56 protein-coding genes are annotated in these 54,090 nt (G+C 73.3%); 20 read left to right on the plus strand and 36 right to left on the minus strand.

Features of this window, described 5'->3' with window-relative positions:
- The 3 genes from ACHZ99_RS31755 to ACHZ99_RS31765 form a co-directional block, all read right to left on the minus strand.
- Positions 1–2,058: DNRLRE domain-containing protein (locus tag ACHZ99_RS31755; protein WP_420308297.1), on the minus strand; the 2,058-nt coding region annotated here is incomplete at its 3' end.
- A gap of 244 nt (positions 2,059–2,302) precedes the next feature.
- The gene (locus ACHZ99_RS31760) at positions 2,303–2,521 is read right to left on the minus strand and encodes a DUF397 domain-containing protein (protein ID WP_420308298.1); all 219 of its coding nucleotides are present in this window, start codon (positions 2,519–2,521) and stop codon (positions 2,303–2,305) included.
- Position 2,522: 1 nt separating this feature from the next.
- A complete protein-coding gene (locus ACHZ99_RS31765; RefSeq protein ID WP_420308299.1) occupies positions 2,523–3,386 on the minus strand; it encodes a helix-turn-helix domain-containing protein in 864 nt (287 codons plus the stop codon).
- 190 nt (positions 3,387–3,576) lie between these two features.
- Here ACHZ99_RS31765 and ACHZ99_RS31770 point away from each other — a divergent pair, with 190 nt between their 5' ends.
- On the plus strand, positions 3,577–4,047 hold the full coding sequence (locus tag ACHZ99_RS31770; RefSeq protein WP_420308300.1) for an ATP-binding protein: 471 nt from the start codon (positions 3,577–3,579) through the stop codon (positions 4,045–4,047).
- 433 nt (positions 4,048–4,480) lie between these two features.
- Here the strand turns inward: ACHZ99_RS31770 and ACHZ99_RS31775 are convergent, their stop codons facing one another.
- From ACHZ99_RS31775 to ACHZ99_RS31790, 4 genes are all read right to left on the minus strand, one after another.
- Positions 4,481–5,596: a GuaB3 family IMP dehydrogenase-related protein gene (locus ACHZ99_RS31775; protein ID WP_420308301.1), complete on the minus strand. Its 1,116-nt coding sequence runs from the start codon at positions 5,594–5,596 to the stop codon at positions 4,481–4,483.
- Positions 5,597–5,653: 57 nt separating this feature from the next.
- Positions 5,654–7,162 (minus strand): IMP dehydrogenase, encoded by a 1,509-nt coding sequence (gene guaB / locus ACHZ99_RS31780; RefSeq protein WP_420308302.1) that lies wholly within the window; start codon positions 7,160–7,162, stop codon positions 5,654–5,656.
- 168 nt (positions 7,163–7,330) lie between these two features.
- On the minus strand, positions 7,331–7,933 hold the full coding sequence (locus ACHZ99_RS31785) for a sigma-70 family RNA polymerase sigma factor (protein ID WP_420308303.1): 603 nt from the start codon (positions 7,931–7,933) through the stop codon (positions 7,331–7,333).
- Positions 7,934–8,233: 300 nt separating this feature from the next.
- Positions 8,234–8,845, minus strand: a complete 612-nt coding sequence (locus tag ACHZ99_RS31790; protein ID WP_026276081.1) for a response regulator transcription factor — start codon at positions 8,843–8,845, stop codon at positions 8,234–8,236.
- Positions 8,846–9,279: 434 nt separating this feature from the next.
- On the opposite strand from ACHZ99_RS31790, the gene ACHZ99_RS31795 reads away from it, so the two are divergent.
- Entirely contained in the window at positions 9,280–9,582 is a 303-nt protein-coding gene (locus tag ACHZ99_RS31795) for a WhiB family transcriptional regulator (protein ID WP_420308304.1), read from the plus strand.
- 9 nt (positions 9,583–9,591) lie between these two features.
- On the opposite strand, the gene ACHZ99_RS31800 is transcribed toward ACHZ99_RS31795, so the two are convergent.
- Positions 9,592–10,659 carry a LysR substrate-binding domain-containing protein gene (locus ACHZ99_RS31800; RefSeq protein ID WP_420308305.1) on the minus strand — a complete coding sequence of 356 codons (1,068 nt, stop codon included), beginning with the start codon at positions 10,657–10,659 and terminating at the stop codon, positions 9,592–9,594.
- Positions 10,660–10,774: 115 nt separating this feature from the next.
- Between ACHZ99_RS31800 and ACHZ99_RS31805 the strand changes: the two genes are divergently transcribed.
- From ACHZ99_RS31805 to ACHZ99_RS31820, 4 genes are all read left to right on the plus strand, one after another.
- Positions 10,775–11,443: an MOSC domain-containing protein gene (locus ACHZ99_RS31805; protein ID WP_420308306.1), complete on the plus strand. Its 669-nt coding sequence runs from the start codon at positions 10,775–10,777 to the stop codon at positions 11,441–11,443.
- 110 nt (positions 11,444–11,553) lie between these two features.
- Positions 11,554–13,119, plus strand: a complete 1,566-nt coding sequence (locus ACHZ99_RS31810; protein ID WP_420308307.1) for a multicopper oxidase family protein — start codon at positions 11,554–11,556, stop codon at positions 13,117–13,119.
- Between the two features lie 22 nt (positions 13,120–13,141).
- Positions 13,142–13,915, plus strand: coding sequence for an SDR family NAD(P)-dependent oxidoreductase (locus ACHZ99_RS31815; RefSeq protein WP_420308308.1), 774 nt, complete (start codon positions 13,142–13,144; stop codon positions 13,913–13,915).
- A 95-nt stretch (positions 13,916–14,010) separates the two neighbouring features.
- Entirely contained in the window at positions 14,011–15,015 is a 1,005-nt protein-coding gene (locus tag ACHZ99_RS31820) for an aldo/keto reductase (RefSeq protein WP_420308309.1), read from the plus strand.
- Positions 15,016–15,284: 269 nt separating this feature from the next.
- Here ACHZ99_RS31820 and groL read toward each other — a convergent pair whose 3' ends face one another.
- From groL to ACHZ99_RS31840, 4 genes are all read right to left on the minus strand, one after another.
- Positions 15,285–16,910, minus strand: a complete 1,626-nt coding sequence (gene groL, locus ACHZ99_RS31825; RefSeq protein WP_420308310.1) for a chaperonin GroEL — start codon at positions 16,908–16,910, stop codon at positions 15,285–15,287.
- A 123-nt stretch (positions 16,911–17,033) separates the two neighbouring features.
- Complete coding sequence (gene groES / locus ACHZ99_RS31830) at positions 17,034–17,342, minus strand: co-chaperone GroES (protein ID WP_027756363.1); 309 nt, start codon at positions 17,340–17,342, stop codon at positions 17,034–17,036.
- 235 nt (positions 17,343–17,577) lie between these two features.
- Positions 17,578–18,519 carry a polysaccharide deacetylase family protein gene (locus ACHZ99_RS31835; protein WP_420308311.1) on the minus strand — a complete coding sequence of 314 codons (942 nt, stop codon included), beginning with the start codon at positions 18,517–18,519 and terminating at the stop codon, positions 17,578–17,580.
- A complete protein-coding gene (locus ACHZ99_RS31840) occupies positions 18,516–19,439 on the minus strand; it encodes a polysaccharide deacetylase family protein (protein ID WP_420308312.1) in 924 nt (307 codons plus the stop codon). Before ACHZ99_RS31840 ends, ACHZ99_RS31835 begins: the two co-directional genes overlap by 4 nt.
- A gap of 107 nt (positions 19,440–19,546) precedes the next feature.
- Between ACHZ99_RS31840 and ACHZ99_RS31845 the strand changes: the two genes are divergently transcribed.
- Entirely contained in the window at positions 19,547–20,758 is a 1,212-nt protein-coding gene (locus ACHZ99_RS31845; protein ID WP_420308313.1) for a THUMP-like domain-containing protein, read from the plus strand.
- On the opposite strand, the gene ACHZ99_RS31850 is transcribed toward ACHZ99_RS31845, so the two are convergent.
- Together ACHZ99_RS31850 and tsaD are read right to left on the minus strand one after the other, a co-directional pair.
- Entirely contained in the window at positions 20,721–21,005 is a 285-nt protein-coding gene (locus ACHZ99_RS31850; RefSeq protein WP_420308314.1) for a hypothetical protein, read from the minus strand. The two genes, ACHZ99_RS31845 and ACHZ99_RS31850, sit on opposite strands and share 38 nt — an antisense overlap.
- Complete coding sequence (gene tsaD, locus ACHZ99_RS31855; RefSeq protein WP_420308315.1) at positions 21,002–22,108, minus strand: tRNA (adenosine(37)-N6)-threonylcarbamoyltransferase complex transferase subunit TsaD; 1,107 nt, start codon at positions 22,106–22,108, stop codon at positions 21,002–21,004. Before tsaD ends, ACHZ99_RS31850 begins: the two co-directional genes overlap by 4 nt.
- Positions 22,109–22,262: 154 nt before the next feature.
- Between tsaD and ACHZ99_RS31860 the strand changes: the two genes are divergently transcribed.
- Entirely contained in the window at positions 22,263–23,420 is a 1,158-nt protein-coding gene (locus tag ACHZ99_RS31860; RefSeq protein ID WP_420308316.1) for an RNA-guided endonuclease InsQ/TnpB family protein, read from the plus strand.
- 76 nt (positions 23,421–23,496) lie between these two features.
- Here ACHZ99_RS31860 and rimI read toward each other — a convergent pair whose 3' ends face one another.
- Positions 23,497–23,982 (minus strand): ribosomal protein S18-alanine N-acetyltransferase, encoded by a 486-nt coding sequence (rimI, locus tag ACHZ99_RS31865; protein WP_420308317.1) that lies wholly within the window; start codon positions 23,980–23,982, stop codon positions 23,497–23,499.
- Between the two features lie 37 nt (positions 23,983–24,019).
- Positions 24,020–24,763, minus strand: a complete 744-nt coding sequence (gene tsaB / locus ACHZ99_RS31870; RefSeq protein WP_420308367.1) for a tRNA (adenosine(37)-N6)-threonylcarbamoyltransferase complex dimerization subunit type 1 TsaB — start codon at positions 24,761–24,763, stop codon at positions 24,020–24,022.
- A gap of 285 nt (positions 24,764–25,048) precedes the next feature.
- Here tsaB and ACHZ99_RS31875 point away from each other — a divergent pair, with 285 nt between their 5' ends.
- On the plus strand, positions 25,049–25,570 hold the full coding sequence (locus tag ACHZ99_RS31875; protein ID WP_420308368.1) for a hypothetical protein: 522 nt from the start codon (positions 25,049–25,051) through the stop codon (positions 25,568–25,570).
- Between the two features lie 61 nt (positions 25,571–25,631).
- Here ACHZ99_RS31875 and ACHZ99_RS31880 read toward each other — a convergent pair whose 3' ends face one another.
- From ACHZ99_RS31880 to ACHZ99_RS31905, 6 genes are all read right to left on the minus strand, one after another.
- Complete coding sequence (locus ACHZ99_RS31880) at positions 25,632–26,498, minus strand: LLM class flavin-dependent oxidoreductase (protein ID WP_420308318.1); 867 nt, start codon at positions 26,496–26,498, stop codon at positions 25,632–25,634.
- 50 nt (positions 26,499–26,548) lie between these two features.
- Positions 26,549–26,758 (minus strand): hypothetical protein, encoded by a 210-nt coding sequence (locus ACHZ99_RS31885; protein ID WP_420308319.1) that lies wholly within the window; start codon positions 26,756–26,758, stop codon positions 26,549–26,551.
- An 87-nt stretch (positions 26,759–26,845) separates the two neighbouring features.
- Positions 26,846–27,421 (minus strand): tRNA (adenosine(37)-N6)-threonylcarbamoyltransferase complex ATPase subunit type 1 TsaE, encoded by a 576-nt coding sequence (gene tsaE / locus ACHZ99_RS31890; protein ID WP_420308320.1) that lies wholly within the window; start codon positions 27,419–27,421, stop codon positions 26,846–26,848.
- An 11-nt stretch (positions 27,422–27,432) separates the two neighbouring features.
- Positions 27,433–28,752: an alpha/beta fold hydrolase gene (locus ACHZ99_RS31895; RefSeq protein WP_420308321.1), complete on the minus strand. Its 1,320-nt coding sequence runs from the start codon at positions 28,750–28,752 to the stop codon at positions 27,433–27,435.
- Positions 28,745–29,986: an alanine racemase gene (gene alr, locus ACHZ99_RS31900; protein ID WP_420308322.1), complete on the minus strand. Its 1,242-nt coding sequence runs from the start codon at positions 29,984–29,986 to the stop codon at positions 28,745–28,747. Before alr ends, ACHZ99_RS31895 begins: the two co-directional genes overlap by 8 nt.
- A gap of 252 nt (positions 29,987–30,238) precedes the next feature.
- Positions 30,239–31,783, minus strand: a complete 1,545-nt coding sequence (locus ACHZ99_RS31905) for an NAD(P)H-hydrate dehydratase (RefSeq protein ID WP_420308323.1) — start codon at positions 31,781–31,783, stop codon at positions 30,239–30,241.
- Positions 31,784–31,967: 184 nt separating this feature from the next.
- Here ACHZ99_RS31905 and ACHZ99_RS31910 point away from each other — a divergent pair, with 184 nt between their 5' ends.
- Genes ACHZ99_RS31910 through ACHZ99_RS31925 form a run of 4 tightly spaced genes read left to right on the plus strand, consistent with a single transcriptional unit; the run spans position 31,968 to position 34,880 of the window.
- Entirely contained in the window at positions 31,968–32,576 is a 609-nt protein-coding gene (locus tag ACHZ99_RS31910) for a hypothetical protein (RefSeq protein ID WP_420308324.1), read from the plus strand.
- Positions 32,576–32,887 (plus strand): hypothetical protein, encoded by a 312-nt coding sequence (locus ACHZ99_RS31915; protein WP_420308325.1) that lies wholly within the window; start codon positions 32,576–32,578, stop codon positions 32,885–32,887. The genes ACHZ99_RS31910 and ACHZ99_RS31915 overlap by 1 nt, the downstream gene beginning before the upstream one ends.
- A complete protein-coding gene (locus tag ACHZ99_RS31920; protein ID WP_420308326.1) occupies positions 32,884–34,290 on the plus strand; it encodes a hypothetical protein in 1,407 nt (468 codons plus the stop codon). The genes ACHZ99_RS31915 and ACHZ99_RS31920 overlap by 4 nt, the downstream gene beginning before the upstream one ends.
- A complete protein-coding gene (locus tag ACHZ99_RS31925) occupies positions 34,287–34,880 on the plus strand; it encodes a hypothetical protein (RefSeq protein WP_420308327.1) in 594 nt (197 codons plus the stop codon). Before ACHZ99_RS31920 ends, ACHZ99_RS31925 begins: the two co-directional genes overlap by 4 nt.
- Here the strand turns inward: ACHZ99_RS31925 and ACHZ99_RS31930 are convergent.
- Together ACHZ99_RS31930 and ACHZ99_RS31935 are read right to left on the minus strand one after the other, a co-directional pair.
- Positions 34,860–35,378: a hypothetical protein gene (locus tag ACHZ99_RS31930; protein WP_420308328.1), complete on the minus strand. Its 519-nt coding sequence runs from the start codon at positions 35,376–35,378 to the stop codon at positions 34,860–34,862. The two genes, ACHZ99_RS31925 and ACHZ99_RS31930, sit on opposite strands and share 21 nt — an antisense overlap.
- A gap of 134 nt (positions 35,379–35,512) precedes the next feature.
- Positions 35,513–36,331 (minus strand): class I SAM-dependent methyltransferase, encoded by an 819-nt coding sequence (locus ACHZ99_RS31935; RefSeq protein WP_420308329.1) that lies wholly within the window; start codon positions 36,329–36,331, stop codon positions 35,513–35,515.
- Between the two features lie 66 nt (positions 36,332–36,397).
- Between ACHZ99_RS31935 and ACHZ99_RS31940 the strand changes: the two genes are divergently transcribed.
- The 3 genes from ACHZ99_RS31940 to ACHZ99_RS31950 all read left to right on the plus strand — a co-directional run bounded on the left by ACHZ99_RS31940 (position 36,398) and on the right by ACHZ99_RS31950 (position 38,115).
- Complete coding sequence (locus tag ACHZ99_RS31940; protein ID WP_420308330.1) at positions 36,398–37,129, plus strand: GntR family transcriptional regulator; 732 nt, start codon at positions 36,398–36,400, stop codon at positions 37,127–37,129.
- A gap of 155 nt (positions 37,130–37,284) precedes the next feature.
- Positions 37,285–37,698 carry an ATP-binding protein gene (locus ACHZ99_RS31945; RefSeq protein ID WP_420308331.1) on the plus strand — a complete coding sequence of 138 codons (414 nt, stop codon included), beginning with the start codon at positions 37,285–37,287 and terminating at the stop codon, positions 37,696–37,698.
- 42 nt (positions 37,699–37,740) lie between these two features.
- Complete coding sequence (locus ACHZ99_RS31950) at positions 37,741–38,115, plus strand: holo-ACP synthase (protein ID WP_420308332.1); 375 nt, start codon at positions 37,741–37,743, stop codon at positions 38,113–38,115.
- Between the two features lie 24 nt (positions 38,116–38,139).
- Here the strand turns inward: ACHZ99_RS31950 and ACHZ99_RS31955 are convergent, their stop codons facing one another.
- Positions 38,140–38,385, minus strand: coding sequence for a hypothetical protein (locus ACHZ99_RS31955; RefSeq protein ID WP_420308333.1), 246 nt, complete (start codon positions 38,383–38,385; stop codon positions 38,140–38,142).
- 122 nt (positions 38,386–38,507) lie between these two features.
- Between ACHZ99_RS31955 and coaA the strand changes: the two genes are divergently transcribed.
- On the plus strand, positions 38,508–39,482 hold the full coding sequence (gene coaA, locus ACHZ99_RS31960) for a type I pantothenate kinase (protein ID WP_420308334.1): 975 nt from the start codon (positions 38,508–38,510) through the stop codon (positions 39,480–39,482).
- Between the two features lie 76 nt (positions 39,483–39,558).
- Positions 39,559–40,554 carry a DUF389 domain-containing protein gene (locus ACHZ99_RS31965; protein ID WP_420308335.1) on the plus strand — a complete coding sequence of 332 codons (996 nt, stop codon included), beginning with the start codon at positions 39,559–39,561 and terminating at the stop codon, positions 40,552–40,554.
- A gap of 103 nt (positions 40,555–40,657) precedes the next feature.
- On the opposite strand, the gene glmM is transcribed toward ACHZ99_RS31965, so the two are convergent.
- From glmM to ACHZ99_RS31985, 4 genes are all read right to left on the minus strand, one after another.
- Entirely contained in the window at positions 40,658–42,022 is a 1,365-nt protein-coding gene (gene glmM / locus ACHZ99_RS31970) for a phosphoglucosamine mutase (RefSeq protein WP_420308336.1), read from the minus strand.
- Between the two features lie 179 nt (positions 42,023–42,201).
- Positions 42,202–42,699 (minus strand): 30S ribosomal protein S9, encoded by a 498-nt coding sequence (gene rpsI / locus ACHZ99_RS31975; RefSeq protein ID WP_420308337.1) that lies wholly within the window; start codon positions 42,697–42,699, stop codon positions 42,202–42,204.
- Between the two features lie 41 nt (positions 42,700–42,740).
- On the minus strand, positions 42,741–43,184 hold the full coding sequence (gene rplM / locus ACHZ99_RS31980) for a 50S ribosomal protein L13 (protein ID WP_420308338.1): 444 nt from the start codon (positions 43,182–43,184) through the stop codon (positions 42,741–42,743).
- Between the two features lie 249 nt (positions 43,185–43,433).
- Positions 43,434–45,065, minus strand: coding sequence for an ABC-F family ATP-binding cassette domain-containing protein (locus ACHZ99_RS31985; RefSeq protein ID WP_420308339.1), 1,632 nt, complete (start codon positions 45,063–45,065; stop codon positions 43,434–43,436).
- 125 nt (positions 45,066–45,190) lie between these two features.
- Between ACHZ99_RS31985 and ACHZ99_RS31990 the strand changes: the two genes are divergently transcribed.
- Together ACHZ99_RS31990 and ACHZ99_RS31995 are read left to right on the plus strand one after the other, a co-directional pair.
- Positions 45,191–46,057: a hypothetical protein gene (locus ACHZ99_RS31990; protein WP_420308340.1), complete on the plus strand. Its 867-nt coding sequence runs from the start codon at positions 45,191–45,193 to the stop codon at positions 46,055–46,057.
- Positions 46,058–46,150: 93 nt separating this feature from the next.
- Positions 46,151–47,113: an NAD-dependent epimerase/dehydratase family protein gene (locus tag ACHZ99_RS31995; protein ID WP_420308341.1), complete on the plus strand. Its 963-nt coding sequence runs from the start codon at positions 46,151–46,153 to the stop codon at positions 47,111–47,113.
- 48 nt (positions 47,114–47,161) lie between these two features.
- On the opposite strand, the gene ACHZ99_RS32000 is transcribed toward ACHZ99_RS31995, so the two are convergent.
- The 7 genes from ACHZ99_RS32000 to rpsM form a co-directional block, all read right to left on the minus strand.
- Positions 47,162–48,976, minus strand: coding sequence for a glycoside hydrolase family 3 protein (locus tag ACHZ99_RS32000; RefSeq protein WP_420308342.1), 1,815 nt, complete (start codon positions 48,974–48,976; stop codon positions 47,162–47,164).
- A gap of 641 nt (positions 48,977–49,617) precedes the next feature.
- The gene (truA, locus tag ACHZ99_RS32005) at positions 49,618–50,514 is read right to left on the minus strand and encodes a tRNA pseudouridine(38-40) synthase TruA (RefSeq protein WP_420308343.1); all 897 of its coding nucleotides are present in this window, start codon (positions 50,512–50,514) and stop codon (positions 49,618–49,620) included.
- A gap of 75 nt (positions 50,515–50,589) precedes the next feature.
- Positions 50,590–51,168 (minus strand): 50S ribosomal protein L17, encoded by a 579-nt coding sequence (gene rplQ / locus ACHZ99_RS32010; protein ID WP_420308344.1) that lies wholly within the window; start codon positions 51,166–51,168, stop codon positions 50,590–50,592.
- Positions 51,169–51,274: 106 nt separating this feature from the next.
- Positions 51,275–52,297, minus strand: a complete 1,023-nt coding sequence (locus ACHZ99_RS32015; protein ID WP_420308345.1) for a DNA-directed RNA polymerase subunit alpha — start codon at positions 52,295–52,297, stop codon at positions 51,275–51,277.
- Positions 52,298–52,416: 119 nt separating this feature from the next.
- A complete protein-coding gene (rpsD, locus tag ACHZ99_RS32020; RefSeq protein WP_420308346.1) occupies positions 52,417–53,043 on the minus strand; it encodes a 30S ribosomal protein S4 in 627 nt (208 codons plus the stop codon).
- A gap of 27 nt (positions 53,044–53,070) precedes the next feature.
- Positions 53,071–53,475, minus strand: coding sequence for a 30S ribosomal protein S11 (gene rpsK / locus ACHZ99_RS32025; RefSeq protein WP_027754735.1), 405 nt, complete (start codon positions 53,473–53,475; stop codon positions 53,071–53,073).
- 69 nt (positions 53,476–53,544) lie between these two features.
- Positions 53,545–53,925 carry a 30S ribosomal protein S13 gene (gene rpsM / locus ACHZ99_RS32030; protein ID WP_420308347.1) on the minus strand — a complete coding sequence of 127 codons (381 nt, stop codon included), beginning with the start codon at positions 53,923–53,925 and terminating at the stop codon, positions 53,545–53,547.
- Positions 53,926–54,090 lie beyond the last annotated feature (165 nt).

Raw genomic sequence — 54,090 nt, forward strand, 5'->3', positions numbered from 1 at the left:
AAGCGCCGTGCCGATACGGCCGTAGGAGACCGTCAGCCGGGGGATCGTCGAGGTCTCCCCGCCGTAGTAGGTGGCGTCGGAGGACTCATACCGGGGCCCGCCGAGCGCGTCCGGTCCGGTGGGGGTCTCATCCGACGCCTTCAGAATGAAACCGTTGTTGGGCAGGGAGCCGTTGACCCACTCCTGCACCGAGTTCTTCACCGGGAAGTTGTGCCACTCGTTGTACTCCCCCGCCTCCTTCCACACCTCCGCCCGGTTGACCAGCCGCACCGCATCCGCGACAGTCTTCGACCCCGCATCCCCCGTATCGCCCAGCGTGATGCTGCCCGCGGTGCCCTCACCGAACGACATCTGCCCCGAACCCAGGTCCACCCACCTGCCGGACGAACCCCGCTGGTCCACCGTGAACGAACTCGTCCCGCCCCGGTGCGCCACCTCATACGACGCCGCCGGCGCCGCGTCCGAGACCCCCGGCAGATGCACATCCGCCAGATACGTGCCGCTGTCGTGGATCCGCGGCCGCCAGGTGTACGACTCGCCCGTCGCCGCGTTCTGGTTGTAGCGGTAGTCCGACTCGTAACCCGCACCCGCCACCCGGGTCCAGTCGCCCACCCCGGCCGTCCCGGCACGGCCGTCGTCCAACTGCAGCTTCGTCCCCGACAGATCCCCCACCAGCGACTTGGTGTTCTCCCACGTCGCCGACAACTCATCCCACGCACCCGTGGCCTCGTACGCCTGGATCTTCATCTTCTTGCCGCCGGTGGTGTGCGTCTGGTCGAAGTACAGACTCAGCCGCGCCGCATCCACCGTCACCCCCGCCGGGATCTCATCCAGCGGGAACTTGATCAGCGACCGCGCCACCCCCGTCTCGCTGGTGCCCACCGACATGTTCCACGCCGGCGCGAAGTTCACCCCCGGCTGATCGGAGAGCACCATCACGTCCTGCGACTCCGACTCCGACGGCGCAATCGTGATCGTCGGATCGATCCGCACCGGGTACTCACGCTCGTCCGCAGCCAGCCACTTCGCATCCGGCGTGATCGTCAGCTCCCAGCCCTTCCCGTCCCGGGACAGCTTCTGGGTGACCTCCGGGCTCCACGCACGCCCGTACGGAGAGGAAGCGTCCTTGGCCGCATCCGTCATGAACGGCGCCGGGATCACCACCACCGGCGACCGGCGGGTCTCATGGAAGAACGCCACCGACCCGTCCTTACGGCTCTTCGGCGTCAGCCCGTCGGTGACATCCATGGTGAACGTGAACGACACCGGACCCTCCGGGCGCTCGGCCAGGACGATGTCCTCCTTCACCTCCCCCGCACCCACCCGGTACGACAGATCCGCCCCGCCCACCGCGTCCGGGTAGGTGACCGTGTTCTTCTCCACCCGCGGCGTAAGCGGCCCGTCCGCGTCCTTCAGGCCGAACGTCACCGACTGGCCCAGCTCCCCCTCCACCTTCAGCAACCGCCCAGGCGTATCGCCGAAGAAACTCCTGGCCAGGTTGCTGGTGTTGGCGTACGCGAAACCCTTCGCGCCGGTCTTCGTCACCGCGGTGTCGATCGGCTTCCACGAACCGCCACGCGTCTTAAACGACGTCGGCGCCGCCGCCAGCTCCGCCTCAACCCCACCATCCGACAACCGCCAAAACCGCGCCTGAGGCGTCCGCCGCCCGGCCAGCTCCCTCACCCGCTCCGGCGCCGGCTCCGCCTTCCCCGCACCCAGCTTCTCCCGGCTCGCCGGCGCCCGGCTGTCGCTCGACGGCGGCCCGTCGCCCTCCCCCTCACCGTCATCGGTGAACCAGCCGGTGACCGTATTCACCAACCCGCCCACACCCGGCGTGGAACCCGCCGCAAAAGCCGGCTGCGGCAACAGCACCACCATCAACGCCGCCACCACAACCGACGAAACGAACCGCCCCAGCCGAGCCCTCATCCCGCAACCCCTCCACGCCAATCCCACGCACGAACTCGCACACGGAAAACGGCACGCCGAATAACCGGCCGGGCGAATACCCGGCCAGCACAACGCACGTCTCGCATGGGGGGTGCCGCCGATCCTCAACGGACCACAATGCACCTGTCAACCACACACCGATAAGCGAGCAAACAGAGACAAAAAGCACTCAGGCAGCGACACACCGTAACGTGACACACGCCTAGAGCTTCAACACAATCCCCACGTCAACGCCCTACCACCACCCCACCAACAGCCACGCGCCCGCCCCACGCCGAGACCTCTCCCACGGAGGGCGAAAACACGCCAACCACGAGACACAACCCTGCCCAGCCCAGACGACCTACGGACCTCAGAGCTCTCCGGCTATCACGCCGGCCCGGAACGCCGCCCACTCCGCCGCCGTGAACCGCAGCGGCTCTCGCTCCGGGTTCTTCGAGTCACGTACGGCTCGCGCGTCGCCGGGCAGTTCGGCGACTTCCACGCAGTTTTCGCCTGTCTCGCTGAAGGAGGACTTGCGCCAGGCGAGTCCATCGAGGTCGATCTTGTACAGGCTTGTCTTGGCAGTCACGCTAGTGTCCTTCCATGATGGCCTTGACGGCTTGCCGCGATTCCTCGGCGGGGAGCGCTGCCATGGTGACGCGCTCGAAGGCCTGCTCAAAGATCTTCACTTCGTCGGGATCCTCCGCAAACTGGCCGCCACGCAGGTTCTCGGTATTCACGACGGCGGGCCAGGGCGCCGGGAACTCGAAGAGGGTGAAGACGCCGACCATGGCCGGGTTCGGTGCGGTGGTGCTGGGGATGATCTGCACGGTCACGTGCGGAAGCTCGGTCATGTCCAGCAGGTGCAACAGCTGACTGCGCATCAGGCCCGGACGCGAGAGGAACCGCTGACGCAGCGCGGCCTCACCGATCACCGCCCAGAATCGCAAGGGGTCGTCCGGGCGGGTAAGCACCGACTGCCTCGCCTTGCGGATCTCGGCAAGGGCCGTGATCTCCTCCGGAGTCCGGGTGATGGTCGTAGCGGTGATGATCTCACGGGCGTACTCGCCGGTCTGAAAAAGACCGGGGATGATCGCCGGGGTGCAGATGCGCGCACTCACCGCGTCGGACTCGACGCTGATGTAATCCCGGTAGGTCTGCGCGGGAACGTCCCCGTAGGTCTGCCACCAACCTGTCTTCTGGGCGTCCTCAGCAAGCATTGTGAGTGCCGTCACCGTCACACGGTCCACGACACCGTAGCCCGCTAGCAGCGGTTCGACGTCTGCCGGACGGATCCGCCCCTTCGCGTTCTCGATCTTGGACAGCTTCGCGGGATCCCACCCCATCGCCCCCGAGGCTGCCTCCAGGCTGAAATTAGCTTCGGTCCTGAACCTGCGCAATGCGTCGCCCAAACGGCGCCTACGGACCGTCGGGAGCACGCGATAGTTGGCCATTGGGGCAGTTTGACATCGCAATAAGCTCCAAGTCGATGGAACGAATGTGCCACCCTTGAGAGATTTACCTTCAAACTTGAAGATGCGCCCCTCAAGGGTGCATCCTAACCGCGTCAAGGCGCGACCAGCCGTCGAGTCGTACGCGGGCAAAGCCAGTTGGTCGCACACGGAGCCAGGCAAAGGTGCGTTCATGTACCGGATCGACGACCGACCCCTGCCCCAACTACTCCCGTCCGAGCCAGGGTTCTACGCCCGCCACCGCAGCCGCGGGTTCGTCGTCCACTTCAACGCTTCCCCCGCCCGTATGTGCCGCCTGCGCAAGCTCACCACCACCGCGCTGTCCCAGCTCGGGCTTGCCGCCGAGCCGGCCGAGAACGCGCTACTCGTCATCTCCGAGCTGGCCGGGAACTCCATCCGGGCCTGCGGCGACCACGTACCTCTGGTCGTGGAGGTCAACGTCGCCGCGTTCGGGGTGGCGGTCAACGTCCACGACCCGGAGCCCGGGCGGATGCCGCTCCGCAGCGCCGCAGACCTCGATGACCCGGAGGCGGAGTCGGGCCGCGGGCTGGGGCTGGTGGACTTACTGGCCCCGGGGTGGCACGTGGTCCGCTCGCCGATCGGCAAGCAGATCCGCTGCCGCGTACCGGTTCCGGGGAGCTGACCTCTGTTCTCAGATGCCGCGGATTGCGAGACAAGGGCGACTAGTCGGAATTGGGTTGGGTGTCCGCTGACTTGCATGTGGCCGCGGGCGGGGGTTAAGCACTGCGGGTCCGGACCGTACGCGCCGCAGAGGAGCCCGCTCGTGCCGATCCCGCCGCGCCATCGCACGCTGACGGTGGTCCCGGGCTTGGGCGGCGGCGAGGAGAAGTCCGGGACCGCCGCGGCGGTTCGTGAACGCACCCCCCGGCCCCACGGGACTGCCCTCCTGTTCGGGGTCGGGGCGGTGCCCCTCGGCGGCGTCGGGATGAGGCTCTTCCTGTGGATCAGCGGCGGAGACGAGGACGACGGGTTATCGGAGCGGGCCTACGCCGTCACCTACGAGGTGACCGGCTCCGGCGCGTACCGCGCCACCCGCCCCCGGCGTCGCCGCGCGCTCAGCGTGAGCGCGCCACCGTCACCTCGACCCGCTGGAACTCCTTCAGCTCCGAGTACCCCGTCGTCGCCATCGCCCGGCGCAGCGCGCCGAAGAAGTTCATCGAACCGTCCGGCGTGTGCGACGGGCCCAGCAGGACCTCCTCGGTCGTGCCCACCGCGCCCAGGTTCATCACCTTCCCGCGCGGCACGTCCTCGTGGACGGCCTCCATGCCCCAGTGGTGCCCCTGCCCCGGCGCGTCCGTCGCGCGCGCCAGCGGGGAGCCCATCATCACCGCGTCCGCCCCGCACGCCACCGCCTTCGGCAGGTCGCCGGACCAGCCGACGCCGCCGTCCGCGATGACGTGCACGTACCGCCCGCCGGACTCGTCCATGTAGTCCCGGCGGGCCGCCGCGACGTCGGCCACCGCCGTCGCCATCGGCACCTGGATCCCCAGCACGTTGCGCGTGGTGTGGGCCGCGCCGCCGCCGAAGCCGACGAGCACGCCCGCCGCGCCCGTGCGCATCAGGTGCAGCGCCGCCGTGTACGTCGCGCAGCCGCCGACGATGACCGGCACGTCCAGCTCGTAGATGAACTGCTTGAGGTTCAGCGGCTCGGCGGCCGACGAGACGTGCTCCGCCGAGACCGTCGTGCCGCGGATGACGAAGATGTCCACCCCCGCGTCCACGACCACCTTGGAGAACTGCGCCGTGCGCTGCGGCGACAGCGCCGCCGCCGTCACCACGCCGGACTCCCGGACCTCCGCGAGCCGCCGGCCGATCAGCTCCTCCTTGATCGGCTCCGCGTAGACCTGCTGCATCCGCCGCGTCGCGTCGTGCTCGTCGAGCCCGGCGATCTCGGCGAGCAGCGGCTCCGGGTTCTCGTAACGGGTCCACAGCCCTTCGAGGTTGAGCACCCCGAGCCCGCCCAGGCGCCCGATCCTTATGGCCGCCTCCGGGGAGACGACGGAGTCCATCGGGGCGGCGAGGAAGGGCAGCTCGAAGCGGTAGGCGTCGATCTGCCAGGCGATCGAGACCTCCTTCGGGTCCCGGGTGCGCCGGCTCGGCACGATGGCGATGTCGTCGAAGGCGTACGCCTTGCGCCCGCGCTTGCCCCGGCCGATCTCGATCTCAGTCACGGATAGCTGCCCTTTCCAGACGGTTGCTGCCGCCCCAGTATCCCCCGGTCCGTCCGGTCAGCCCTGGCGGGAGTAGTTCGGGGCCTCGGTCGTCATCTGGATGTCGTGCGGGTGGCTCTCCTTCAGTCCCGCGGAGGTGATGCGGACGAACCGGCCGTGGTCCTTCATCTCGGGGACGGTGCGCCCGCCGACGTAGAACATCGACTGCTTCAGCCCGCCGATCAGCTGGTGCACCACGGAGGCGAGCGGGCCGCGGTACGGGACCTGGCCCTCGATGCCCTCGGCGATCAGCTGGTCGTCGCTCTTGACCTCTTCCTGGAAGTAGCGGTCCTTGGAGTACGACTTGCTGCCCCCGCGCGACTGCATCGCGCCCAGCGAGCCCATGCCGCGGTACGACTTGAACTGCTTGCCGTTGATGAACAGCAGCTCGCCCGGCGACTCCTCGCAGCCCGCCAGCAGGCTGCCGAGCATCACCGTGTCCGCGCCGGCGACCAGCGCCTTGGCGATGTCGCCGCTGTACTGGAGGCCGCCGTCGCCGATGACCGGGACGCCGGCGTCGCGGGCCGCGAGCGCGGCCTCGTAGATCGCGGTGACCTGCGGGACGCCGACGCCGGCGACCACGCGGGTGGTGCAGATGGAGCCGGGGCCGACGCCGACCTTGATGCCGTCGACGCCCGCGTCGACGAGCGCCTGGGCGGCGTCGCGGGTGGCGACGTTGCCGGCGACGACGTCGACCGCCGCGTTGTTCGACTTGATCTTGGCGGCCATGTCGGCGACGAGCCGCGAGTGGCCGTGCGCGGTGTCCACGACGATGAAGTCGACGCCCGCCTCGACGAGCGCCTGCGCCCGCTCGTACGCGTCGCCCGCGACGCCGACGGCCGCGCCGACCAGCAGGCGGCCCTCGTCGTCCTTGGCGGCGTTCGGGTACTTCTCGGCCTTCACGAAGTCCTTGACCGTGATGAGGCCCTTGAGCACGTCCCGGTCGTCGACCAGCGGCAGCTTCTCGATCTTGTGCCGGCGCAGCAGCTCCATGGCCTCCGCGCCGGAGATCCCGACCCGGCCGGTGACCAGCGGCATCGGCGTCATGATCGACCGGACCTCGACGCTGCGGTCCGGCTCGAAGGCCATGTCCCGGTTGGTGACGATGCCGACCAGGCGGCCGCCCTCGTCGGTCACCGGCACGCCGCTGATACGGAACCGGCCGCAGAGCGCGTCCGCCTCGGCGAGGGTGGCGTCGGGGCGGATGGTGATCGGGTCGGCGACCATGCCGGACTCGGAGCGCTTGACCTGGTCGACCTTCTTGGCCTGGTCCTCGATGGAGAGGTTGCGGTGCAGCACGCCGACGCCGCCCTGGCGGGCCATGGCGATCGCCATCCGGGACTCGGTGACCCGGTCCATGGCGGCGGAGAGCAGCGGGATGTTCACCCGGACGTTCCGCGACACGTGGCTGGCCGTGTCGATCTCGCCCGGGGCCATGTCGGCGGCGCCGGGCAGCAGCAGCACGTCGTCGAAGGTGAGCCCGATGGTGGCGAACTTGTCAGGGACGTCGGCGGCGCGCTCTGTCATGACACCCTTCCGGTGGGTCTTGCCCGATGGGACTGACCATGGTAACGGCGCGCCGGGCAGGTCCGTAACGGGGCTGGTGACCGGCGCACGCAGGTACGAAGTCCGCCGGCCGGAGGGTCTTCGGACCGTACGGGACGGCGCCGCCGCGCCCGGCCCGGTGCGTACGCCCTACTGGCGCGCCAGCGCGCGCAGCCTGCTCAGCGCCCGGTGCTGCGCCACCCGCACCGCGCCCGGCGTCATCCCGAGGATCCGCCCCGTCTCCTCCGCGCTGAAGCCCGCCGCGACCCGCAGCAGCAGCAGCTCCCGCTGGTTCGCCGGCAGGCTCGCCAGCAGCTGCTTCGCCCACTCCGCGTCGCTGCTCAGCAGCGCCTGCTCCTCGGGCCCCAGCGAGTCGTCCGGCCGCTCCGGCATCTCGTCGGACGGCACGGCGGTGGAGCCGGGGCCGCGCATCGCGGCCCGCTGGAGATCCGCGACCTTGTGCGCGGCGATGGCAAAGACGAACGCCTCGAAGGGGCGGCCGGTGTCGCGGTAGCGCGGGAGCGCGCAGAGCACCGCGATGCAGACCTCCTGGGCGAGATCGTCGACGAAGTGCCGTGCGTCGCCCGGCAACCGGTGCAGCCGCGTGCGAACATAGCGGAGCGCCAGCGGGTGCACGTGAGCCAGCAGATCGTGCGTCGCGCGCTCGTCCCCGCCGGCGGCAAGCTGTACGAGGCCCCTGATCTCGCCCGGCCTTTCGGCCGTCTGGGAAACAGTGGTCTCGTTGCCGCGCATCCGTCCATGGTGCCTCGCCGCCGAACGTTCCGCGGCATCGCGGCCGTCGTTGTAGACCGAAGCGTTATGCGCCACTGCGCGGACAGTCACCACGAGCGCCCTCCCTTCGCCGCCCCGTCCGGGATTCCGCTGTGCCCGATGCGCGTCGTTCCGAAGAACCCATGCCTCAAGCATGCGCCTTCGCGCGCGAAACCGGGCCGCCCCGCGCCCCGCGGCCCCCGCCCGCGGGCCCGCCGCCGGGTGCGGGGCGGGTGTGCAGAGCCGGGGCGGAAAGCCCCGGCGCGGCGGACGCGCGGCAGGTCAGCGTACGAGACCCCAGCGGAACCCGAGCGCCACGGCGTGCGCCCGGTCGGACGCGCCGAGCTTTTTGAAAAGCCGGCGCGCGTGGGTCTTCACGGTGTCCTCGGAGAGGAACAGCTCGCGGCCGATCTCCGCGTTGGACCGCCCGTGGCTCATCCCTTCGAGCACCTGGATCTCGCGCGCCGTGAGCGTCGGCGCGGCGCCCATCTCGGTGGAGCGCAGCCGCCGGGGCGCGAGCCGCCACGTGGGGTCGGCGAGGGCCTGCGTGACGGTGGCCCGCAGCTCGGCGCGGGAGGCGTCCTTGTGCAGGTAGCCGCGGGCGCCGGCGGCGACCGCGAGGGCCACGCCGTCGAGGTCCTCGGCCACGGTCAGCATGATGATCCGCGCTCCCGGGTCGGCGGAGAGCAGCCGGCGCACGGTCTCGACGCCGCCGAGGCCCGGCATCCGTACGTCCATCAGAATCAGGTCCGAACGATCGGCGCCCCAGCGGCGGAGCACTTCCTCGCCGTTAGCCGCCGTCGTCACGCGCTCGACGCCGGGTACGGTCGCGACCGCGCGGCGCAGCGCCTCTCGGGCGAGTGGGGAGTCGTCGCAAACGAGGACGGAAGTCATGGCCGCCCTCCGGAGCTGATGCGCGTCACCTTGAGCCTCCAGGGCTGGTACGTATCGTCACCTTCGGCGGTCGACCGCGCGTCGGGTGCGCCCGGGACGAACGCACTCGCGGTCAACCGCTTCCGCACTCTCAACGACGGTCACCCGAAAGAGTTACGGGGGCTCCCGGCACCTGTTGCGACGGCTGTCGCCACGGGTCGCGACGGGGACGGGGGCCGCACACGGCGCCACTCTACGTGAGGAATCGGTCACAGAGCCGGAACCGGGGAGGAGTCGCGGCGCCGCGCCGCCTCGTGACCCGAATGCACCAATTCATTCCGCTCTGAACAGCTATTTTCCATTTTCCCTATGAGTACTATTTACATCTAGTAAGCCCGGAGAGGTAGTGTCGCGACCGTTAGGGGTCTTCCGCGGCGCTTCCAAGGTGATACAAAATGGCTGATTTCTCCCGTCTGCCGGGACCGAACGCCGACCTGTGGGACTGGCAGCTCGTCGCGGCGTGCCGCGGTGTCGACAGTTCGCTGTTCTTTCACCCGGAAGGGGAGCGGGGTGCCGCCCGCAGCGCGCGGGAAGCATCCGCCAAAGAGGTGTGCATGCGCTGCCCCGTGCGCGCGGAGTGCGCGGCGCACGCGCTGGCGGTGCGTGAGCCGTACGGCGTGTGGGGCGGGCTGACGGAGGACGAGCGCGAGGAACTGCTGGGCCGCGCCCGGCACCGGACGCCCGCGCCCCACAACTGAGCAGGTGCGCTACGGGGACGGCGCCGCGGCCGCCGCGGCGTCCCCGTCCCCGGTGCCCGCCGCGTGCCCGGTGCCCGCCGTGTCCCCGGCGGCCTCCGCAGGTGCGGCGGCCGTCGCCAGGTGGCCGAGCATCGCCGCCACCGCCGGCACCCGCGCCAGGTCCGGCAGCGTCAGCGCCACCACCTCCCGCCGCGCCGCCGGCACCAGCGGCACCGTGGCCACGCCCCGCGGCGGGACCGCGCGCACCGCGAGCCCGGGCAGCACCGCCACCCCCAGCCCGGCGCGGACGAGGCCGACGACGGCGGGGTAGTCGTCGGTCGCGAAGTCGATACGGGGCGCGAAGCCGGCCCGTTCGCACAGCGCCACCAGGTGCCGCCGGCACCGCGGACAGCCCGCGATCACCGGCTCGGCGGCCAGCTCCGCCAGCTCGACCCGGCCGGCGGCCGCGGTTGGGTGGTCCGCCGGCGTCAGGCACAGTAGCCGGTCGATGAGCAGCGGCCGGACGACGAGCCCGTCCCAGTCGTCGCCGGCCGGCCCCCCGGCGCCGCCGCCGTCACCGCCATCGGCCGCGGCGCCGGGGCCGTCCGCCCCGTCCCCGTACCCCGGAGCGCCCGGCTCCGCCGACGGGTAGCGGAACGCCAGCGCGATCTCGCACTCCCCCTCCCGCAGCATCTCCACCGACCGCGGCGGCTCCGCGTCCACCAGCGAGACCCGCGTCCCCGGGTGCGCCGCGCGCATCGCCGCCAGCGCTCCCGGCACGATCGAGGAGCTTCCGCTCGGGAACGACACCAGCCGCACCCGCCCCGCCCGCAGCCCCGCGAGCGCCGCGACCTCGTCCTCCGCCGCGGCCAGCCCCGCGAGGATCCCGCCCGCGTGCCGGACGAGCGCCTCGCCCGCCTCCGTCAGCCGCAGCTCCCGGCCCGCGCGCACGAGCAGCGGCGTGGCCGCGGTCTGCTCCAGCGCCTTCATCTGCTGGCTGACGGCGGGCTGGGTCAGGCCGAGTTCGCGGGCGGCGGCGGAGTACGAGCCGGCCGCGGCCACGGCCCGGAGAACGCGCAGGTGGCGGGCGTCGAACATGCCCCAAGCCTAGGACCCGCGCCGCACGCCTCCCGCCTGCTGCCTCCCGCCCCGCCACCCGCGAAGATCGGAAAGTGCTTTGAGCGCTGTCGGAGCGGCCGGTTACCGTCGAGGCATGCAGGTGCTCTCCGTGAACCTCGCCCGTCCGCAGACCGCCCCCGGCCTCACCGACGCCCCCGGCTTCGTCACCGGCATCGACAAGCGGCCGGCCGACGGCCCCGTCCGCGTCGAGGAGCCCGGCCCCGCAGGCGTCGGCGGCAGCGGCGTCGCGGGCGACGTCATCGGCGACCTGCGGCACCACGGCGGGACGCACCAGGCGGTGTACGCGTTCGCGCGCGAAGACCTCGACATCTGGGCCGCCGAGCTCGGCCGCGAGCTGCCCAACGGCGTCTTCGGTGAGAACCTGACCACCGCCGGCGTCGACGTCTGCGGCGCGCGGATCGGCGAGCGCTGGCGGATCGGCCCCGACCTGCTCCTGGAGGTCAGCAGCTCGCGCATCCCGTGCCGTACGTTCGCCGGCTGGCTCGGCGAGCAGGGCTGGGTCAAGCGCTTCACGCAGGCGGCCCGCCCCGGCGCGTACCTGCGCGTGATCGAGCCCGGCGAGATACGCGCGGGGGACGAGGTCCGCGTCGAGCACCGCCCGGACCACGAGGTGACGGCCGCCTTCTGGTTCCGCGCGAGCACCCTGGAGCGCGAGCTGCTGCCCCGGCTCCTCGCCGCCGCCGACGCGCTGCATCCGGAGTCGCTGGAGAAGGCCCGCAAGGCGGCCGCCCGGCAGTCCTGACCCGGCCGCACCTCGGGGGTCCCCCCGAGATCACCCTCGGGGTCGCCTCCGGGGCGGACCCGTGCGATTCCCGATGCCCCCGGGGCCCACCCGTCAGAAAAATCTGACACATGACGAAGACGCATACACGGCGGCGGCTCAAGCGCGTCCTCCTCGCGCTGACCGCCGTGGGGGGCACGGTGGCGGGCGTGGCCGTCGGCACCGGCATCTGGTTCTACACCGGCGCCGACATCTCCACGGTCGGCAAGGTCGACTTCGCCAACGAGCTGCGGATACCGCCGCTGGAGGAGGGCGAGGTGCGGCCGGACGGCACCCGGGTGTTCCAGCTCGGGATGCGCGCGGGCGAGACGGAGTTCAGACCCGGGCAGCCCACCCCGACCTGGGGGTTCACCAGCCCCCGGACGGCCGCCGCCGGGGACTGGCCCGGTACGTACCTCGGCCCGACGCTGCGCGCCGAACGGGGCGACAAGGTCCGCGTCGAGGTCGAGAACGGGCTCGACGAACCCTCCACCGTCCACTGGCACGGCATGCACCTGCCGGCCGCCATGGACGGCGGCCCGCACCAGATGGTCGCGGCCGGCGGCGACTGGCGGCCGCACTGGACCGTCGACCAGCCCGCCGCCACCCTCTGGTACCACCCGCACCCGCACGGCGAGACCGAGAAGCACGTGCAGCGCGGACTCGCCGGGATGTTCCTCGTGGACGACGCGCCCACGCGGGACCTCCCCCTCCCCGACGAGTACGGCGTGAACGACCTGCCCGTCGTCGTCCAGGACGTCCGCTTCGACGGCTCCCGCCTCGACCACGGCCACCGGATGATGCGGAACACCGGCTTCCTGGGGGACGAGACGATGGTCAACGGCACCCTCGCCCCGTATCAGCGGGTACGCGACGAACTCGTCCGGCTGCGGCTGCTCAACGCCTCCACCGCCCGCGTCTACGACTTCGGCTTCGCCGACGACCGCGCCTTCGACCTGATCGGCACCGACGGCGGCCTGCTCGGCGCACCGCACCGCACCGACCGCGTCCTGCTCTCCCCCGGCGAACGCGCCGAGATCCTGGTGCGGATGCGGCCCGGCGAGCGGACCGTACTGCGCAGCCACCCGCCCGGCGGCGGCGACTTCTGGCAGTCCCGCTTCTCCGGCGGCGACGACTCCTTCGACGTGCTGGAGCTGCGGGCCGCGGACACCCTGCGCCCCGCGCCCGAGGTGCCCGCGCGGCTCGTCGACGTCGAGCTCCCCGACCCGGCCGACGCCTCCCGCGAACGCGGCTTCGACCTGCGGATGAGCGGGATCAACGGCGTCCCGATGGCGATGGACCGCATCGACGCCACCGTCGAGCGCGGCGCCACCGAGGTCTGGACCCTGCGCAACGGTGACGGCGTCACGCACAACTTCCACGTCCACGACGTGCAGTTCCGCGTGCTGGAAGTGGACGGCGCGCCGCCGCCGCCCGAGCTGCGCGGGCGGAAGGACACCGTCTACGTACCGGACGGCCGGGAAGTGAAGATCGTCCTGCGCTTCGACGGACCGCCCGACCCCGACGTGCCGTACATGTACCACTGCCATCTGCTGAGCCACGAGGACGGCGGGATGATGGGGCAGTTCGTCGTCGTGGAGCCGGGCGGGAAGGCAGGCCGGCCCCCGGGAGATGCCGAAGGTCATTCCGGACACTGAGCGGGCCCGCTAGCGTGCGGGCATGACGACTGCGCTGATTACGGGATCGACGGCCGGCCTCGGCGCCGCCTTCGCGCGCCGCCTGGCCGCCTCCGGGCACGACCTGGTGCTCGTCGCCAGAACGGCCGACCGGCTGCACGAGCAGGCCGCCGAGCTGCACGAGCGGCACGGCGTCGAGGCGTCGGCGCTGCCCGCGGACCTGGCCGCGGAAGAGGGCCTCGCGGCGGTGGAGGAGCGCCTCGGCGACCCCGGCCGGCCGGTCGACCTGCTGGTCAACAACGCGGGCTTCGGACTCAAGGGGCGCTTCCTCCAGGTGCCGGTCGCCGACGAGCTGACGATGCTGAAGGTGCACTGCGAGGCGGTGCTGCGGCTGACGACGGCCGCGGCGGCGGCGATGCGGGAGCGGAAGCGGGGCGCGGTGCTCAACGTCGCGTCGTCGGCGGCGTTCGTGCCGCGCGGGACGTACGGGGCGAGCAAGGCGTGGGTCGTGCAGTTCACGCAGGGCGTGGCGCGGGACCTGGCGGGCAGCGGGGTGCGGCTGATGGTGCTGTGCCCGGGGTTCATCCGGACGGAGTTCCACGAGCGGGCGGGGATGGCGACGGACAACATCCCGGGCTGGATGTGGCTCGACGCGGACCGGGTGGCGGCGGAGGGGCTGCGGGACCTGCGGCGGGGGCGGACGCTGTCGATCCCGGACCCGCGGTACAAGGCGCTGCTGGGGGCGGCGAAGCTGGTGCCGCGGGGGCTGCTGGGCCGGGTCTCGTCGGGCGCGGGCCGGAAGTACGGCCCCCGGTAGCGGCCGGGGGCGGCCGGACGGGCGCCCGGCCGGCGGAGCGAGACGGTACGTTCGTTGACCGGCCTACGCCCCGCACGCAGGAAGAGAGCCGCCGTATGCGTACCCCCCGCATCCGTACCCAACGACTCGGCACCACCGGCGTCGACGTCACCGAACTCGGCTTCGGGGGCGGCCCGCTGGGCGGCCTGTTCGCGCCGCTGGACGACGCCACCGCCGCGGAGGCCCTGACCGCTGCCTGGGACGGCGGCATCCGCTACTACGACACCTCCCCGCACTACGGCATCGGCCACTCCGAGCGCCGCATCGGCGACCTGCTGCGCGGCAAGCCCCGGACGGAGTTCACGCTGTCGACGAAGGTCGGCCGGCTGCTCGTGCCCCAGGACCCGGCCGGGCGCATGGACGAGGGCTTCGCCGTGCCGGCCACCCACCGCCGGGTGTGGGACTTCTCCCGCGACGGCGTCCGGCGCAGCGTCGAGGACTCCCTCGCCCGCATCGGCGTGGACCGGATCGACGTGCTGTACCTGCACGACGCCGAGGAGCACTTCGAGGACGCGCTGCGGCACGGCTACCCGGCGCTGGCCGAGCTGCGCGCCGAGGGCGTGGTCGGCGCGATCGGCGCGGGCATGTACCACCCGGGCAAGCTGACCCGCCTGGTGCGGGAGACCGACGCGGACGTGGTGATGCTCTCCGGCCGCTACACGCTGCTGGACCACAGCGCGCTGGACGAGCTGCTGCCCGCCTGTGCCGAGCGCGGGGTCGCCGTCCTGGCGGCCTCCGTCTTCAACTCCGGCCTGCTGGCGACCGGCCGCCCGGAGCCCGGGGCCCGCTTCGACTACGTCCCCGCCGCGCCGGAGCTGCTGCGCCGGGTACACCGGATCGCGGACGTGTGCGAGGCGCACGGCGTGACGGTCCCGCAGGCGGCCATGGCCTTCCCGCTGCTGCACCCCGTCGTCGCCGGCGTCGTGGTCGGCATGCGCGGCGCGGACGAGGTGCGGGACAACCTCACCGCGTTCGGCGTGGAGATCCCGGCCGGCGTGTGGTCCGACCTGCGCGCGGAGGGTCTGCTCGACGAGCGCGCCCCGACGACGGGCGCACCGTGACGGGGGCCGGGAGGTTCCCCGGCCCCGCCCCTTCCCGAAACCCGGGGGCCCCGCCCCCGGGGCCCCCGTGCCGCGCGGCTCCGCCGCGGCGGGTTCCCGGCCGTACCCCGGCGGCTCGGACCGGACGGACCGCTGCCCCGCCCGCGGGCCGCACGAGCCGCACCCCGCACGCCGCAGGGCCCCGCTCCCGTACGTGCCCGTACGGTGGCGGGGCCCTGCGGTGTGCACAGCCCGGGGGACGGCGAACCCGCCGCCCCGACCGGAGTCGGTCAGTGCGCGTGGCCGTGGCCGTGGCCGCCGCCCTGGTCCTCCTCCGGCTCCGGCTTCTCCACCACGGCGCTCTCCGTGGTCAGCAGCAGCGACGCGATCGACGCCGCGTTCTCCAGCGCCGAGCGGGTCACCTTCACCGGGTCGATGACGCCGGCCTTCACCAGGTCCCCGTACTCGCCGGTCGCGGCGTTGAAGCCCTGGCCGGACGTCAGCTCGGCGACCTTGGAGGTGATGACGTACCCCTCCAGGCCCGCGTTCTCCGCGATCCACCGCAGCGGCTCGACCGCCGCGCGGCGCACGACCGCGACGCCGGTGGCCTCGTCGCCGGTGCGGTCCAGGCTGCCCTCCAGCGCCTTCGCGGCGTGCACGAGCGCCGAGCCGCCGCCGGAGACGATGCCCTCCTCGACCGCCGCGCGGGTGGCGGAGATGGCGTCCTCCAGGCGGTGCTTCTTCTCCTTCAGCTCGACCTCGGTGGCCGCGCCGACGCGGATGACGCACACGCCGCCGGCCAGCTTGGCCAGCCGCTCCTGGAGCTTCTCGCGGTCCCAGTCGGAGTCCGTGGCCTCGATCTCGGCCTTGATCTGCGCGACCCGGCCGGCGACCTCGTCGGACTTGCCGGCGCCGTCGACGATCGTCGTGTCGTCCTTGGTGATGACCACGCGGCGCGCGGTGCCCAGGACCTCCAGGCCCACCTGGTCGAGCTTGAGGCCGACCTCCTCGGAGACCACGGTGCCGCCCGTCAGGGTGGCCATGTCGCCGAGCATCGCCTTGCGGCGGTCGCCGAAGCCGGGGGCCTTGACCGCGACGGAGTTGAAGGTGCCGCGGATCTTGTTGACGACGAGGGTGGACAGCGCCTCGCCCTCGACGTCCTCGGCGACGATCAGCAGCGGCTTCGACGAGCCGGCCTGCATGACCTTCTCCAGCAGCGGCAGCAGGTCCTGGATGGAGGAGATCTTGCCCTGGGTGATCAGGATGTACGGGTCCTCCAGCACCGCCTCCATGCGGTCCTGGTCGGTCACCATGTAGTGGGACAGGTAGCCCTTGTCGAAGGCCATGCCCTCGGTGAAGTCCAGCTCCAGGCCGAAGGTGTTGGACTCCTCGACGGTGATGACGCCGTCCTTGCCGACCTTGTCCATGGCCTCGCCGATGAGCTGGCCGACCTGCTCGTCCTGGGCGGAGAGCGCGGCGACCGCGGCGATGTCGGACTTGGAGTCGATCGGGCTGGCGGCCTTCAGCAGCTCGTCGGAGACGGCCGCGACGGCGGCGTCGATGCCGCGCTTGAGCGCGGCGGGGGAGGCCCCGGCGGCGACGTTGCGCAGGCCCTCGCGGACGAGCGCCTGGGCCAGCACGGTGGCGGTGGTGGTGCCGTCGCCCGCGATGTCGTTGGTCTTGGTCGCCACCTCCTTCACCAGCTGGGCGCCGAGGTTCTCGTAGGGGTCCTCGACCTCGATCTCACGGGCGATGGTCACGCCGTCGTTGGTGATGGTCGGGGCGCCGAACTTCTTGTCGATGACGACGTTGCGGCCCTTGGGGCCGATCGTCACCTTCACGGTGTCGGCGAGCTTGTCCACGCCGCGCTCCAGAGCGCGGCGGGCGTCCTCGTCGAACTTCAGAGTCTTCGCCATGAAACGTGGATCCTCTCAAAGGGCGCGTAGGGAGCGCCGACGCCCCGGCCCGTTTCGATATGTCCTGCTCGGCGAACGGATCCGGGGCGCGGCCTGGGGTGCTGAAGAAGCGGGTGCGCCCCGTTACTTCTCGATGATCGCGAGCACGTCGCGGGCCGAGAGGACGAGGTAGTCCTCGTTGTTGTACTTCACCTCGGTGCCGCCGTACTTGCTGTAGAGAACGACGTCGCCGACGGAGACGTCGAGCGGCAGGCGGTTGCCGTCCTCGAAGCGGCCCGGGCCGACGGCCAGGACGACGCCCTCCTGGGGCTTCTCCTTGGCGGTGTCCGGGATGACCAGGCCCGAAGCCGTGGTCTCCTCGGCTTCGAGCGTCTGGACCACGATGCGGTCCTCAAGCGGCTTGATGGCAACCTTGGTGCTGGCGGTCGTCACGATCCGACCTCCCCCTTCGGAGATCTCGCGGGGTTGAATGTCTGGGGTGGCGACCCAGGAGGACCCGTCGTCGCGGGTGCCGGATCCGCCTCGTCGCTGTGTTGGCACTCTCCCTCGGGGAGTGCCAGAGCCGAGGTTATGCCGCCCTTTAGCACTCGGTCAAGCCGAGTGCCAGATTGCCGCCCGCGTCGCCGCCCCCGCACCCGTACGGCCGTACGAAACCCGCACGGCCGTGTCACATGTAGTCCTCCAGCCGGGCCACCGTGAAGCCCTGCCGCTGGACCTCCCGCAGCAGCTCCGCCACCACGTCCGTCATCGTCCGCCCGCCCTGCTGCCCCGGTCCGCGGAAGTGCGCCAGCACGATGTCGCCGGGGCGCAGCCGGTCGCCGCTGCGGTACTCCAGCCCGCTCGCCTTCAGCTCGACCCGCCACATCGGCATGGCCCGTACGCCGCAGGAGGCGGCGGCCTTCAGCGTCGCCGCGTCGTACTCGCCGTAGGGCGGGCGGAAGAGCGTCGGGCGGACGCCGAAGCGGTCCGCGACGCGCCGCTGCTGGCCGCAGATCTGGCGGCGCTGCGCGGCGTACGGCAGGGAGGTGAGGTCGGGGTGGGTGAGGGTGTGGCCGTGCACGGAGTTGCCGAGCCGGCGCAGCTCCTCGAAGTACCCGTAGTCCTCGCCCGCGCCTCCCCTGACCGAGGAGTCGGCGAGGAACATGCTGAACGGCAGCCCCAGGTCGGCCGCCATGTCGATCAGCTCCGGGTCCTTCTCCGTGCCGTCGTCGATGGTGAGGAAGACGACCTTGTCGCGCGTCGGCACCCGGTCGACCACGGCCGGCAGCCCGGTGTCCGCGGGGTGCACCGGACGGCTCGCGGGCGGCTCCGGCGGCGGGTCGAGGGGGCGGTCGAGGCCCCAGCGGCGGTACGCCCCGGGGGCGGCGGCGCGGCCGGCGCCGGCGGCCGCCTCCTTGCCGCCGCCGGGCAGCGCGCGGGGCGTACGGCCCTCGCCGGCCGCCCGCGGCTTGCCGTCGTGCCGCCGGTCCCCCGCGGAGTCGCCGGTGGTCTCCGGGAACCACTCCTCCGGCGGCCTAGCGGCGTCCGCGCAGGCGGTGAGCGCCAGCAGGCAGGCGGCGGCTATCGCGGCGGCGGACGACCGCCGCCGGCCGGCGCGGCTGCGCCTCATACGTAGTCCTCCAAACGGGCGACGGCGAAGCCCTCGGCTCTCGCCTTACGGAGCACCGTACGGACGACATCGGCCATCGTGCCGCCGAATTCGGAAGGGCCTTCGAAGTGGGTGAGAACGATATCGCCGGGGTGGAAGTCGGTGTCACCGCGGGAGTACGTCCAGCGCCCCGGGAACGCCTCCTGCTGCCACAGCGGCACGACGTCGGCGCCGCAGTCCTTCGCGGCGCGCAGGGTGTCGCCGTTGTAGTTGCCGTAGGGCGGGCGGAAGATCCGCGGCGCGGTGCCCATCTCGCGTTTCAGGACGCGCTGCTGGCCGCAGATCTCCGCGCGCTGCTCGGCGTAGGTCAGCTCGCGCAGGTCGGGGTGGCGGAGGGTGTGGTTGTTGATGGTGGTGCCGAGGTCGCGGAGGGCGCGGAAGTAGGCGTAGTCGTCGCGCGCCGCCGCGTCGGTGAGGAAGGCGCTGACGGGGACGTCGAGTTCGCGCAGCATGCGCAGCAGCTCGGGGTCCTTGCGGTAGCCGTCGTCGATGGTCAGGAAGATGACCCGGTCGTCGGTCGGGACCCGGGTGATGACGGGCGGCAGGCCGGCGCCGCCGCCCTCGGTCCCGAAGCCGGGTTCGGTGGTGAGCGCGGGCTTGGTGCGCGGCGGGGCGGGCGGCAGCAGCGGGGCGGCGTCCAGGCCCCAGACGCGGGCGGCGGCGAGCCGCCGGGCGTGGGCGCGCTGCTGGTGCCGCGCGGTGGCGGCGAGCGCGCGGGCGGGCGCGGCGGCGGGGGCGCCGGCGGCGGCGGGCTTGGCGTCCTCGTGGGAGGGGGTGAGGGGGCGGGGGTGCCCGGCGGTTTCGTGGGAGCAGGCGGAGGCGAGGAGGGAGGCGGCGGACAGGGCGAGAAGGCCCGCACGGAGAGCTGCGCGTGGAATCATTTTATCCTTTTGTCGTATTAGTTTGGTACATCCGCATCCTCCCAGTACGGAACGGGGGGTCGCGCCGCCACGCCGCACGCTCCTCCGGCCGGCGGAACAATGGGCCCATGCACGACCCCCTCGCCCCCCTCCTCACCCCCGCCGGCCAGGCACTCCTCGCCGAGCTGCGCGACCACGACCCCGCCGACGAACTGGCCCTCGCCACCCGGCTCCGCCGCGACCACCCCGCCGCGCTGGTCTCCGCCGCGCTCGGGCAGGCCCGGCTGCGGCAGCGGGCGGCGGCGAAGTTCGGCGCGGCGGACGCGGCGCGGATGTACTTCACCCCCGACGGCGTCGAGCAGGCGACCCGTACGGCGGTGGCGGCCCACCGCGCGGCCCGGTTCGCGGCGCTCGGCGTCACCCGGGTGGCCGACCTGTGCTGCGGTATCGGCGGCGACGCGGTGGCGCTGGCGCGGGCCGGGATCGCCGTGCTCGCCGTCGACCGGGACCCGGCGGCGGCCGCCGCCGCCCGGGCCAACGCGGCGGCGCTGGGGCTGGCGGAGCTGATCGAGGTGCGGTGCGCGGAGGTGGGGGACGTGGACATCTCCGGGTACGACGCGGTATTCGTCGATCCGGCCCGCCGGATCGGAGGGGGTGCTCCGGCCCGCCGGGTCGGCGGCGGACGCGGGCGCATCTTCGACCCCGAGGCGTACTCCCCGCCGCTCTCCTGGGCCGTCGAGGTCGCCGGCCGCGTCTCGCACGCCGCGCTGAAGGTCGCCCCCGGCATCCCGCACGAGGCCGTGCCGGACGCCGCCGAGGCGGAGTGGGTCTCCGACGCCGGCGACGTGAAGGAGGCCGTGCTCTGGTTCGGCACCGAGCCGGGCGCCCGGCGCGCGACCCTCCTGCCCGCCGACGTCACCCTCACCGGCCGCGGCCTGCCCGACCCGGCGCCCGGCCCCGTCGGGCGCTATCTGTACGAGCCGGACGGCGCCGTCATCCGCGCGCACCTCGTCGCCGAGGTGGCGGCGCAGGTCGGCGGGCGGCTGCTGGACCCGACCATCGCCTACGTCACGGCCGACGACCCGGCGCCGACCCCGTACGCCACCGCGTACGAGATCACCGACACGCTCCCGTTCGGCGTCAAGAAGCTCCGCGCGCTGCTGCGCGAACGCGGCGTCGGCAGCGTCACCGTCAAGAAGCGCGGCTCCGCCGTGGAGCCCGCGGAGCTGCGGCGGAAGCTGAAGCTCAGCGGCCCGCCCGCGGTGTCCTGCACCGTCTTCCTGACCCGCGTCGCCGGCGCCCCTACGGTGCTGCTGGGCCGTCCGGCCCCAGCGACGTGAACCGCCACCGGTGCGCGGGCCGCGCCAGCAGGCCGCCGTCGCCGGGGGCGGGCAGCTCGGGCAGCTCCGCGTCGTAGGGCGCGTCCCACCACGTGATGACCAGCACCCGCTCGCCGGGCGCGGTGAACGTCTCGCGGCGCAGCGGCCCGGCGGCCCCGGCGGCCAGGCGCTGCGCACGCGCCCAGGCCAGCAGCTCGTCCGCCCGGCCGGGCGCCGCCTTCGCCTCCCACATCAGCGCGACCGTCATGAGTAGAGGTTGTCCTTCGCCAGCTCGTGCACGTGGTCGTGGTCGTGGCCGTGGGCGCCGTGCCCCGGTACGTGCGTCTCCGTCACCGGCAGCGACGAGTCCGCCGACAGCTCCCAGTCCGACGCCGCCCGCCCCCGCGCCACCATCTCCGCGCCCAGCGCCGCGACCATCGCGCCGTTGTCCGTACAGAGCTTCATCCGCGGCACCCGCAGCACGATCCCCGCGTCCTCGCAGCGCCGCTCCGCCATCGCCCGCAGCCGCGAGTTCGCCGCCACGCCGCCGCCGATCATCAGGTGGCCGACGCCGCTGTCCCGGCAGGCCCGTACCGCCTTGCGCGTCAGCACGTCCGCCACCGACTCCTGGAACGACGCCGCCACGTCCGCCACCGGCACCTCCTCCCCCGCCGCGCGCCGGGCCTCCACCCAGCGGGCGACGGACGTCTTCAGCCCGGAGAAGGAGAAGTCGTACAGCGGGTCCCGCGGCCCCGTCAGCCCGCGCGGGAAGCGGATCGCGGCCGGGTCGCCCTCGCGCGCGGCCCGGTCGATGTACGGGCCGCCGGGGAAGCCGAGCCCGAGCACCCGGGCGACCTTGTCGAACGCCTCGCCCGCCGCGTCGTCGATGGTCGCGCCGAGCGGGCGCACGTCGGCGGTGATGTCGGCGGACACCAGCAGCGAGGAGTGCCCTCCGGACACGAGCAGGGCCATCGTCGGCTCCGGCAGCGGGCCGTGTTCGAGCTGGTCGACGGCGATGTGCGAGGCCAGGTGGTTGACGCCGTAGAGCGGCTTGCCGAGCGCGTACGCGTACGCCTTGGCCGCCGCCACCCCGACCAGCAGCGCCCCGGACAGCCCCGGGCCCGCCGTCACCGCGACCGCGTCCAGGTCGCGGGCCGCGACCCCGGCGTCGCGCAGCGCCCGCTCGATGGTCGGCACCATCGCCTCCAGGTGCGCCCGGCTGGCCACCTCGGGCACCACGCCGCCGAAGCGGGCGTGCGCGTCGACGCTGGACGCGACGGCGTCGGCGAGCAGCGTGTGGCCGCGGACGATCCCGACGCCGGTCTCGTCGCAGGACGTCTCGATGCCGAGCACCAGGGGTTCGTCAGCCATGGGGGCTTTCACCGGGTGTCCTTCGAAGATGCCCCGTCCTTTGGGGCGGGGAGGAATCGACGATCCCACGTGGCGGGGCGGGACCCCCAGGGTGAAAGACCGTGCTTGTACCTCAACTTGTCCTCCCTGACCGGAAGCTCATAGGTTGTTCTGCGTGAAGATTGTCTCGCAGGTGAAGTTGCTGCCTGCGTCCACTCATGATGCGGACGCGTTGGCGGCGACCCTGCGTGCCTGCAACCGGGCGGCGAACGCAGCCTCCGAGGTGGCGTTCGCGAAGGGCCTCAAGCGCCGGAACGTGTTGCAGGATGCGGTGTACCACCGGATCAGGGCCGACTTCGATCTCGGGGCGCAGGCCGCTGTGCGCACGGTGAAGAAGGTGTGCGACGCGTACGCGACGCTGAAGGCCAACCTGCGGGCGGGGAACTGCGGCCCGGAGGGCTCCAAGCGCCGGGCGCGGGCCGAGTCCAGGCCGATCCGGTTTCGGGAGACGGCGGCCCAGCCCTACGACGACCGCATCCTGACGTGGAACCTCGACCAGCAGACGGTCAGCATCTGGACGCTGGCCGGGCGCCTGAAGGGTGTCCCCTTCGTGTGCTCGTCCGAGGCGTTGCAGCTCCTTGCCTGCCGTAAGGGCGAGTCCGATCTGGTGATGCGCGACGGCATGTTCTTCCTGATCGCGACCATCGACATCCCCGAACCGCCCGTGTCGCAGCCGGACGGCTTCCTCGGGGTGGATTTCGGGATCGTCAACATCGCCACGACCTCTGACGGGCAGGTCATGTCCGGACGGCAGGTCAACCGCTACCGCAAACGCAAGCGGGACCTGCGCTCCAAGCTCCAGAAGAAGCGGACCACCTCCGCCGCCCGGGTCCTCGTGCGCCAGCGGCGCAAGGAGGCCCGCTACGCCACCCAGCGCAACCACATCATCGCCAAGAAGCTCGTCGCCACCGCTGAACGCACCTCCCGGGGTATCGGTCTGGAAGACCTGACCGGCATCCGGCAGAGGGTTACGGCCAAGAAGGACCAGCGGGCACGGCTTTCCTCGTGGGCGTTCGCCCAGCTCGGCTCCTTCGTTGAATACAAGGCCAGGCGAGCGGGAGTGCCCGTGGTCCGCGTGGACCCGCGCAACACCTCCCGCCAGTGCTCCAACTGCTGGCACACCCACCGGTCCAACCGGACCGACCAAGCGAGGTTCGTGTGCAAGTCCTGCGGGACGATCCTGCACGCGGACCACAACGGCTCCCGCAACATCGCCCACCGGGCCGATGCTGTGTGGCAGCGGGGCGCAGTCAACCGCCCCAGAACGGCCTAGCCATTCCGGACGCAGGATCCCACAGCGGGGCATTGGCATCACGTCTCACTCTGCCTGCAAACCCGGTCCTTCAGCTTCAGGGCCGGGTAGTTGACTCTTTCTCGGTACGGCGCATGACGAGCGCATCAACGTTTCCGGGCTGGTAGTAGCCGCGCCGGACGCCGATCACCGCGAAGCCGTGGCGCTCGTAGAGGCGCTGCGCGCGGCCGTTGTCGACGCGCACCTCCAGCAGCACCTCGCGGCAGCCGAAGCGGCGGGCGGCGGCGAGCAGCGCCTCCAGCAGGCGCGGGCCGAGGCCGGTGCCCCAGTGGTCGGGGGCGGCGGCGATGGTCTGGACGTCGCCGGTGCCGTCGGCGGCGGCGAGCCCGCCGTAGCCGACGACGCGGCCGGCGGCGTCCTCGGCGACGACGTACGCGCGCGTGGCGCCGGGGCCGCGGGCGTGGGCCAGCTCGGACCAGAACATGGCCGGGGACCAGGCGTCCTCGGGGAAGGTGTCCCGTTCGAGGTCGAGCACGGGGTCGATGTCCCACCACCGCATCTCGCGCAGGGTGACGGCGGTCATGGGCCCTGGACCCTCCCGCACGGGGCCGGGCGCGCGGTCATCGCGGGCTGACCGCCTTCGGGCCGGCCGCCTTCGGCGTGACCGCCTTGTACCCGGCCGGGACCTGCGCGTCCGGGCGGCGCAGGTACAGCGGGCGGGGCGGCAGCAGCCCGGCGCCGCCCGCCGCGAGCCGCTCGGCGGCGAGCGCGGCGAGGGCGGCGGCGCGCTGGTGCGCCGGGGGGCGGACGTCGGGGAAGACGTCGGGGTACAGCGCGGCGCCCGCGCCGGCGGCGGGCAGCCCGGCGACCTGCCCGGCGAGGTCGGCGGGGCGGTCGACGGCGGGTTCGGTGAGGCGGGTGCGGGCGTCGGCGTAGCGGGCCCAGTAGACCTCTTTGCGGCGGGCGTCGGTGGCCACGGTGAACGGCCCGTCGATGCCCCCGGCGCCGTCCGCGCCGCCCGGGGCGTCCGGGCCGTCCGCGCCGCCGAGGCCGTCGCGCCCGGCGGCGTAGGCGATGCCGTCCAGCGTGCAGATCCCGTACACCGGGACGTCCAGCGTCATGCCGAGGACCTCGGCGGTCACCAGCCCCACCCGCAGCCCCGTGTACGGGCCGGGACCGACGCCGACGACGACGCCGGTCAGGTCCTTCAGCTCCCGCCCGGCCCCGGCGAGCACCCGCTCCACGGCGGGCAGCAGCAGCTCGCCGTGGCGCCGGGCGTCGACCTGGTGCGACTCGGCGAGCGCGGGCGAGCCGGGGGTGCCGTCGTGGAGCGCGACGGCGACGGCGGGGGTGGCGGTGTCCATGGCGAGCAGCACGCCCTTCAGGGTAGTCGCGCGCGCGGGGTGCCCGGACCGCGTCCCCCGGGCCGGTGACGCACCGCTGACTCACCGCCCCGGTACGCCCCGGCGCCCGCCCGGGCGGGTGCTACCGTCGGGCGGAGCAGGCGGGGGCGGACCCGGCGGACCCGGCGGGCCGGCACCCGGGCGGGCACGAGGCAGGGCAGGGCAGGGCAGGGCAGGCTTCGGCAGAGCGGTCGCACGGCGGCCGTACCGGAAGGGGCGTACCGCGTGGCAGGCAGCGGGAAATTCGTGGCCGGGCTGACCACCGCCGCCCTCGGCGTGGTCGCCTTCCTCGCCTACCAGGCCAACGCCAACGTGCCGGACTCCCTGGCCCGCGAGCGCCCCGGCGTCGCCAGCCCCTCGCCGTCCGCGTCGAAGGAGAAGGAGGAGCTGGCGCTGCCCGCCCGCTCCGGCTCCGGGCTGCGGGTGGTGTACGCGCTGAAGGACCGGCGCGTCTGGCTCGTCGGCGAGGACGACTCGGTGCTGCGGACGTACAAGGTGACGCCCAGCTCCGTCGACCCGCCGCCCGGCACGTACAGCGTGACCTCGCGGGCGAAGCAGGTCACCGGCTCGGACGGGGTGCCGGTGGAGCACGTGGTGATATTCACCGAGTCCGAGGGCACCGTCATCGGGTTCAGCGCCGCGCTCGACGGGTCGCGGCCGGACCCGGACGCGCAGGAGAAGACGGGCGGCGTGCGCTCGTCGCGGCCGGACGGCAAGGCGCTGTGGCGCTTCGCGACGGTGGGGGTCGAGGTCCGGGTCGTGAAGTAGCGGGGCCCGCCGACGGCGGACCCCGCCGGCGGACCCCGGCCCGGGCTCCCGCCCCTCGCCCCTACAGCCCGGCGGCCTCGGCGATCAGCCCGACCTGCGCCAGGTCCGGGTTGCACGGGAACAGCACCAGCTCGTCGCAGCCCGCGTCCGCGAAGGCGGCCCGCGCGGCGGCGACCGCCTGCGGCGTCGTCAGCGCGGACCCGGCGATCATCTCGGCGACGTCGCCGAGGAAGCCGTAGTAGTCGAGGAGGTAGTCGCGGGCGTGCTCCGCGGCGTCGTCGCCGAGGCTCACGTACGCCAGAGCCGCGATCCGCGGCTCGCCCTCCCGGCCCGCCGCCCGCCACGCCGCCCTGGCCTTGTCGGCGCCCGCGGCCAGCTGCTCCGGGCGGCCGCCGCCGAGGATCCACCCGGCCCCGTACTCCGCGATCCGCCGGAACGCCGCGGGGGCGTCCCCGCCGACGAGGATCGGCGGCCCGCCGGGCTGCACCGGCGCCGGCCCGACGGGGTGGGCGCGGCCGCGGGCGTCCTGGCTCCAGACGGCGCGCATCTCGGCGAGCTGCTCGTCGAAGATCCGGCCGCGCTCGGCGAACGGCACGCCGGCGGCCTCGTAGTCGTCCTCCCGCCCACCCACGGCGGCGCCGACGGTGAGCCGGCCGCCGGAGAGCACGTCGACGGTGGCGAGCTGCTTGGCGAGCAGCGCGCCGTTGCCGCGGAACGGGGCGATGAGGATGGTCGTCGCCAGGCCGATCCGCTCGGTGACGGCGGCCGCGGCGGCGAGGGTGGGGATCGTTTCGAGGTTGCCGTAGGCGACGCGGTCGATGGCGCCCAGGGTCGAGAAGCCCGCCCGCTCGGCGGCGACGGCCCACTCGGGGATGAGGGTGCCGGGGATGCCGCGGATGGTGGAGGGGAGTCCGATGCCGATGTCCATGCCGCGCAGCCTAGACGGCCGCGGCGGCGGGGGCGGGAGTGGCGCCCGCGCTACGCGGCGTGCTGCTCCGGCGCCGGTGCCGGAGCGGGTGCCGGCTCGCCGGCCGCCTCGCCGGCCGTCTCGGCCCCCGGCGCGCTCCCGGGCGCTTCGGGCCGGGGGGCGGCGGGTGGCGTCGAGACCGCCTCGGCCGCCGCGGAGGCGGCGAGCAGCTCGGCCAGTCCCACGGCGGGGCGCTGCCGCTCGGGTTCCTCAGGTGCCATACGCCCATGGGACCACGCGCGCCGGACGGGGGCAACGATATGCCGACGGAGCGTCGGGATCTTTGTCGGAACGTACAGCACTGCTGTTCAGGCGCGCGCGAGCGCGGCGAGCGCGCCGTGCGCCCAGCGGTCGCCGACGCCGGTGAGGGTGACGTGCCGTACGTCGGCCGCGTCGGCGTCGTCGGGGTCGGCCCCGTCGTCGGGGTCGTCGTCCGCGTCGGGGGCCTCCGCCGCGGGGGCGCCCCCGGTCCGGCGCTCGATGACGACGTGCAGCCGGTCCTCGGCCAGCTCCTCGACCTTGCCCTCGCCCCACTCCACCACCACGACCGACTCCGGCAGCGACACGTCCAGGTCGAGGTCCTCCATCTCCTCCAGGCCGCCGCCCAGCCGGTAGGCGTCGACGTGCACCAGCGGCGGCCCGCCCGAGACCGACGGGTGCACGCGCGCGATGACGAACGTCGGCGACGTCACCGCCCCCCGCACCCCGAGCCCGTCGCCCAGCCCGCGCGCGAGCGTCGTCTTGCCCGCGCCCAGCGCCCCGGTGAGCAGCACGAGGTCCCCGGCGCGCAGCACGGCGGCCAGCCGGCGGCCCAGGTCCTGCATCCGCGCGGGCGTCTCGACGGTCAGCTGGACGGCGGTGGTGGTGGTCGCGGCAGCGCTCATGGCACTGGATGTTAGGGGGTCCGGCGGGACGGGCCGCGCGTGCGCCGTACGGGCCGCTCCCCCGGGCGCGGCGCCGCCTGCGCGTCCGGCCGCGCGTCCGGGCCCGTCCCCGGCCGCGCGCCCGCCTCCGCCGCGCCCGCCGCGTCCGGCGCACCCGCGCGCGTGAGCAGCGCGGCCAGCGCCTCGTTCACCCGGTCGGGGCGCTCCAGCATGGCGAGGTGCCCGGCGTCCCCGACGGCCTCGTACGCCGCGTCCGGCAGCCGCGCCGCGATCCGCTCGCTGTGCGCCGGGGGCGTCACCATGTCCCGGTCCCCGACGAGGACGAGGCCGGGGCGGTCGCGGAAGAGCGCCAGCGCCTCGCCCTTCTCGTGCGCGGCGAACGCCGGGTAGAACTCGGCGACGACGTCTATCGGCGTGCTCTCCAGCAGCCGTTCGGCGAAGCGCGCGACGCCCGGGTCCACACCCTCGGCGCCGAAGGAGTAGTGCTTGATGATCCCGGCGAAGAGGTCGGCGGTCGCCTGCCGGCCGCGTTCGGCCAGCTCCGCCCGGCTGCCGAGGGCCTTGAGCACGCCGGGCACGAAGTGCCGTACGGCCCAGGCGCCGGCCGCCGGCAGGCCGAACGTGAGCCGGCCGAGGTCGCCCGCGGAGGTGCCGAGGAACGCGGCGCCGGCCACCCGGTCGCGTACCAGGCCGGGGAACTGGTCGGCGAAGGCCATGACCGTCATGCCGCCCATCGAGTGCCCGACGAGCACCAGCGGGCCCTCGGGGGCGGCGGCGTCGACGACGGCCTTCAGGTCGCGGCCGAGCTGCTCGATGGTGATCGGCTCGTCGCCGGCGAGCTGGGAGACGCCGCGGGCGGAGCGGCCGTGGCTGCGCTGGTCCCAGTAGACGGCGCGGACGCGGCCGCGGAGGGCGGCGCGCTGGAAGTGCCACACGTCCTGGGTGAGGCAGTAGCCGTGGGAGAACACGACCGTGAGGGGCGCGGGCTCGCGGCGGCCCGCGGCGAAGCGGCGCCGCCGGCGGCGGGGGGCCGCCGCGTCGTCCTCCGGCAGCGGGAAGTCGCCGGGCTCCTCCACCTCGTAGTACAGCTCCGTGCCGTCGTCCGCGACGGCCGCGGCGGGGGTGCCGCGGAGGGTGCCGTACGGCCCGGCCGCGTCGAGCGCCTCCCGGGCCCGGCGGCGCACGCCGCGGCCCATCGCCAGCCGCTCCACCGCGACGCCGGCGGCGGCCCCGGCGGCGAGCACGCCGATGGCGGCGCCGGCGATCCCGGCGCGGCGGCCCGCCCGGGCCCAGCCGCCGGCGGGGGCGGGGGCGGGGAGGGGGTCAGCCATGGAGGGCCCCGTGGGTGCCGGTGTGCGTGCCCGTACCCGTACCCGTGTCTGTGCCTGTGCTCGTCTCCGTGTCCGTGTTCATGGGGTGGGCATCCCCCGCGGCGCCCACGTACACGCGCGGAACGCGGGGCCCGATCCGGGTGACGATCTCGTACCCGATCGTGCCCGTCGCCCGCGCCCAGTCCTCCGCCGTCGGCTCGCCGTGGTCCCCGGCGCCGAACAGCACCGCCTCGTCGCCCGCCGCCGCCGCGTCCCCGCCCAGGTCCACGACGAACTGGTCCATCGCCACCCGCCCGGCGACCGTCCGCCACTTCCCGGCGACCAGCACCGGCCCCGTACCCGACGCGTGCCGCGGGACACCGTCCGCGTAGCCGAGGGGGACGAGGGCGAGGGTGGTGCGGCCGGGGGTGACGTAGTGGTGCCCGTACGAGACGCCCAGCCCGGCCGGCGCCTCCTTGACCTGCGCCAAAGACGCCTTGAGCGCCATCACCGGCCGCAGCCCGAAGTCCGCGGGCACACCGACCTCGGGGCTCGGCGACAGCCCGTACGACGAGACCCCGGGCCGCACGAGGTCGAAGTGGGCTGCGGGGAGGGTGAGCGTGGCCGGGGAGTTCGCCATGTGCCGCACCTCGGGGCGCAGCCCGGCGCGCTCGGCGACGGCGAGGGCCTCGTGGAAGGCGTCGAGCTGGCCGCGGACGGAGGGGTCGCCGGGCTCGTCGGCGCGGGCGAAGTGCGACCAGACGCCGGTGACGGAAACGGCCCCATCGGCCTCCGCGGCGCGGGCGGCGGCGACCAGACCGGGCCAGTCGCCGGCGAGACAGCCGTTGCGGCCGAGACCGGTGTCGGCCTTGAGCTGCACGCGCGCGGTACGCCCGGCGGCGCGGGCGGCGGGCAGCAGCTCCCGCAGCGCCCAGAGGCCGCTGACGGTGATGTCGAGATCCGCCTCGACGGCCTCCCGCCACGGCCCCCCGGGCGTCCACAGCCAGCACAGGATGCGCCCGCGGTCACCGGCCGCCCGCAGCCCCAGCGCCTCGTGCGGCGTCGCGGTCCCCAGCCACTCGGCGCCGGCGGCGCGGGCGGCGCGGGCGCAGGGCAGCGTGCCGTGGCCGTAGGCGTCGGCCTTGAGGACGGCCATGAACTGCGCGCGCGGGGCGAGACCGCGCAGGGCGCGGATGTTGGCGCCGTACGCGGTGAGGTCGATCTCCGCGCGGGCGCGGAGGGGTGAGTCGGTCATCGTGGCCAGTGTCGCATTGCGGGAACGCCTGCGGCTGGGCGCGGCGGGTCGGACCGCGGGCGGCGGGCGCGGACGCGAGGCCCGGGGCACCCGGGTCTCGGGGGCGGCAGTGGAGGCCGTGCGGACGGGCGCACGAGCACCCGGGCCGGGCGGCCGGGGTTCGGGCAGCCGTGGAGCAGGCCCGGCCCCCGCGCGACGGAGCAGCCCCACGACAGCGCCGGACGCCCGCGCCGCGGCACCGCACCCCCGTGGTCAGCCGCCCGCCTTCCCGCCACCGCCCCGTGGCCGCTCCGCGGCCGCCCCGCGGACGTCCCGCCAGACGCCGGGGAGGGCGTCGGGGAGTTCGTGGGCGGTGGCCGGGGCGCCGGCGGCGAGGGTGCGGGCGGCGAGGCCGTGGAGGTACGCGCCGGCGGAGGCGGCGTCGCGGGCGGCGAGGCCGGCGGCGAGGAGGGAGCCGGTGAGGCCGGAGAGGACGTCGCCGCTGCCGGCGGTGGCCAGCCAGGGGGTGCCGGTGGGGTTGACGCGTACGGGACCGCCGCTGTCGTCCGGCTCCGCGACGAGGGTGGTGGACCCCTTCAGCAGAGTCGTCGCCCCGTACGCCGCCGCCAGCGACCGTACGGCCGCCAGCCGGCCCGACTCCACCTCCGCCCGGTCCACGCCCAGCAGCGCGGCGGCCTCCCCGGCGTGCGGGGTGAGCAGCGTCGGCGCGGACCGGCCCCGTACCCGTACCGCGTCCAGCAGCCGCAGGCCGTCGGCGTCCACCAGCACCGGCACGTCGGCGGCGAGCACCTGCTCCAGCACCTCCGCCGCCCCCGGCCCGTCCCCGAGCCCCGGCCCGACGACCCACGCCTGGACCCGGCCCGCCTTCGCGGGCGGCCCGGGGTGCACGAGCGTCTCCGGATACCGCGCGATGACCGCCCGCGCCGCGGGCCCCACGTACCGCACGGCCCCCGCCCCGCCGCGCAGCGCCCCGCCGACGGCGAGCACGGCGGCGCCGGGGTACCGCTCGGACCCGGCGACGACACCGACGACACCGCGCCGGTACTTGTCGCTCTCGGCGGTCGGCGACGGCAGCAGCGCGGCCACGTCGGCGTGCTGCAACGCCTCCAGCTCCGGCACGGCGGGCAGGTACGGCCCGAGCCCGATGTCCACGAGCCGCAGCGCCCCGGCGCGCTCGGCGGCGGGGTCGACGAGCAGGCCGGGCTTGTACGTACCGAAGGTGACGGTGGCGGCGGCGGTCACGGCCTCACCCCGCACCTCCCCGGTGCCGGCCTCGACGCCGCTGGGGAGGTCGACGGCGAGGACGGGGGCGCCGGTGTCGCGGACGAGCCGCAGGAGCGCGGCGGCGGCGGACCGAAGCCCGCCGGACCCGCCGATGCCCACGATGCCGTCGACGACGAGGTCGGCACCGCCGAACACCCGACGCAGCCCGGACCCTCCCCCACCCAGCCCCGCAGCCCCACCGTCCGCAGCCCCGCCCTCCGCGGGCACGACCCGTCCCCCGGCCGCCCGCAGGGCGCGAAGCCCGCCGCCGTGCGTCCGCTCCGGGCTGAGCAGCAGGGCCGTCACACGCGCCCCGCGCCGCGCCAGCCGCGCCCCGGCGTACAGCGCGTCCCCGCCGTTGTCCCCGCTCCCCACGAGCAGCACCACCCGCCGCCCGTACGTCCGCCCCAGCAACCCGGCCGCCGCGGCGGCCAGCCCCGCCGCGGCCCGCTGCATGAGCGCCCCCGCGGGCAACTCCGCCATGAGCGCCGCCTCGGCACTCCGCACCGTCTCCACCCCGTACGCGGTCCTCATGCCCCCATCCTCCACCGCCCCGGGAGGGCCCGCAGCGGGGTGGGTGGCCGACCCTCGCCAACTTTGGCCGGGGACACCGAACGAGGTGGTACTCCCGACCACCCGGACGTTAGGGTAATCAGTCGATCACGCAGAGGCATGATCTCTTCTGATGCCCGCTTCCCCCGATTCCCCGAGAAGGACGATGACGACGCACGCCATTACTTCAGGAACCGGCTTCGGACTGCTCACCCCGGCGGACTGGTATCGAATCCCGCTCCACCCGGCCGCACAGCGGACGGCGTCCATCAAGGCGATGGTGGACCGGCAATTCACGGGTGTCGACAACCAGCCAATCCTGCGCCGCAAGACGGAGGAGGAATTACAGGGCGCCGCGGCGGCCGGTGCCGAACAGGGCGGCGTAACCCTGTACTTATCCTACTTAGACGCCGCGGGAGTCCCCCTTTCCGCCTCCCTGCTGGTGTCCCTCGTACCGCAACACGCCGACCCCCTCCGTACGGCCACGGCCCTGACGGCCCGCGGCGGAGCCACCGAGGTCGACCTCCCGGCGGCAGGCCGCGCGACCCGCCGCCGGCGGACCGAGCGCAGCAGGCAGACCCAGAAGCTGGGCAGCACGTTCGCGGACACGATCGTGGAGTACTTCGTCCCCGTACCGGGCCGTCCGGAGCTGCTGCTGCTGACGTTCAGCACCCCGCTGGAGCCGCTGGCCGACGAGATGACGGGGCTCTTCGACGCCGTCGCCGGCACCCTGCGCTGGCCCCGGACGGCCACGGCCGGAGAGGCGGCCGGCTGATGGGGGACAAGCTCAAGGTCGACACCGAGGACCTGATCACCGCGGGCTCGGGCATGCGGCGGGTGGCGATCGAGTTCGAGCAACTCGACCGGTACATGGGCCAGTACGACCGGAAGACCGTCGGCCACCAGTGGCTCTGGGAGCGACTCCAGGACTTCTCGGACGGCTGGGACGACACCAGGGCGAAGATGGTCGACGAGATCATGGGCCTGGGCGAGGTCGCCCAGAAGGCGGGCGAGGCGTACCGGGAGATCGAGACCCAGCTCGTCGACTCACTCCTCGGCAAGAAGCCCAAGGGCGGTAAGAAATGAGCCGCCCCGCCGACTGGAAGTGGGAGCCCCTGGGTGAGGCGGAGGACCCGGTCCCCGGCGACGTGGCCGAACTGAAAACCCTCGCCCGCCGCCTCAGCAGTACGGCCGAGACCATCAAGGAGACGGCGGCGGCCCTGGAACGCCTGGGCGACCTGAAGAGCTGGGACTCGCCGGCGGGCTTCGAGTTCTCCGCGAAGGCCAGGTCGACGGCCGAGACCGTCCGCAGCGCCCACAGCCGCTACGCGGAGGCGGGCGCGGCGGTGAAGGAGTTCTGGACCGACCTCGAACAGATCCAGGACGAGGCCGACCGCCTCCTCGCCCAGGCCGAAATCGCCGCCGAGGACGCGAAGAAGGCCCGCAACAAGGCGGACAGCCCGCCGCAGGACGCGGGCGCCGAGGCCCTGGACAAGCTCGACTTCAAGGCGGAGGACGCGGAAGCCCACCTGGCGGCGATCCGCCGCCGCCTGGAGCCGCTGAAGGCATGGCACGAGGACGCGGGCGACACGGCGGCCCGCCGGATCAGGGAGGCGGTGGAAGGCGACGGCCTGAACGACGGCTTCCTGGACGACATCTCCGGCGCCCTGACGGCGATCGCCAACGTGGCGGGGCTGATCGCCGCGTTCTGTGGCGTCGTGGCACTACTCCTCGGGTGGATCCCCGTTATCGGCCAGCCAATCGCCGGGGTCATGGGCACGATCGCGCTCATCGCCACCGCCGTGTCCTTGGTCTGCCATATTGCGCTCGCCATCAACGGCGACGCGACGTGGATGGACATTGCGGCGGACGTCATCGGAATCGCCACCTTCGGCATCGGCCGCGTCTGCATGACCGCCGCCAGGGTGAGCGCGCTGGGGGGACGGGCCAGGGCGTGGGACGCCGCCAACGCGTACGTGCGACGCACCGCGCCCCAGCTGAACTCGGCGCAGCGACGTGCGCGCGTCGAGCAGCTGGTGGGACCTCGACAGGGAGCCCGATTGGGGGCCGTTTCGAGGCCCGACGTCTCGCTCCGCACCGCCTTCGGCGGCCTGCGCGGCGACTTCGTCAGCGATCTGAGAACGATCGGTTCGAGTTGGCGGGGAAGCATGCGCGCAGGCGATCACTTCGCTTCGCTGAGAAGTGCGTGGCAGTCCGGTGGCATTCGTGGCGCCGGAGCCATGTGGGACGACGCCGCCTCGGTCGACGAGATGGCCCGTATCAACGCCATCAGTCGCTCCACACTTGCCGAAATCGGGACTCCCGATGCTTTCAGACAGGCGGACAGATTCGCCGGGGCCTACCTCGGTGCGATGGGTGCCGGTGGATACATGGACAGCCAGACGATCAGGGAGGCGGGAATGGCCACCGCTGATGGATCCTTCGTCGACGAGTTCATGTTCGGCCAGTCCGGGAGGCTGCCGCTGTGACAGACAACGAGCACGGCTGGTCCCACTGCTCCGTATCGATGCCGATTCCGGAGAACTGGATCGCCCTTGACCTAGGTGCACCCGACACCGAGGCATGGGCGCTCTCGACTGCACAGGGTCACCTCGGTGACCAGCGGAGTGCCGTACTCCACGAAGCATTCGCCGCGGACATCGTTTCGTGCACGGCGGCCGCCGTCGCGCGCAACGCAATATCGGCCGCAGTACTGGCGCCTCGGCAGGAACCAATTTTGGCACTGCTCCAGTTGCGGGAGCTGCATCTGGCACCCCGAGAGTACGACTTGGCCCACCTTCGGGAGGCCGCCGCACACGTCAAATCTCCCCTGTTCCGCCCGCCGGAACTTACGACGGTCGACCTTCCCGTGGGCACTGCCGTGCGCGAACACCGGCTGGAGCCTGAGAGCATCGGCGACGGTACCGCACAGACGGTCGAGGGGGTTGCCTACTACGTGCTTCCCGATCAGCATCCGGACAGCGCCTTGGAACTGCTCATGAGGTGGAACGCCACCGGCCTGGGCGAATTGCTGTGCGCCCTTGCCGACGAGGTGGCCCTAACTCTCCGCCTTTCCTGATTTACGCCACATCGCACGCTGCTTGCCGCGTCCCAGACGCGCCCAGGGAAACAGGATACCGAGGAGGATGAAACCACCAACGACAAAGACGAGCGAGAGGAGACCCACCATAAATGGCGGGAACAACCTTCCGGCTTGGGCCGGAAGGACCGACCCGATGGCCGGAAGCACACAGATAAAGAGCGTTCCGGCGATCTGGTGCAACCCTTCCCGGAACGCTATACGCGGATGTTCCGGAGTTCCGCTCACCATGCCGATGACGGTCAAGGCGATGAAGAGCATGGAAACGCCGCCGCCCGCCACTCCCCCGGTAAAGAGCGCTGGAATTCCATCGTCAGGTACGACATCGTCAAATGCCAACACCAGCAGCATAAAAGCGCCGACTGCGCCACCTAACATCAGTGCGAAGACCGCGGTGCAGCCGATTGTAAAGCCGACGCCCACAGGCTGGCTGCGCGCGCGCTCTGAGTCTCCGTTGGATGCTTCGGCCTCGGTCATGCGGCTTATCTCCTCAGGTCGGATACGGCGTTCCACTCAGCCCGTACGCTGTCACCTCCCCCGTGGTCAAAGCAACGGCAACCACCACTCAGCGCGAGCATCCGGACACGCCCCGGCGCCCCCGCACCGCCCCCTCAGCGCCGGGCCACAGCCAGCAGGTGCGACGCCGCCGCCAGCAGTTCCGGATGCCCCTCCGCCAGCCGCGCCGCGCGCAGCGCGGCTTCGAAGGCCGGGTGGTCCGCGGGCAACGGCCGCCCCGTGTGCTGCTCGACCGACTTCAACTGGGCCCACCCCGGCCCTTCGACCCCGTACACCTTCACCTCGCCCAGCCCCGCGTCGCGCATCTCGTCCTCCAGCCCCGCTGCCGTGTGGAAATAGGCCGCCGTGAACCCCTTGCGGCCCGGGTCGTGGCGGCCGGTGGTGAGGATGTCGCGGACGGCGTCGTGGACGCGGTCCTTGGTGAGCAGCGTGGTCGCAGTGTGCTCGAAGACGGAGGCGTACCGGCCGATCGCCGCGGCGGCGACGAGGCCGCCGGGGCGGGTGACGCGCCGCGCCTCGGCGAGCGCGAGGTCGCGGTCGGCGCGCTCCAGCAGGTGATACAGCGGCCCGAGGAGCAGCGTCACGTCGTACGAGCCGTCCGCCGCCCGCAGCGCCCGGGCGTCGCCCACCTCCGCGTCGACCCCGGCGCGGCGCGCGGCCTCGACGTGCCGCGGCACCGGGTCGACCAGGTGCACCCGGTGCCCGTCCCCCGCCAGCCACGCCGCGTGCGCTCCCGGCCCGCCGCCCACGTCGAGCACGTCCGCCGGTGCCCCCGGCAGATGCCGCCGCAGCAGCTCCCGTGTACGCACCAGCTCCAGCCGCCCGTCCGCGGCCCCGGTGAGCCGCGTGGCCTCGTCGAACTCGGTGCCGTAGAAGTGCAGGATTTCGGGGTCGACTTGGGGATCGAGGCTCATGTCGGCCATGCTCTACCTTGACCGGTGGACCAGTCCAGTTTCGAGCGGAAAGCATCAGGAGGGCCCATGGCCGTGCTGAAGTACGAGCAGATCGCGGACTGGATCCGGGCACGGATCACCGAAGGCGAGTTGACGCCCGGCGCATTGGTGCCCTCGCAGCGGGAGTTGTGTGAACGATGGGGCGTTTCGCGCGCCACCGCCATCAAGGCGATGGACGTGCTGCGACTCGACGGGGTGATCGACCGGGAGCGGCAGGGCCAGGGCTTCAGGGTCGTGGAGACGCCGCTGGCCCGGCCTGCCGGGCACCGGGCTTCGGGGAGCAGCCGGCTGGCGGGCGGGCATCCGTTCCGCCGCGTGGGGCGCCCCGGTGACGAGGAGCCGCCGCCGCACATCGCGCAGGCGCTGGAGCTGGGGCCCGGTGGGCGGGCGCTGCGCAGGGACCGGCTGGTGGTGCTGGAGGACGACACCCCGTTGACGTACGTGAGCGCGTGGTTTCCCCCGGACGTGGCCGAGGCGTGCCCCCGGCTGGCGCAGGCGGGCCCGCTGGCGGAGGGCACCACGCACTACGTGACCCGCCGGACCGGCCGCCCGCCGGCCCGCGGCGTCGACACCGCGGGCGTGCGGCTGGCCACGGCGGCGGAGGCGGAGCGGCTGGAACGGGCGCTGCCGCTGGCGGTCGCGGTGGAGCTGCACACGGCGTACGACGGCGACGGGCGGCCGCTGGTGTGCGAAGAGGGCGTCACGCCCGGGGAGTTGTGGGAACGCAGCGACCAGTACCCGATGGGCGGAGATCACTGAGCGTCGCTTGACTGGACCGGTCCACCGGACCACTATGAGTCGCGGCATCACTACTGATCGCGCTCACCATTCAGCGAGGCACCATGCCCACCACGCCCTTACGGCCCACCGTGTCCCCCAGTCCCGTCAACCCTCCGTTCAGCACCTGGGGACGCATGTATGAACCCAGCCCGCGCACGGCCCACCAAGCGCGTAGGGACGTCGCCGCCGCCCTCGCCGCCTGGGGTGTCGGCCAGGCGGCCATCTGCGACGCCACGCAGGTCGTGGCCGAGCTCACCGGCAACGCCGTGCGACACGGCCGCGTACCCGGCCGTCGCTTTCTCGTACGGATCACCCGCGGGGCGGGCCGACTGCAGGTGGAGGTCGATGACGCCGCCTCCACGCCACCCACCGTGATGCGCGCGCCTGACGAGGCGGAGGGCGGCCGGGGGCTGCGGATCGTGGACGCGCTGGCCGACGCGTGGGGAGTGGCCCCGCGGGCCTCCGGCATCGGCAAGACCGTCTGGGCGATCGTTCGGTACGGGCCCGTCCCTGACGGCCGCGGCTCGGAAGCGGCGGTCGCACCCTGACAGCGCCGCGGCGCGGTGGCGTCACCGGTTACCCTGCCGCGCATGAGCGGAATCGTCGGAGTCGGCATCGATGTCGCCGAGGTGGGGCGGTTCGGGGCCGCGTTGGAGCGGACGCCGGAGTTGCTCGACCGGTTGTTCCTGCCCGCGGAGCAGGTGCTGCCCGACGGGGAGCGGCGGGGGGTGGCTTCGCTGGCGGTGCGGTTCGCGGCCAAGGAGGCGCTGGCGAAGGCGCTGGGGGCGCCGGCGGGGCTGCACTGGCACGACGCCGAGGTGTGCGTGTACGACAACGGGCGGCCCCATCTGCGCGTACGCGGCACCGTCGCCGCGCGCGCCGCGGAGCTGGGGGTGCGCAGCTGGCACGTGTCACTGAGTCACGACGCCGGCGTCGCCTCCGCCGTCGTCATCGCGGAGGGCTGAGCGGCAGAGCAAGCCCAGAGGGGCTCATCTGCCCCACGCCAGCCGCTCCACCGCCTCCTCCAGCAGGTCCAGGTACTCGACCTCCTCGCACCGCGGCTTGCTGCCCACCCGGTACAGCTCCAGCGACTCCGCGAGGTCCTCCCCCAGGTCCTCGTCGGGCAGCGCCGCCGCGAGGTCTTCGAGGATCCGGCCCGCGAGTTGCTCCCGCGCGGCTCGGGCGGCCGCCGACCGGTTCGGTCTTCGGCGCCATACGGCATGCAGTACGGACATCTCGCCCCCGAACGCCCAGGATTCGAATACGCATACGAACCCTAGCCTTCCGCTCCGGTCCAGACCAGAGGTACGGCGACCCCACCCGCGCGCGCCCGCCCGGCCCCGCGCACAATGGCCCCGTGGCCTCGCCGTCGAGCACGTACAGCTCCTCCCCCTACGTCGATCTCTCCCGCGCCGAGTGGAGCGCCCTCCGCGACCGGACCCCGCTGCCGCTGAGCGCCGCCGAGGTCGAAGAGCTGCGCGGCCTCGGGGACGTGGTCGACCTCGACGAGGTACGGGACGTCTATCTGCCGCTCTCCCGGCTGCTCAACCTGTACGTCGGCGCCACCCACGGCCTCCGCAACGCCGTCAACACCTTCCTCGGCGGCCCCGGCGGGACCGCGAAACCGCAGGCCGGCACCCCCTTCGTCATAGGTCTCGCCGGCAGTGTCGCCGTGGGGAAGTCCACCGTCGCGCGGCTGCTGCGGGCGCTCCTGGCCCGCTGGCCCGAGCACCCGCGCGTGGAGCTGGTCACCACCGACGGCTTCCTGCTGCCCAACGCCGAGCTGGAGGCCCGCGGGCTCATGGCGCGCAAGGGCTTCCCCGAGTCGTACGACCGCCGCGCGCTGACCCGCTTCGTCGCCGCCGTGAAGTCCGGGAAGGACGAGGTCACCGCCCCCGTCTACTCGCATCTCACCTATGACATCGTCCCCGGCGAGCGGCTGAAGGTGCAGCGCCCGGACATCCTCATCGTCGAGGGCCTCAACGTCCTGCAGCCCGCCCTCCCCGGCCACGACGGCCGCACCCGCGTCGCGCTCGCCGACTTCTTCGACTTCAGCGTGTACGTCGACGCCCGTACCGAGGACATCGCGCGCTGGTACATGGAGCGGTTCCGCACGCTGCGCGAGACGGCGTTCCAGAACCCGCTCTCGTACTTCCGCCGCTACGCCGACGTCCCGGAGGCCGAGGCGACGGCGTACGGGGAACGCAACTGGCGCACCATCAACGAGCCCAACCTGCGCCAGAACATCGCCCCGACCCGCGGCCGCGCCACCCTCGTCCTCCGCAAGGGACCCGACCACACGGTCCAGCGGCTCTCCCTGCGCAAGCTGTAGCACGCGGAGGGCCAAGGAGGGCAAGGAGGGCGCGGAGTGCGCGGGACCCGCCCCCCGCAGCCGTTAGCCTCCCCCCATGCTGCACCTGCGGATCCAGTGCCCCGCGGCCCGCACCGACGAGGTCGTCGGGCTGCTGCGCGACACCGTCGGCACCGCCCACCTCGCCGTGCTCCGCGGCGCCTCCCTCGACCCCGCCGGCGACGTCGTGATGTGCGACGTCGCCCGCGAGGCCGCGGACAGGCTGCTGGGGGAGCTGCGCGGCCGCGGGCTGTACGACGACGGGGCCGTCTGCGTCGACCACGTCGGCCTGACGCTTTCGCGCCGCGCCGACCGGGCCGAGGAGGCCGCCCCGGGGGAGGCGGCGGACGCGGTGGTGTGGGAGTCGCTGGTCGAGGAGACGCACGAGGAGTCGGCGCTGTCGGTCACGTTCCTCGCCATGCTCGGGGTCGCGACGCTGCTCGCCGCGTGCGGGGTGATGATCGACAGCGCGATCCTCATCGTCGGCGCGATGGCGCTGGGGCCGGAGTTCGGGCCGGTGGCGGGGGTGTGCGTGGCGCTGGTGCAGCGGCGGCCGCGGCTGGCGGGGCGGTCGCTGGGGGCGCTGCTCGCCGGGTTCGCGGTGGCGATGGCGCTGACGGTGGCGTTCAGCACGGTGATGGACGCCTTCGGGATGTTCACGGCGGGGCATCTGGACGCGGCGCGGCCGCAGACGGGGTTCATCTGGGCGCCGGACCGGTTCTCGTTCGTGGTGGCCCTGCTGGCGGGTGCGGCCGGCACGCTGTCGCTGACGTCGTCGAAGTCGGGGGCGCTGGTCGGCGTCGCGATCTCGGTGACGACGGTGCCGGCGGCGGCCAACGCGGCGGTGGCGCTGAGCTACGGCCAGTGGGACCAGGCCCGCGGCTCGTCCGGGCAGCTGCTGCTCAACCTGCTGGGCATCGTGGTCGCGGGGACGCTGACGCTGCTGGTGCAGAAGGGGTTCTGGGCCTGGCACACGGAGCAGACGCTCGGCGAGCACGTGCACCGCGTGCAGCAGTCGCGCGCGGCGCACCACCACGGGCACCGGGGGCTCTGAGCGCGGTACGCCGTACGCGGCCGGGGGCACCCGGTCCCGTACGGCGTACGGGGCCGCGCCCTCAGCCCAGTGCCCCCAGCCCAGTGCTCCCAGCCCAGCGCCCTCAGCCCAGCGCCGACTTCACCACGTCCGCCAGCCGCCCCGCCACCGACCGGGCCTGGTCGATGTCCGCGGCCTCCACCATCACCCGCACCACCGGCTCCGTCCCCGACGACCGCAGCAGCACCCGCCCCGTGGCGCCCAACTCCCGCTCCGCCTCGACGACCGCCTGGCGCAGCTCCGCGGAGTCGGCGACGCGGGCCTTGTCCACGTCCCGTACGTTGACCAGCACCTGCGGCAGCCGCTCCATCACCGCCGCCAGCTCCGCCAGCGGCCGGCCGGTGGCCGCCACCCGGGAGGCGAGCAGCAGGCCGGTGAGCGTGCCGTCGCCGGTGGTGGCGTGGTCGAGGACGATGACGTGGCCGGACTGCTCGCCGCCCAGCGCGTAGCCGCCGCGCTTCATCTCCTCCAGCACGTAGCGGTCGCCGACCGCGGTCTGGATCAGCGCCACGCCCTCCCGCTCCAGCGCCAGCTTGAAGCCGAGGTTGGACATGACGGTGGCGACGACGGTGTTCTTGCGCAGCCGGCCAGCCTCGCGCAGGCCGAGTGTGAGCACGGCGAGGATCTGGTCGCCGTCGATCTCCCGGCCGGCGGCGTCGACGGCGAGGCAGCGGTCGGCGTCGCCGTCGTGGGCGACGCCGAGGTCGGCGCCGTGTTCGACGACGGCGGCGCTGAGCTGGTCGAGGTGGGTGGAGCCGCAGCCGTCGTTGATGTTGAGGCCGGTGGGGTCGGTGCCGATGGGGACGACCTCGGCGCCGGCGCGCTGGAACGCCTCCGGGGAGACGCGGGCGGCGGCGCCGTTGGCGCCGTCGACGACGACCTTGAGCCCGTCGAGGCGGTGCGGCAGCACGCCGAGCAGGTGGGCGACGTAGGTGTCGAAGCCCTGCTCGTACGACTCGACGCGGCCGACGCCGGCGCCGGTCGGGCGCTCCCACGGCTCGCCGCGCGCGTGCTTGCGGTACAGCGCCTCGATGGCGTCCTCCAGCTCGTCGGAGAGCTTGTGGCCGCCGCGGGCGATGAACTTGACGCCGTTGTCGGGCATCGGGTTGTGGCTGGCGGAGAGCATGACGCCGAGGTCGGCGCCGAGCGCGCCGGTGAGGTACGCGACCGCGGGGGTCGGCAGCACGCCGACGCGCAGCACGTCGACGCCCGCGCTGGCCAGTCCGGCGACGACGGCCGCCTCCAGGAACTCTCCGGACGCCCGTGGATCGCGCCCGACCACCGCCTTCGGGCGCTGGCCGGCGGGCCGGGCGGTGTCGGCGATGGCGAGCACGTGTGCCGCCGCCACCGACAGCCCGAGGGCCATCTCCGCGGTGAGGTCCGCGTTGGCGACGCCGCGCACGCCATCGGTGCCGAAGAGTCGTCCCACTGATCTCCTCCGAGTGCTCGCGAGTGCTCAAATCTGAGCGAATACGATCGGCTACAGACCGTAAAAAGTCCTTACGTGACCATACCCGCCGACCGTATGCCGACCATACAAGCGCGCCCCGGCGCCCTCCCGGATCTCTCCGGGGGCCGCCGGGGCTGAGCACACTAGCAGTACGATGATCAGCGCTTGCTGTACTGCGTCCCCTTGCGGGCCTTCTTCAGACCGGCCTTCTTCCGCTCGACCGCGCGGTCGTCACGGGTCAGGAAGCCGGCCTTCTTCAGCGCGCCGCGGTTGTTGTCGGCGTCCGCCTCGTTCAGCGCGCGGGCCACGCCCAGGCGCAGCGCGCCGGCCTGGCCGGAGATGCCGCCGCCGGCGATGCGCGCCACGACGTCGTAACGGTCGTCCAGCTCCAGCACCTTGAACGGCTCGTTGACTTCCTGCTGGTGCACCTTGTTCGGGAAGTAGCCCTCAAGCGTGCGGCCGTTGATCTTCCACTTGCCGGAGCCGGGGACGATGCGCACCCGGGCGATGGCGTTCTTGCGGCGGCCGGTGCCCGCGGCCGGCTGCGGGTCACCGAAGTGCGCCGCGACCGACTCGGTGGTGTAGTCCTCGGCGGGCGTCTCGGTGGTGTACTCCTCGACGTCCTCGACGGGCGCCTCAGCGGTGGTCTCAGCCACGATTCTCCTCAGCTTCTCTGTCTCTAGGGGTGTGGCCGGGACTACTGCGCGACCTGGGTGATCTCGTACGGGACCGGCTGCTGGGCGGCGTGCGGGTGCTCGGCACCGCGGTACACCTTCAGCTTGCTGAGCATCTGACGGCCCAGGGTGTTCTTCGGGAGCATGCCGCGGACGGCCTTCTCGACGGCCTTCTCCGGGTTCTTGTCCAGCAGCTCGTCGTAGCGGACGGAGCGGAGACCGCCGGGGTAGCCGGAGTGGCGGTAGGCCAGCTTCTGGGTCCGCTTGTTGCCGGAGAGGTGCACCTTGTCGGCGTTGATGATGATGACGAAGTCACCAGCGTCGACGTGAGGCGCGTACACCGGCTTGTGCTTGCCACGCAGCAGCTGGGCGACCTGGGAGGCCAGGCGGCCCAGTACGACGTCGGTGGCGTCGATGACGTGCCACTGACGCTGGACGTCGCCGGGCTTGGGGCTGTACGTACGCACGGTCGTAGCCTTCGCTTCTTCAGTGGGTGTTCTCTGACAAGGTCACCCGGAGATCACGGCAGCAGTAGACCGCGCCGGCGACGCAAACCGACGGCTGATCGCTGATCAATCGTCCTGGTGGACCAGGCGTAACGGCCTCACGCGTGAGAACGAGCAGCCAATACGCACAACAATCCAGCAGAATACCGGGGCCCGCGGCACCAGGTCAAAACACCCCCGCACCGCCCCGGGCCCCCGGACCGCCGCGGATCAGCGCCGCCGGGCCACCCGCCCCTCGTCCCACACCGGCTCCGGCGTCTCCCGGACCCGGCCGTCCGCGCCGAAGAGCAGGTAGCGGTCGAAGCTGCGCGCGAACCACCGGTCGTGCGTCACCGCCAGCACCGTCCCCTCGTACGCCTCCAGCCCCTCCTGCAATGCCTCCGCGCTCTCCAGGTCCAGGTTGTCCGTGGGCTCGTCCAGCAGCAGCGCCGTCGCCCCCGCCAGCTCCAGCAGCAGGATCTGGAACCGCGCCTGCTGACCGCCGGAAAGCCGCTCGAAGGGCTGCTCCGCCGCCCGGTCCAGCTCGTACCGGCGCAGCGCCGGCATCGCCGCGCCCTTGTCCTTCGCGTGGTCCTTCCACAGGATGTCCAGCAGCGAGCGCCCCCGCAGCTCCGGGTGCGCGTGGGTCTGCGCGAAGTGCCCCGGCACCACGCGCGCGCCCAGCTTCCACGTCCCGGTGTGGGCCACGGCCCCGCCCGCGGGGTCCCCGGCCAGCAGCCGGAGGAAGTGCGACTTCCCCGAGCCGTTCGAGCCGAGCACCGCGACCCGCTCGCCGTAGAAGACCTCCAGCGAGAACGGCCGCATCAGCCCGGTCAGCTCCAGGTCCACGCAGGTGATCGCGCGCATCCCGGTCCGCCCGCCGCGCAGCCGCATCCGGATGTCCTGCTCGCGCGGCGGCGCCAGCGGCGGGCCCGCCTCCTCGAACTTCCGCAGCCGCGTCTGCGCGGCCCGGTAGCGCGAGGCCATCTCGGCGTTGTACGCGGCCTTCTGCTTGTACATCATCACCAGGCGCTTGAGCTTCGCGTGCTCCTCGTCCCAGCGCCGGCGCAGCTCCTCGAACCGCTCGAAGCGCTCCCTGCGCGCCTCGTGGTACGTCCCGAAGCCGCCCCCGTGCACCCACACGTCGCTGCCCGCGGCGCCCGGCTCCACGCTGACGATCTTCTCCGCGCTGCGCGCCAGCAGCTCCCGGTCGTGGCTGACGAACAGCACGGTCTTCGGCGTCTCGCGCAGCCGGTGCTCCAGCCACAGCTTGCCGGGCACGTCCAGGTAGTTGTCCGGCTCGTCGAGCAGCAGCACCTCGTCCGTACCGCGCAGCAGCGCCTCCAGCACCAGCCGCTTCTGCTCGCCGCCCGACAGCGTGCGCACCTCGCGCCACTGGGCGCGCTCGTACGGCACGCCCAGCGCGGCCGTCGTGCACTTGTCCCACAGCGTCTCGGCCTCGTACCCCCGGGCCTCCGCCCAGTCGCTCAGCGCCTGCGCGTAGGCGAGCTGGGCGGGCTCGTCGTCCCGCTCCATGATCGCCAGCTCGGCCTCGTCGACGGCCGCGGCGGCGGTACGGATCCGCGGCTGGGCGACGGACACCAGCAGGTCGCGCACCGTACGCTCGTCCCGCACCGAGCCGACGAACTGCGGCATCACACCCAGCCCGCCGCCCGCCGCCACGCTGCCGCCGTGCGGCTGCAACTCGCCGGCGAGCAGCCGCAGCAGGGTCGTCTTCCCCGCCCCGTTCGCCCCCACCAGCGCCGCGGCCGCGCCCTCGCCGACGCGGAACGAGACGCCGCCGAGCAACGGCCGCCCGTCCGGCAGGTAGTACTCCAGGTGCGCGGCCTCCAGATGTCCCATGCCCCCATCCTCGCGGCCCGCGGCGGCGCGGTGAAACGGGTTTTCCCCGCTCACCGGGCCACCCCGCCCCCACCGGCCCCGGCACCGCCGTCCGGGTGCCGGCGCGCCCGGATAAGATGCCCGCCATGAGCTTCGGGCAGGGGGGCTACGGCGGCCCCGGGGGGCAGGGGCAGGGATCGGGCTTCGGCCCGCCGGGATCCGGCGGGCCCGCGCCCGACTGGGGCGCGCTCGCCGACTCCGCGGCGGCCGAGCGGCGCCGCAAGCGGCGGCTGCTCACGATCGTCGGCGGCGCCGTGGCCACGGTGGTGATAGCGGGCGCCGTGGCCGCGGCCGTCGTCACCACCTCCGGGGGCGACGACGACCCGTCGAGCAGCGCCTCGAAGGACCGGATATCCGGCGCCGCGAGCGACAGCGGCAAGGGCGACCCGTCGTTCTCGTCCGTCGCCCCGCCGCCGGACCCCAAGGAGTTCATCGCCTCCGCCGACAAGGACACGGCCCCGCTGACCGTCGACAGCTTCTTCCCCAACGCGAAGATCACCGTCAGCGGCCACACGTACGAGCGCCGGGCCACCCACAGCACCCGCACGTGCACCGCCGCCGCCTCCACCAAGCTCGGCAAGGTCCTCACCGCCAACGGCTGCGACCGGCTCATCCGCGCCACCTTCACCCGCGACGGCAGCGCCGTCACCGTCGGCGTCGCCGTCTTCGCCGACGAGGGCCCCGCAGGCCGCGCCGCCGAGCAGGCGAACGGCAACCTGGAGTCGCTGCCCGGCGACGGCGTGCCCGAGTTCTGCCGCGCCACCGCCTGCCGCCTCACGAGCAACACCCTCGGCCGCTACGCCTACTTCACCATCGCCGGCTACGTGAACGGCAAGGCCGTCACCGCCGACGACACCCCGACCAGCGAGGCGGTCCGGGACACCGGCGCGTACGTGTACCGCCGCATCATGGACCGCGGCCGGGAGCAGGCGCTCAAGTCCACGGAGCAGTAGACCCCGCCCGCCCGCGGCCCATCCGGGGGGCGGCACCCACCGAAAGGCGCAGCCGGTGTGGTGCGCAGCCGGGTGCGGTGGTCGGCTGGGGACATGAGGATCCTGGTCATCGGCGCCACCGGCGCCCTCGGCAGCCGCCTGGTGCCGCTGCTCACCGCGGCCGGCCACACCGTCGTCGGCACCACGACGAGCGAGGCGAAGAAGGAGCGGCTGCGGGCGGCCGGCGCGGAGCCGGTCGTGCTCGACGTACTCGACGCCGCGGCCGTACACGAGGCCGTGGGCGACACCGCCCCCGACGTGCTCGTCCACGAGGCCACCGCCCTGTCCTCCGGCATCGACGTGCGCGCCCGCGACCTCCGCCGCCTCGACAACGCCTTCGCCGGCACCAACCGGCTGCGCACCGAGGGCACCGACAACCTGCTGGCCGCGGCGACGGCGGCCGGCACCCGGCGGTTCGTCGCGCAGAGCTTCGCCGGCTGGCCGTACGCGCGCGAGGGCGGCCGGATCAAGACCGAGGAGGACGCGCTCGACCCCTCCCCGCCCGGCGGCGCCGAACAGACCCTCGCCGCCATCCGCCACCTGGAGGACGCCGTCACCTCCGCCCCCGGCATCGAGGGCCTCGTCCTGCGCTACGGCGGCTTCTACGGCCCCGGCACGTCCCTCTTCCCCGGCGGCGAGCAGGCGGAGATGGTACGCAAGCGGCGCCTCCCGGTGGTGGGCAGCGGCGACGGCGTGATGTCGCTGGTCCACATCGACGACGCCGCGGAGGCGACGGCCGCGGCGGTCGAGCGCGGCGCCCCGGGCATCTACAACGTCACCGACGACGACCCGGCGGCGCAGCGGGAGTGGGTGCCGCGGCTGGCGGCGGCGATGGGCGCGCGGCCGCCGCGAAGGGTGCCGGTGTGGCTGGCGCGGCTGGCGGCCGGGCCGTTCGTGGCGGAGGTGATGACGGACGGCAGGGGGGCGGCGAACGACAAGGCGAAGAGCCAGCTGGGGTGGCGGCCGGCGCATCCGACGTGGCGCGACGGCTTCCGGCAGCTGTTCCCGGCCCGGTAGGGGGAGGGGGCCGCCGGTCGGTACGGCGCTTCGTACCGGGCGCGCCCCTCAGTACGGCCGCAGTCCGTGCCCGTACCGGAACAGCGGGTCCGCCCCCGGCGCGCGCGACACCGCCGCGTCCGCCGCCCGCCGCGGCCACGTCACCGGCAGCCGCCCGCGGAACCCCGCCCCGAACAGCGTGTCCGTGATCCCCCGCGCCTCCGTACCCGGCAGCCACGCCGCCACGAAGGCGTCCGTCCGCTCCAGCGCGTCCCCCAGCACCACCGGCCGCCCGGAGTACAGCACGCCCACGCACGTCTTCGCGCGCCCGCACACGTCCGCGAGGTCCGCCTCGTTCTGCTCCCCCAGCGCCAGCGTCCCGGAGTCCCCGAACCACTCCGCGTACGGGTCCTCGCCGCCCACCCAGATCCCGACGTCGCCCCGCCCCTCCGTCGCCACCTCGATGTCCGTCCCGGCCGTCGCCCGCCGCAGCGCCTGAAGGAACGTCGTCCCCTCCGTCGTCCGCCCCGTACCGCCCTGCCAGCCGACCGACCAGCCGCCGAGCTGCCGCCCCAGGTCGTCCGCGCCGTTGCCGCCGACGACGATGCGGTACGAGCCGCGCCGCGGCAGCGGCAGCGCGCCGCCCTCGTTGCGGAGGAGCACCTGCGAGGCCCGTACCGCCTCCCGGGCGACGGCCCGGTGCGCGGGCGAGCCGACCTCGGCGGTCAGGGCGGGGTCGGTGAAGGGGTCGTCGAAGAGCCCGAGGCGTTCCTTGACGTCCAGGATGCGGCGCACGGCGTCGTCCACGCGCTTGCGCGGAATGTCACCGCTCTCCACACCCTCGACGATCGCCCGGTGCACGCCGCGGTAGTCCCGGGAGACCATGACCATGTCGATGCCGGCGTTGACCGCGCGGGCGACCTGGGCGGCCAGGTCCTTGCCGGGGAGCTGCTGCACGGCGTCGTAGTCGCTGACGACGAAGCCGTCAAAGCCCAGCTCGCCCTTGAGCACGCCGGTGAGCAGCCGCCGGTCGCCGTGGGTCTTGACGCCGTGGACGCTGCTGTAGCTGGCCATGACGGAGCCCACGCCGGCGGCGATCGCGTCGCGGTACGGCGCGAGGTGCACCCGGCGCAGCTCGGCCTCCCCGACCCGTACGTCGCCCTGGTCGAGCAGCCGGCCCTCCCCGGCGGCGCTGCCGAAGGCGGTGCCGCCGTCGCCGACGAAGTGCTTGGCGGTGGCCAGGACGGAGCCGGGCCCGAGCGCGTCGCCCTGAAACCCCCGCACGGAGGCGGCGCCCAGCTCGCCGACGACCCCGGGATCCTCGGCGTAACCCTCGTACGTCCGCCCCCACCGCACGTCCCGCGGCACGCACACGCACGGCGTGAACGCCCACCGCACCCCGGCGCCCAGCGTCTCGTCCCGCGCGACACGCTCGGCGCGCTCGACGAGGCCCGGGTCGCGGGTGGCGCCCATGCCGATGTGGTGCGGGAAGATCACCGACCCGGTGACGCCGCTCATGCCGTGCACGGCGTCGGCGCCGTAGAGCAGCGGAATGCGGAGTCTGCTGCGCAGGGCGGCGCGCTGGAAGCGCTCGACCATGCCGGCCCAGGCGGCGGCGTCGTTGCCACCGCGGCGGGGGCCGCCGTCGTCGCCGGCGCTGAGCATGGCGCCGACGCCGAGGCGGGCGAGGTCGCGGGGATCGTCGAGGAAGGCGTTCTGGAGCTGGATCATCTGACCCGCCTTCTCGGCGAGGGTCATGCGGGAGAGGCAGTCGTCGACGCCGTCGCAGCCACCGCGGCGGGCGGGCGGAGCGGCGCCGGAGGAGGCGGCGCAGCCGGCGACGAGGGTGAGGAGGAGGACGCAGAAGACGGCCTTGAGACGCATGGGACCACCCAACCGACGCGGTGCCCACGAAGGGCCACGCCACACGGCACAGCGACAGCACGTCACCCGCGAGGCGGCGGAGGCCGGGAGCCGGCGGGGGCGGGGGCAAAGCCCCACAGGCTCCCAGGGCCGAAGCCCTCGGAGGAGGCCCACACAGGGCCCAGAACGGAAGTCCTCCAAGGGGCCCGAGGCCGAAGCCCTCAGACAGGGCCCGGGGCCGAAGCCCACAGCAGCCCGGGGCGCAGCCCCCGCATGGGGCCCGAGGCCGAAGCTCTCCAGGCGGCCTGGGTGCGCAGCCCCCCACAGGGGGCCCGGGGGGACGCAGCCCCGCACGGGACCCGGGGCCATAGCCCCCCGCAGGGGGCCCGAGGCCGAAGCCCCCACACGGGGCCCGGGGGGCAAAGCCCCCGCACAGGGCCCAGGACCGAAGCCCCGCAGGGGGCCCGGAGGGCGAAGCCCCCGCACAGGGCCCGAGGCCGAAGCCCTCCAGGGGGCCTGGAGGCGAAGCCCCCAGGGGGCCCGGGGGCGCAGCCCCCGCCGGGGGTCCGGGGGCGCAGCCCCCGCAGAGGGCCCGGGGGCGCAGCCCCCGCACGGGGTCCGGGGGCGCGGCCCCCGGGTTCGGGGAGGGGCGGGGTGGGGGGCTACCCCGTGCCCAGCGTCCGTACCCGCCGCGATGCCCGGTTCCGCGCCGCCAGCTCCGCTTCCGCCGGATACCCCACCTCCTCCAGCGTCAGCCCGTGCGGCCGCACCACCTGCACCGCCGAATCCCGCACCGCGGCCCCCAGCACGCGCCCCGCCCACTCCGGCTCCCGGTGCCCATCGCCGACGAAAAGCATCGCGCCGACCAGCGCCCGCACCATGTTGTGGCAGAACGCGTCCGCCTTCACCGTCGCTTCCAGCAGCCCGTCCGCCCGCCGCTCCCAGCGCAGCTCCAGCAGCCGCCGGATCGTCGTCGCGCCTTCCCGCCGCTTGCAGAACGCCGCGAAGTCGTGCTCGCCGAGCAGCCGCTCCGCCGCCGCGTTCATCGCCTCGGCGTCCAGCGGCCGGTTGTGCCACAGCACGTGGCCGCGCAGCAGTGGGTCGACGCCGCCGGGGTCGTCGCCGACCCGGTAGGCGTAGCGCCGCCAGATCGCCGAGAACCGGGCGTTGAAGTGCGGCGGCGCCTCCGTCACCCGCCACACCCGCACGTCGTGGGGCAGCCGCCCGGCGAGCCGCCGCAGCAGCACCTCGCCCGGCGCTCCGCTGGCGCCCCGCGTGCCCGCGCCCGCGCCCGTGCCCGTGCCCTGCCCGGTCCACACGTCCGCCGGCAGGTCGACGTGCGCGACCTGTCCGCGCGCGTGCACTCCGGCGTCGGTGCGCCCGGCCACCGTCAGCTCGTACGGCCCCGGCTGCCGCAGTACGACCTGGAGCGCGGTCTCCAGTTCCTCCTGCACGGTCCGCTGCCCTTCGCGCTGCCGCGCCCAGCCGGAGAAGCCGCTCCCGTCGTACGACAGGTCCAGCCGCACCCGTACGAAGCCGTCCGCCACCTCGTCACTCACAGCTTTGTTCCTCCCAGCGCGACGGGCCCGCTCCCCCGGAGGGGAACGGGCCCGTCGACATGCACGAAACGCGCGTCAGGCGTCCTTGGCGTCCTTGCCCTCGCCGGACTCGTCGGCCTCGCCGCCCTCGGCCGCCTCGGCCGCGGCCTCCGGCTTGGCGTCCTCGACCTCGGCGTCGTCGGCCGCGGCCTCCGCCGCGTCCTTCTTCAGACCCGCCGCCGCCTCGTCGCCGGCGGCGTCCTTCGCGGTGCGCTTCGTCGCCGCCTCGGCCTCGCCGACCGCCTCCTGCTTGACGGTGAGCGCCTCGACCAGCTCGATGACCGCCATCTTGGCGTTGTCGCCGCGACGGTTGCCGATCTTGGTGATCCGGGTGTAGCCACCGGGCCGGTTCTCGTACCGCGGGCCGATCTCGGTGAACAGCGTGTGCACCACGCTCTTGTCCGAGATCACCTGCATGACCTGCCGGCGGTTGTGAAGGTCGCCCTTCTTCGCCTTGGTCACCAGTCGCTCGGCGTACGGACGCAGCCGGCGGGCCTTGGCCTCGGTCGTCGTGATGCGGCCGTGCTCGAAGAGAGCGGTGGCCAGGTTCCGCAGCATGGCGCGCTCGTGCGCCGCGCCGCCACCCATACGGGCGCCCTTGGTGGGCTTCGGCATGGTGTTTCTCCTTTACCGCACCGGCCGTGTCAGGTACCGGTGATCGGGGTCCGGGGGGCGGCCGCCCCCCGGGACATCAGCACTGCTCAGTGCCGCTCAGTGCTGCTCAGTACTGCTCGGTCTCCACGAAACCCGCGTCGGCGTCGTCCTCGGCGCCGAACGTGTCGGCGGCCGACGTCGGGTCGAATCCGGGCGGGCTGTCCTTCAGGGCCAGGCCCATGCCGGCCAGCTTCGCCTTGACCTCGTCGATCGACTTCGCGCCGAAGTTGCGGATGTCGAGGAGGTCCGCCTCGGAGCGGGCCACCAGCTCGCCTACCGAGTGGATGCCCTCGCGCTTGAGGCAGTTGTACGAGCGGACCGTGAGCTCCAGCTCCTCGATCGGCAGCGCCAGGTCCGCGGCCAGGGCGGCGTCCGTGGGGGACGGGCCCATGTCGATGCCCTCGGCGTCGATGTTCAGCTCGCGGGCGAGGCCGAACAGCTCGACCAGGGTCTTGCCGGCGGAGGCCACCGCGTCGCGGGGGCGCATGCACGGCTTGCTCTCGATGTCGACGATCAGCTTGTCGAAGTCGGTGCGCTGCTCGACGCGGGTCGCCTCGACCTTGTAGCTGACCTTGAGCACCGGCGAGTAGATGGAGTCGACCGGGATCCGGCCGATCTCCTGGCCGACCTGCTTGTTCTGCACGGCGGAGACGTAGCCGCGGCCGCGCTCGACGGTCAGCTCCATCTCCAGCTTGCCCTTGCCGTTCAGCGTGGCCAGGACCAGGTCCGGGTTGTGCACCTCGACGCCGGCCGGCGGGGCGATGTCGGCGGCGGTCACCACGCCCGGGCCCTGCTTGCGCAGGTACATCACGACGGGCTCGTCGTGCTCGGAGGAGATGACGAGCTGCTTGATGTTGAGGATGAGGTCGGTGACGTCCTCCTTGACGCCCGGCACGGTGGTGAACTCGTGCAGGACGCCGTCGATCCGGATGTTGGTGACTGCCGCACCCGGGATCGAGGAGAGGAGCGTACGGCGGAGGGAGTTGCCGAGGGTGTAGCCGAAGCCGGGCTCCAGCGGCTCGATGACGAACCGGGAGCGGTACTCCTCGACGACCTCTTCGGTGAGGGAGGGACGCTGAGCGATCAGCATGTGTGTGTTCCTTCAGTCGTGGACGCCCGCTATTTGACGTCCGCTGTACTGACCAGGATACGGGCGGTACGCCACAAACGTGCCGTACCGCCCGCACCCGCGAGCACTGCCCCGAAGAACTACTTCGAGTAGAGCTCGACGATGAGCTGCTCCTGCACCTGGGTGTCGATCACCTGGCGCTCGGGCAGGCTGTGCACGAGGATCCGCAGGTTCGACGGGATCGCCTCCAGCCACGCCGGGACGGTCCTGTCGCCGGCCTCCGCCTGCGCCACCTGGAAGGGGGTCAGGTTCCGGGAGGACTGGCGGACCTCGACGATGTCGTTCGGCACGACGCGGGCCGACGGGATGTCGGTCTTGCGCCCGTTGACCGTGATGTGGCCGTGCCGGACCAGCTGGCGGGCGTGGTCGCGGGACTTGGCGAAGCCGGCCCGGTAGACCACGTTGTCCAGCCGCGTTTCGAGGATACGCAGCAGGTTCTCACCGGTCTTGCCGGACTGCCGGTTGGCCTCGTTGTAGTAACCGCGGAACTGCTTCTCCAGCACCCCGTAGATGCGCGCGCACTTCTGCTTCTCGCGCTTCTGCAGCAGGTACTCGCTGTCCTTGGTGCGCCCGCGCCCGTGCTCACCCGGGGGGTAAGGACGGATCTCGATCGGGCACTTAGCGCTCTCGCACTTGGCTCCCTTGAGGAAGAGCTTCTGCTTCTCCCGACGGCAACGCTTGCAGTCGGCCCCGGTGTAACGCGCCATGTCTAGTCGTCTCCTACTTCGCTTTTCTCAGACCCGGCGGCGCTTCGGCGGGCGGCAGCCGTTGTGCGGGGTGGGCGTGACGTCCTGGATGGACCCGACCTCAAGGCCGGTGGCCTGGAGGGAGCGGATCGCGGTCTCGCGGCCGGAGCCGGGACCCTTCACGAAGACGTCGACCTTGCGCATGCCGTGCTCCTGGGCGCGGCGGGCGGCGGACTCGGCGGCCATCTGGGCGGCGAAGGGCGTCGACTTGCGCGAGCCCTTGAAGCCGACATGGCCGGCGGAGGCCCACGAGATCACGTTCCCGGTCGGGTCGGTGATCGAGATGATCGTGTTGTTGAACGTGCTCTTGATGTGGGCGTGGCCATGGGCCACATTCTTCTTTTCCTTGCGGCGGACCTTCTTGGCCCCGGCCGCTCGGCTCTTCGGAGGCATTCGGTGTTATCTCCCGTGGAGGTGGTCGGTCCTGCAGCGATGCGGGCGCACAGAGCGGACCGCTGCGGACTACTTCTTGCCCGGCTTCTTCTTGCCGGCGATGGCGCGACGCGGACCCTTGCGGGTGCGGGCGTTGGTCGAGGTGCGCTGGCCGTGTACGGGCAGTCCGCGGCGGTGCCGCAGGCCCTGGTAGCAGCCGATCTCGACCTTGCGCCGGATGTCCGCCTGGATCTCACGGCGGAGGTCACCCTCGGTCCTGAGGTTGTTGTCCACGTACTCGCGGATCTTGACGAGCTCTTCCTCGGACAGATCGCGGACGCGGGTGTCGGGGCTCACCCCGGTCGCGACCAGCGTCTGCTGGGAGAGCGTCCGGCCGATGCCGAACACGTAGGTGAGGGCGACCTCCACGCGCTTCTCGCGTGGGATGTCGACACCTGCAACGCGTGCCATTCATGGCTCCTGTGTCTTGTCGGAGGTCTTCCGCAGCACCGTTCCCGTGGTTCGCTACGAGCCGGGTCCCCGGCCTCCGAGCCGGGGGTGTCGTCCCACACACGTTCGTGGGGGTCGGGTGGCTGCTTCTTCACTTGTTCGCGTGCGTCGCGCGACGAGCTGCGA

Source organism: Streptomyces sp. MAR4 CNX-425, assembly GCF_048656465.1.
Lineage (GTDB): Bacteria > Actinomycetota > Actinomycetes > Streptomycetales > Streptomycetaceae > Streptomyces.

Bases quoted from the DNA above. Each gene is read 5' to 3' on its own strand.
- ACHZ99_RS31765 (WP_420308299.1), bottom strand. From the start codon at position 3,386: ATGGCCAACTATCGCGTGCTCCCGACGGTCCGTAGGCGCCGTTTGGGC.
- ACHZ99_RS31770 (WP_420308300.1), top strand. From the start codon at position 3,577: ATGTACCGGATCGACGACCGACCCCTGCCCCAACTACTCCCGTCCGAG.
- guaB (WP_420308302.1), bottom strand. From the start codon at position 7,162: ATGACAGAGCGCGCCGCCGACGTCCCTGACAAGTTCGCCACCATCGGG.
- ACHZ99_RS31785 (WP_420308303.1), bottom strand. From the start codon at position 7,933: ATGCGCGGCAACGAGACCACTGTTTCCCAGACGGCCGAAAGGCCGGGC.
- ACHZ99_RS31790 (WP_026276081.1), bottom strand. From the start codon at position 8,845: ATGACTTCCGTCCTCGTTTGCGACGACTCCCCACTCGCCCGAGAGGCG.
- ACHZ99_RS31795 (WP_420308304.1), top strand. From the start codon at position 9,280: ATGGCTGATTTCTCCCGTCTGCCGGGACCGAACGCCGACCTGTGGGAC.
- ACHZ99_RS31800 (WP_420308305.1), bottom strand. From the start codon at position 10,659: ATGTTCGACGCCCGCCACCTGCGCGTTCTCCGGGCCGTGGCCGCGGCC.
- ACHZ99_RS31805 (WP_420308306.1), top strand. From the start codon at position 10,775: ATGCAGGTGCTCTCCGTGAACCTCGCCCGTCCGCAGACCGCCCCCGGC.
- ACHZ99_RS31810 (WP_420308307.1), top strand. From the start codon at position 11,554: ATGACGAAGACGCATACACGGCGGCGGCTCAAGCGCGTCCTCCTCGCG.
- ACHZ99_RS31815 (WP_420308308.1), top strand. From the start codon at position 13,142: ATGACGACTGCGCTGATTACGGGATCGACGGCCGGCCTCGGCGCCGCC.
- ACHZ99_RS31820 (WP_420308309.1), top strand. From the start codon at position 14,011: ATGCGTACCCCCCGCATCCGTACCCAACGACTCGGCACCACCGGCGTC.
- groL (WP_420308310.1), bottom strand. From the start codon at position 16,910: ATGGCGAAGACTCTGAAGTTCGACGAGGACGCCCGCCGCGCTCTGGAG.
- ACHZ99_RS31835 (WP_420308311.1), bottom strand. From the start codon at position 18,519: ATGAGGCGCAGCCGCGCCGGCCGGCGGCGGTCGTCCGCCGCCGCGATA.
- ACHZ99_RS31840 (WP_420308312.1), bottom strand. From the start codon at position 19,439: ATGATTCCACGCGCAGCTCTCCGTGCGGGCCTTCTCGCCCTGTCCGCC.
- ACHZ99_RS31845 (WP_420308313.1), top strand. From the start codon at position 19,547: ATGCACGACCCCCTCGCCCCCCTCCTCACCCCCGCCGGCCAGGCACTC.
- ACHZ99_RS31850 (WP_420308314.1), bottom strand. From the start codon at position 21,005: ATGACGGTCGCGCTGATGTGGGAGGCGAAGGCGGCGCCCGGCCGGGCG.
- tsaD (WP_420308315.1), bottom strand. From the start codon at position 22,108: ATGGCTGACGAACCCCTGGTGCTCGGCATCGAGACGTCCTGCGACGAG.
- rimI (WP_420308317.1), bottom strand. From the start codon at position 23,982: ATGACCGCCGTCACCCTGCGCGAGATGCGGTGGTGGGACATCGACCCC.
- tsaB (WP_420308367.1), bottom strand. From the start codon at position 24,763: ATGGACACCGCCACCCCCGCCGTCGCCGTCGCGCTCCACGACGGCACC.
- ACHZ99_RS31880 (WP_420308318.1), bottom strand. From the start codon at position 26,498: ATGGACATCGGCATCGGACTCCCCTCCACCATCCGCGGCATCCCCGGC.
- ACHZ99_RS31885 (WP_420308319.1), bottom strand. From the start codon at position 26,758: ATGGCACCTGAGGAACCCGAGCGGCAGCGCCCCGCCGTGGGACTGGCC.
- tsaE (WP_420308320.1), bottom strand. From the start codon at position 27,421: ATGAGCGCTGCCGCGACCACCACCACCGCCGTCCAGCTGACCGTCGAG.
- ACHZ99_RS31895 (WP_420308321.1), bottom strand. From the start codon at position 28,752: ATGGCTGACCCCCTCCCCGCCCCCGCCCCCGCCGGCGGCTGGGCCCGG.
- alr (WP_420308322.1), bottom strand. From the start codon at position 29,986: ATGACCGACTCACCCCTCCGCGCCCGCGCGGAGATCGACCTCACCGCG.
- ACHZ99_RS31905 (WP_420308323.1), bottom strand. From the start codon at position 31,783: ATGAGGACCGCGTACGGGGTGGAGACGGTGCGGAGTGCCGAGGCGGCG.
- ACHZ99_RS31910 (WP_420308324.1), top strand. From the start codon at position 31,968: ATGACGACGCACGCCATTACTTCAGGAACCGGCTTCGGACTGCTCACC.
- ACHZ99_RS31915 (WP_420308325.1), top strand. From the start codon at position 32,576: ATGGGGGACAAGCTCAAGGTCGACACCGAGGACCTGATCACCGCGGGC.
- ACHZ99_RS31920 (WP_420308326.1), top strand. From the start codon at position 32,884: ATGAGCCGCCCCGCCGACTGGAAGTGGGAGCCCCTGGGTGAGGCGGAG.
- ACHZ99_RS31930 (WP_420308328.1), bottom strand. From the start codon at position 35,378: ATGACCGAGGCCGAAGCATCCAACGGAGACTCAGAGCGCGCGCGCAGC.
- ACHZ99_RS31935 (WP_420308329.1), bottom strand. From the start codon at position 36,331: ATGAGCCTCGATCCCCAAGTCGACCCCGAAATCCTGCACTTCTACGGC.
- ACHZ99_RS31940 (WP_420308330.1), top strand. From the start codon at position 36,398: ATGGCCGTGCTGAAGTACGAGCAGATCGCGGACTGGATCCGGGCACGG.
- ACHZ99_RS31945 (WP_420308331.1), top strand. From the start codon at position 37,285: ATGTATGAACCCAGCCCGCGCACGGCCCACCAAGCGCGTAGGGACGTC.
- ACHZ99_RS31950 (WP_420308332.1), top strand. From the start codon at position 37,741: ATGAGCGGAATCGTCGGAGTCGGCATCGATGTCGCCGAGGTGGGGCGG.
- ACHZ99_RS31955 (WP_420308333.1), bottom strand. From the start codon at position 38,385: ATGTCCGTACTGCATGCCGTATGGCGCCGAAGACCGAACCGGTCGGCG.
- ACHZ99_RS31965 (WP_420308335.1), top strand. From the start codon at position 39,559: ATGCTGCACCTGCGGATCCAGTGCCCCGCGGCCCGCACCGACGAGGTC.
- ACHZ99_RS31985 (WP_420308339.1), bottom strand. From the start codon at position 45,065: ATGGGACATCTGGAGGCCGCGCACCTGGAGTACTACCTGCCGGACGGG.
- ACHZ99_RS31990 (WP_420308340.1), top strand. From the start codon at position 45,191: ATGAGCTTCGGGCAGGGGGGCTACGGCGGCCCCGGGGGGCAGGGGCAG.
- ACHZ99_RS31995 (WP_420308341.1), top strand. From the start codon at position 46,151: ATGAGGATCCTGGTCATCGGCGCCACCGGCGCCCTCGGCAGCCGCCTG.
- ACHZ99_RS32000 (WP_420308342.1), bottom strand. From the start codon at position 48,976: ATGCGTCTCAAGGCCGTCTTCTGCGTCCTCCTCCTCACCCTCGTCGCC.
- rplQ (WP_420308344.1), bottom strand. From the start codon at position 51,168: ATGCCGAAGCCCACCAAGGGCGCCCGTATGGGTGGCGGCGCGGCGCAC.
- ACHZ99_RS32015 (WP_420308345.1), bottom strand. From the start codon at position 52,297: ATGCTGATCGCTCAGCGTCCCTCCCTCACCGAAGAGGTCGTCGAGGAG.
- rpsD (WP_420308346.1), bottom strand. From the start codon at position 53,043: ATGGCGCGTTACACCGGGGCCGACTGCAAGCGTTGCCGTCGGGAGAAG.
- rpsK (WP_027754735.1), bottom strand. From the start codon at position 53,475: ATGCCTCCGAAGAGCCGAGCGGCCGGGGCCAAGAAGGTCCGCCGCAAG.
- rpsM (WP_420308347.1), bottom strand. From the start codon at position 53,925: ATGGCACGCGTTGCAGGTGTCGACATCCCACGCGAGAAGCGCGTGGAG.